Source organism: Marinobacter sp. R17 (assembly GCF_003789045.1).
Lineage (GTDB): Bacteria > Pseudomonadota > Gammaproteobacteria > Pseudomonadales > Oleiphilaceae > Marinobacter_A > Marinobacter_A mangrovi.
Genome location: NZ_RHGZ01000020.1, coordinates 1 through 57,671, shown reverse-complemented (window position 1 = coordinate 57,671; position 57,671 = coordinate 1). Strand labels below are relative to the sequence as shown.

Below are 57,671 nucleotides of genomic sequence, written 5' to 3'. Positions count from 1 at the left end.
CCAACCAGGCCCAGGATGCCCTGGACAGCCTCGCCGGCCTGGGCGAAAACGCCTGGCGACTGGGGCACATCGAACACCCTGCCAAAGACGCGGGCGACACCGACCGTGTGATTTATCGTCCGGGTGCCGCCCGCTCATGAATGCGGCTATGGACCCATCCGGCAACGAGAACCCGCTGGAGCCCCGCATCGTCGTACTGATCTCCGGCACCGGCAGCAATCTGAAAGCCCTGATTGAGTCCACGCGCGCGCCGGGTCATCCCGGCCGCATTGTGGCCGTGGGCGCCAACCGCCCGGAAGCCGGTGGCCTCGGAGTCGCCGAACAGGCGGGCATCGAGACGTTTGTCATCGATCACACGACCTATAAAGACCGTGCCAGCTTCGATGCGGAACTGCTGCGCAAACTGGAGGCGCTTAACCCGGATGCCATCGTTCTGGCCGGCTTCATGCGCATCCTGACGCCGGATTTCGTGCGCCATTTCCGCGGTAAACTGATCAACGTTCATCCGTCGTTGCTGCCGAAGTATCAGGGACTCAAGACACACCAGCGTGCCCTGGATGCCGGCGATGCCGTGCATGGCACCTCGATTCACTTCGTGACCGAAGAGCTTGATGGCGGCCCCGTTATAGCCCAGGCCGAGGTGCCCGTCCTCGGTAACGACACCCCGGAAACCCTGGCAGCACGGGTCAAGGCGCGCGAGCACGTGCTCTACCCGATCATCCTGCGCTGGTTCTGTGAGGGTCGGATCGCCCTCGGCAACGACGAAGTCCTGTTCGACGGCGCCCCCATCCCCCAGGTGCTTTCCCTCCCGGCCGATGCCTATCAGTAAGCATTAAGCCGCCGTCACGGAAATGCAGTTGCGGGCTCTGCCCGCATACTCTAGTTTTGGAATGAACCCGGACCGGACAGGGATCTGTCGAGACGGTCCAAGCAGTATCGATTCTTCCGGACACCGAAACCATGAGCGCATTATTTCGACTCTGCACTGGATGCCGCCCTCTGGCGCTACTTCTGCTGGGCCTGCTTCCGGCCTGGGCTGCCAGTGAGCCGCAACCCGGCCTGCTGCCCTACTCCGCGACGTACCGGGCGACGCTGGAAAAAGGCATTCCCTTCAAGGGGTCGGCCACGCGAACGCTCGCCAGGCAGGAGGACGGCAGCTGGCTTTACGCCTTCAAAGTCGAGTCCTTCATCGCGGATATTAATGAAAGCTCCCGCCTGAACTGGATCAGCGGTCATGCGCAACCGTCCGTCTATCGCTACGAGCTCGGCGGCCTGATGATTCCCGATCGTCAGCGCGACATCAATTTCAATTGGGCCAGCCGGCATGCCAACGGGGATTATGAGGGCCGTGACGTCGACGTCGATTTTCCGCGGGGCGCGCTTGATCCACTGAGCTATCAGCTCCAGCTGCAACAGGATGTCCGTAACGGCGAGCAGGAAATGCACTACAAGGTGGTGGGCAAGAACCGGGTCGAAGTGAGCACTTTTGCGGTCCTCGGGGACGAAACCCTGGAGGGCAGCTTTGGCAGTGTGGATACCGTCAAGGTGGAGAAAGTCCGGGATCCGGACAACAAACGCAAGACGCTGATGTGGTTTGCGCCGGACTGGAATTACCTGCTGGTGCGCCTGATCCAGATCGAGCCGGATGGAACCCGCTACGAAATCCACATCGAGAAGGCGACGGTCAACGGGGAGTCGATTCAGATTCCGCCCAAATCCTGAGCACTTCGTCGGCAATGATCGCCAGCCCTTCGGCGACCCGATCATCGTCCTGGGAATAAGTCACGCGCAAGCACTCGTGCCGATGACGCCAGTCGTCATCAGGCAATCCTGGGAAGAAATAATGCCCGGACACCACCAGCACGCCCCGCTGCTTAAGACGCTCGTAGAGTGCCAGACTGCTGACCGGCAGATCCGGAAACCACAGCCACAGGAACATGGCGCCTTCGGGCTTGTGCACAGACCAGGGGCAGCGCTCGCCCAGCTTGTCATGCAACACGGCGACTGCCTTCTGCATCTTGGCCCGGTAGAACGGACAGACCACATCCCGGCTCAGGGACAGGATCTCGCCACTGCGCACCAACGGCTCCGCCAGCATCGCACCGAAGCTGCCCGTGGCCAGGTTCATGATCGCATTGATACCCGACAACGCCCGAATGACCGATTCGGCCGCAATGACGATGCCCGTGCGGGCCGCCGGCAAGCCCAGCTTGGAGAGGCTCAGGCAGAGAATAATCTGATCGTTCCAGCGCGGTGTGGCGTCGACAAACAACAGGCTGGGAAACGGTGTGCCATAGGCACCATCCACAATCAACGGAACGTCGTACTTGACCGCCAATGCCTCCAGGCGAGCCATTTCGTCGTCGGTCACCACGTTGCCGGTCGGGTTGGTCGGACGGGAGACGCAGATCGCGCCCGTCTCATCGGTCACATTCAACGCGTCGAAATCGACCCGGTATTTGAATTCGTGCGGCCCGGTTTCGGTGATTTCCGGTTTGACCGCGCGGAACAGGTCGTGCCCTAACCCGGCATCCGCATAGCCAATGTATTCCGGCGCTAACGGCAGAAGAATGTGGCGCTGATGGCCTTCACCGTCGTCCCCGCCAAACATGTTGAACAACATGAAGAAGGCGGCCTGGCTGCCATTGGTGAGCGCAATGTTTTCGGGTTTCAGCCCCCAGCCATACTCCTTGTTCAGCAGGTCAGCCAGCGCGCTGATAAACTGCTTCTCACCCTGGGGTGGATCGTAGACACCCACCAGACGACGGAAGGCGTCCTCGTCGTCGGTGAGGGATTTCAGGATGTCCCGCAAACGGTCCTGGATGGCCGGTACATGGCCCGGGTTACCACCGCCCATCATGATCATGTCATCGCCGGACGCCAGAGCGTTCCCCAGATCATCCATCAGCGACGTGATCCCGGCTTCCGCCGTAAACTTGCGACCGAATGCGGACAGTTTCATGGGCGGCTCCGGTTATTCATCATCATCCAGCGCGATGCCGAGGTTGCTCACACCGCCATTGGCAGCTTCCTCTTTCATCTGGGCCACGTACGCTTCCGTCGGCACCCGCTGTTTCTTCAGGGAGAGCAGTAAATCGCGCTGGAACAGTTTGTCTGCCTTCATCAGCTCGTGCTTGTCGAGGAGCCGGACCAGGGCATCTTCATCCAGATCCTCTCCCTCGGCCATCTCGATGAACTGGGCGACGGTCGCAGTGGCCCATTGGGATGCCTCCAGCGCGCGTTGTTTGGTGCTGTTCAGACGATTCAGCAGCGCCTGCTCGAGCAGTTTGCAGAAATCGTCGGCGGGATAGACGCCGTACATGTCGTAGGCGTCCGGGTCCGGCGCCAGATTCTCCAGACGTGCCAGCGCCTGGGTGACCCGAGCATCGGCGTTTTTCTCCTGGAGCATGTCCCAGGCCTGATCCAGCAGCAGCCGCATCTTGGCCGCCTGCTTGGCACCGATGGCGTCGTCGAACAGCACGTAATTGGGAAACGCACGCTCCGCCAGCGCCAGGATGAACACGAATTCGCGCCATCCACGCAGCTGTTCAAGCGCCTTGATAAACTGATTCGCGTTCAAGAGCGTTTCTCCGTCGACAATGGAACCGCAACACGCCGGGCCTGATCAGGTCCGTGGCAGAGTCACGCCACGCTGCCCTTGATACTTGCCGCCCCGATCCCGATAGCTGGTGTCACACACCTCGTCGGACTCGAAGAACAGCATCTGGGCGACGCCTTCGTTGGCGTAGATCTTCGCCGGCAGGTTGGTGGTGTTGGAAAACTCCAGGGTCACCTGTCCTTCCCATTCCGGCTCCAGCGGCGTGACATTGACGATGATACCGCAGCGGGCGTAAGTGGACTTACCCAGGCAGACCGTCAGGACATTGCGCGGAATCCGGAAATATTCGACCGTCCGCGCCAGGGCAAACGAGTTGGGCGGGATGATGCAGACATCGCTGGTGACATTGACGAAGCTGTCATCGTCAAAATTCTTCGGATCCACCGTCGCCGAATGGACGTTGGTAAAAATCTTGAACTCGTTGCTGCAGCGGACATCGTAGCCGTAGCTCGAGGTGCCGTAGGAAATGACACGGCCTTTGGAGGATTCGCGCACCTGGTCGTGCTCGAAAGGCTCGATCATGCCATGTTCCTGCGCCATGCGCCGGATCCACTTGTCGGATTTAATCGTCATCGTCTGATTCTCATGCGGGAAACTGGGCGTGCGCAGGACCCGGCCGGGCTGCGCGATCACAAAGGCCGCTATGGTAACGCCTGGCGCCGCTTAAGACAAAGCAGCGCCGGCAATTCGGCGGGCCTTTTAACCGGACCGATCCGGTCAGTCGTCACTGATGGAAATGCTCGGAATCGGCGACGTCAGATTGCGCTCCCGGCGGGACAACAACGCCCCCATGCGGCGGGCCGCGTCGCGATAGGTCCGGGCCACCTCGGAATCCGGTTCAGCGACGACCGACGGCTGACCGCTGTCGGTCTGCTCGCGGATGGTCATGTGCAGCGGCAACTGCCCCAGCAACTCGGTGTCGTATTCTTCGGCCACCCGCTGACCGCCACCCTCGCCGAACAACGGCTCATGATGACCGCAGTTGCTGCAGATGTGCGTGCTCATGTTTTCGATCACGCCCAGCACCGGAATATCCACCTTGCGGAACATCTCGATGCCTTTCTTGCAGTCCAGCAGCGCAATGTCCTGCGGCGTGGTGACGATCACCGCGCCCGTGACGGGCACCTTCTGCGCCATGGTGAGCTGAATGTCGCCGGTACCCGGCGGCATGTCCACGATCAGGTAGTCCAGATCATTCCACTGGGTCTGCGTGAGCAACTGCTGCACGGCCCCACTGACCATCGGCCCGCGCCAGACCATCGGTGTCTTGTCGGTGACCAGGAACGCCATGGACATGGCCTCGATACCATGAGCAGGGACCGGGATAAACCACTTATTATCGCGGGTTTGCGGGCGGGTGCCTTCCGGCAGTCCCAGCATCATTCCCACGCTCGGGCCGTAGATGTCGGCATCCAGAATACCCACCCGGCAGCCTTCCTGGCTCAGTGCCAGTGCCAGATTGACGGCGGTGGTGGACTTACCCACGCCGCCCTTGCCGGAAGCCACGGCAATGATGTTTTTAACGCCGGCAATCGACTGGAGATCCTTTTGGGCCTGATAGGCGCGGATCGCCTGACGGGTATTGACCGTCACATCACCGACGCCGGGCACATTTTCAATGGCGTTGCCGACCAGTTGACGCAGTGCGCCGGCGATACCCTCCGATGGATAAGCCAGCTCCACATCAACCGTGACCTTATCCCCGTCGATCGCGACCGATTTAACCGCGTCGAGTGCAAACAGATCCTGATCCAGGTAGGGATCGCGATACTCGCGGATCGCGGCATCGACAGCTTCACGGGAAATTTCGCTCATATCCGTCTCCAAGCGGGCATTACCTGAGTAAAATACTATGTTATTACGGTAGCGCTATTTAACCACAGCCACCACAAACACTGAACCATCACGCATGGCCCTGTCGCGTAAAGGCAACCTGCAAGAAACGGATGAAAAAATTCGGCCGGAACGGTATTATTCGGGGCCCGAAATTCCGGCATCCGCCGGAGCGACATCACACCCGATCAACGTTTGGGACATCAAATGACGCAAGCCAACGCACAGTCCAAGCGCGACATCCTGGTCACGAGCGCCCTGCCCTATGCCAACGGGCCGATCCACCTGGGTCACCTGCTGGAATATATCCAGACCGATATCTGGGTGCGCTACCAGAACATGCGGGGCAACAACTGCGTCTATGTGTGTGCCGACGATGCCCACGGCACGGCCATCATGCTACGGGCCGAGCGCGAAGGCATTACGCCGGAAGCGCTGATCGACCGGATCAACCAGGAGCACCAGCAGGATTTCAGCGGGTTCCTGATCCATTTCGACAACTACTACAGCACCCATTCGCCGGAAAACCGCGAGTTCTCTTCCTACATCTATGAACAGCTGAAGAAGAACAACCACATCGCGACCCGGAACATTACCCAGTCCTACGACCCGGAAAAGGAAATGTTCCTGGCGGACCGCTTCATCAAGGGCACCTGTCCGAAGTGCAAGTCCGAGGATCAGTACGGTGACAACTGCGAAGTCTGCGGTGCGACTTACACCCCGGCCGAACTGATCAACCCGCGTTCGGCCGTTTCCGGCGCCACACCGATCGAGAAGGAGTCGGAGCACTACTTCTTCCGCCTGCCGGAGTTCGCCGACTTCCTGCGCGAGTGGACCCGCAGCGGCACCCTCCAGCCCCAGGTGGCCAACAAACTGGCCGAATGGCTGGACGCCGGCCTGCAGGAATGGGACATCAGCCGTGATGCACCCTATTTCGGCTTCGAGATTCCCGACGCGCCGGGCAAATACTTTTACGTCTGGCTGGACGCGCCGATCGGCTATCTGGCGAGCTTCAAGAACCTGTGCGAGCGTCACGACGACCTGGACTTCGATCATTTCTGGAAGGCCGACTCCACCGCCGAGGTGTACCACTTCATCGGCAAGGACATCATCAACTTCCACGCCCTGTTCTGGCCCTCCATGCTGCACAGCGCCGGCTATCGCACGCCGTCTGCGGTCTACGCTCACGGCTTCATCACCGTGAACGGCAAGAAGATGTCCAAGTCCCGCGGCACCTTCATCATGGCCAAAACCTACCTGGACCACCTGAATCCGGAGTACCTGCGCTACTACTTCGCCACCAAGCTGACCAGCAACGTGGACGACATGGACCTCAATCTCGAGGACTTTGCACAGCGTGTGAATTCCGACCTGGTGGGCAAGGTGGTGAACATTGCCAGCCGCACTGCCGGCTTCATCACCAAGAAGTTCGACGGCCAACTGGGCCAGGTCACCGAAAGCGAGAAGCTGGCCGAGTTCATCCAGGCCGGTGACGAGATTGCCGAGCATTACGAAAATCGTGAATTCGGTCGCGCCATGCGCCGGATCATGGAACTGGCGGATATTGCCAACCAGTACGTCAACGACGAAGAGCCCTGGGTCCTGATCAAGGACGCCGAGCGAGCGGCGGATGTACAAGCCATCTCCACCAACGCCATCAACATGTTCCGACTGCTGATGACGTACCTGGCGCCGATCCTGCCGGCCACCGCGGAAGCGGCCGAAGCGTTCCTGAACGCCAGACTGGACTGGAACGGCCGAGAGCAGCTGCTGGAAAATCACGGCATCAACAAATTCAAGCCGCTGATGAGTCGCGTGGAGATGAAGCAGATCGACGCCATGCTGGAAGCGTCCAAAGAGGAACTCCCGGCAGCAACCGGCGACAGGACCGCCAAACCGGCGGACAACAAGGCGGAGAAGGTCGAGCCACTGGCGGACGAGATCGATTTCGACGCCTTTGCCAAAGTCGACCTGCGGGTGGCGAAGATCGTCAAGGCCGAGCACGTGGACGGCGCCGACAAACTCCTGCGCCTGACCCTCGACATCGGCGATAGCCAGCGCAACGTCTTCGCCGGCATCAAATCCGCTTATCAACCGGAAGAGCTGGAAGGCCGCCTGACGGTGATGGTGGCCAACCTGAAGCCGCGCAAGATGAAGTTTGGACTGTCGGAAGGCATGGTCCTGGCCGCTGGCCCGGGCGGCAAAGACATCTTTATCCTGTCACCGGATTCCGGTGCTCAGCCGGGCCAGCGGGTCATGTAACCCGCCCTGGGACCACAATAAGGGGGTATCGCAAGGCGATCCCCCATGAGAAAACGCCGCCAAGGCGTCCGGGAAAGCGCTGCAGGCGCGGAGAGAGATCGCATGACAGATTACCTGCTGATTCTGGTCAGCACGATTCTGGTCAACAACTTTGTGCTGGTCCAGTTCCTGGGCCTGTGCCCGTTCATGGGCGTCTCCAACAAGCTGGAGACGGCCATGGGCATGTCCCTGGCCACCACCTTCGTACTGACGCTCTCGTCGGTCTGCAGCTACCTGGTCTACACCTACCTGTTGGCGCCGCTGGATCTGGCGTTCCTCAAGACCATCACGTTTATCCTCGTGATCGCCGTTGTCGTGCAGTTCACCGAGATGGTGGTGCGTAAAACCAGCCCGCTGCTCTATCGGGTGCTGGGCATTTTCCTGCCGCTGATCACCACCAACTGCGCCGTGCTGGGAGTGGCGTTGCTGAACCTCAACCGCAACAACAACTTCATCGAGTCGGTGCTTTACGGGCTCGGCGCGGCGCTGGGTTTTTCACTGGTTCTGGTGCTGTTTGCCGCCATGCGCGAACGAATCGCGGTGGCCGACGTGCCGGTGGCTTTCCGGGGGGCTGCCATTGGCATGGTCACCGCCGGTCTGATGTCATTGGCCTTCCTCGGTTTTACCGGGCTGGTAAGCATCTGACGGAGTCTTCACCATGTGGACCAGCATTCTCATCGCCATCGGTGCGCTCGTCGTCCTGTCCCTGATCTTTGGCGGCCTGCTGGGCTTTGCCGCCGAGCGTTTCAAGGTCGAGGGTAATCCCATCGTCGACCAGATCGACGCCTTGCTGCCCCAGACCCAGTGCGGCCAGTGTGGCTTCCCGGGCTGCCGACCCTACGCCGAATCCATTGCCAACGGCGACGCCATCAACAAGTGCCCGCCGGGCGGCGAAGCCACCATCCACGCGCTGGCCGACTTACTGGATGTGGAGCCGGAACCGCTGGATGCCGAGCACGGCGTGGACCAGGGCAAGCGCGTTGCCATCATTCGGGAAGACGAGTGCATCGGCTGCACCAAGTGCATCCAGGCGTGTCCGGTGGACGCGATCCTCGGCGCCGCCAAGCACATGCATACGGTCATCGAGAGCGAGTGCACCGGTTGCGACCTGTGCGTCGAGCCCTGTCCGGTGGATTGCATTGACATGGTCCCCGTAGCCACGACGATCCGAACCTGGAGTTGGGATCGCCCCGATCTGAGCCGGGCGAAGGATCGTGTCATTGCCAGCGACCGGGCCGAGGTGACGTCCTGATGCGCAAGATCTGGGATTTCCCCGGCGGCATCCACCCGCCCGAGAACAAGCATCAGTCCACGACGGCTCCGATTCGGACACTGCCACTGCCGGAAGCGCTTTATATTCCGTTGCAGCAGCACATTGGTGCGCCGTCCCAGACGCTGGTCAATACCGGTGACCGGGTCCTGAAAGGTCAGATGCTGGCCGAACCCCAGGGTCGGGTCAGCGTGGCCGTGCATGCGCCGACTTCCGGCACGATTGAGGGTATCGTCCCACACCCGGTGCCCCACCCATCCGGCATGACCGACTGGTGCGTCGTCCTGCAACCGGACGGCGAAGAGCAATGGGCCGACCTCGAACCGCTGGAGGACTATCACAGCGAAGCCGCCCCCGCCCTGTTGGAGAGGATTCGTCGCGCGGGCATCGCCGGGATGGGCGGCGCAGGCTTCCCCACCGAGATCAAGCTGCATCCACCCCGGGACGACAAGGTCCGCACACTGATCCTCAACGGCGCGGAATGTGAGCCCTACATCACCGCCGACGACATGCTGATGCGCACCCGTGCGACCGACATCGTGCGCGGGCTGGAAATCATGGCGTTTATTTTGGAGCCCGAAGAGTGTGTCATCGGCATTGAGGACAACAAGCCGGAAGCCATCGAAGCGCTGAAGCAGGCCGTAACCGGCACGCGCATCGATATCGCCGTCGTTCCAACCAAGTACCCATCAGGCGGCGAGAAACAGCTGATTCAACTGCTCACCGGGCTGGAAGTCCCCCACGGCGGCATTCCCGCAGATGTCGGCGTGATGTGCCAGAACGTAGGCACGGCCGCGGCCGTCTATCGGGCCGTGCGCTTTGGCGAACCGCTCATCTCCCGCATCACGACACTCACCGGCGAAGGGCTGGCGAGCAAAGGCAACGTGGAAGCCCTGATCGGCACGCCCATCCGGTTCCTGCTGGAACAGAGCGGCTTCAGCGAGGCGAACACCCAGCGCCTGATCATGGGCGGCCCGATGATGGGTTTCACACTCGATGATCCGGACGTTCCAGTCATCAAGACCACCAACTGCATCATCGCCGGTTCTCCCGAGGAGTTCCCGGCACCACCGCCGGCGCAACCCTGTATCCGTTGCGGCATGTGCGCTGAAGCCTGCCCCATGGAGCTACTCCCACAGCAGCTGTTCTGGTTTGCCCAGTCGCAGGAATTCGAAAAAGCCGAACAGCACAACCTGTTCGACTGCATCGAATGCGGCGCCTGTTCCTACGTCTGCCCCAGCACCATCCCGCTGGTGCAGTTCTACCGCTACGCCAAGGGCGAACTCCGCCAGCAGCGGGATTATCAGATCAAGTCCGACCGGGCCCGAGAGCGCTTCGAAGCCCGTCAGGCGCGACTGGAGCGGGAGCAGGCCGAGAAGGAAGCCAAGCGCAAGGCGCGGGCCGAGGCCGCCGCCAAAGCCCAGGCGGAAAAACGTGAACAAGCCGCCGAAAAGCCGAAGAAGACCGCCAGCGCCGCCGTGGAAGCCGCCCTGGCCCGCAAGGGAATGGCCGCCAGGACCGAGGCCGCTGCGACGCCAGAGGCACCCGATATCGCGACCCTGGAAGCCAACCTGACCAAGGCTCAGGCCAAACTCCGAAATATGCAGGGGCTTCTCAAGGACGCGCGCGACCAGGGTGGCGACACCGAAAAACTGGAACGGGCAGTCGCCAAGAACGAAGAGCGCGTGGCAGCCGCACAAGCCGCTCTGGATGACGCCAAGGCGCCGGCACCCGCGACAGAGGCGCCGGAATCGCCAACGCCAGACCTGGAAACGCTGCAAGCCAACCTGGACAAAGCCACGGCCAAGCTGGACACCATGCGCAACCTGCTGGCTGAGGCCCGCGCCGAAGGCGGCGACAACGTCGAGAAGCTGGAACGCGCCGTAGCCAAAAACGAGCAACGCGTGCAGGCCGCTCAGGATGCCCTGAATGCCGCTCGTCCTGCTCCTTCCGCTCCGAAGACCGACATCCCGGAACTGGAAGCGGCCCTGGACAAGGCACGCGCCAAACTGGACACCATGCAGGGCATGCTGCAGGAAGCCCGCGACGCCAACGGCGACAATGTGGACAAGCTGGAACGCGCCGTGGCCAAGAATCAGGACCGGGTCGCCCGAGCCGAGCAGGCGCTGGCCGAAGCCCGCAATACAGCGGACACCGAGTCCTGACGGAGACCGAGACACCACCATGGCTTTTCTGAGACTTTCTTCCCCCCACGCCCACGGTCCGCAGCGAACGTCCCGGGTCATGCTCTGGGTGATCCTGGCGACACTGCCGGGCCTGCTGGCCCAGACCCTGTGTTTTGGCTGGGGCAACCTGGTGAATACGGTGTTCTGTGTCGCCGTCGCCCTGCTGACCGAAGGCGTGATCCTGATGCTGCGAAAGCGGCCGGTGGCCTTCTTCCTGAAAGACAACACGGCCGCCGTCACCGGGCTTCTGCTCGGCCTGTCGCTGCCGCCTTTTGCGCCCTGGTGGGTGTGCCTCGTCGCTGTGGTCGTGGCCATCCTGCTGGCCAAGCAACTGTATGGCGGTCTGGGTTCCAACCCGTTCAATCCGGCCATGGTGGGCTACGCCCTGGTGCTGGTGTCGTTTCCGGTTGCCATGACCACGAACTGGGCCAGCCCCACCGGCCTGAGTGCCGACACACCGGGACTGCTCCACACCATCGCCCTGAATTTCACCGGCGCTGAGCCCGTAGACGGCTACACCATGGCCACGCCGCTGGACGTCTACAAGCACGACATCAAGACGCAGCTGTCCGACCAGGTCCTGCAGAATCCGGCGTTCGGGAACTTCGTCTCCAAGGGCTGGGAGTGGGTCAACTTCGGCTTCCTGGCCGGTGGTCTGCTCCTGATCGCGCTGCGACTGATCACCTGGCACATTCCGGTCAGCATGCTGGCCGCGCTATCGGTCATGAGCCTGGCGTTTGGCTGGGATCCGGACCAGTACGCGCCGCTCACGATTCACCTGCTGTCAGGCGCGACCATGCTGGGCGCTTTCTTCATCGCGACGGATCCGGTGACCGCCGCCACCAGCCGTAAGGGTAAGCTGGTCTATGGCGCCGGCATCGGCATCCTGCTCTACATCATCCGAAGCTGGGGCAGCTATCCGGACGCGGTCGCGTTTGCAGTGTTGCTGATGAATTTTGCCGTACCGTTCATCGACTACTATACGCAACCACGCACCTACGGCCACCAGAAAGCCCGTCGCGTCAAAGCCGACTAATCGCAACAGGACCTGTCATGGCAGCACTAGGACAATCCATCACTCGCAACGCCATCGGACTGGCCCTGTTCGCGGTGATTACAGCGGGCACCATCGCGGTGACGCACGCCTTCACGTCTGACCGTATACAAGACCAGATCCGCGAGGCCGAAGCCGGCGCACTGCTGCAGATTATTCCGGAAGACCAGCACACCAACGACCTGCTGGCGGCCACACAGCCGGTCGGTCCCGACGAGCAACTGGGCCTGAGCGAGACGCTGTCGGTGCATATCGCCCGCAAGAACGGCAAAGTGACAGGTGTTATCCTGCCTGCGGTGACTCACAATGGTTATTCCGGTGACATCCACCTGCTGGTGGGGATTGGTGCCGATGGCCGCATTCTTGGCGTTCGTGTGACGCAGCATCATGAAACGCCCGGTCTGGGCGACAAGGTCGAGACCAAGAAGACCAGCTGGGTCTACAGTTTCAACGGCAAGTCACTGGAAAACACGTCCAGAAGTGAATGGGCCGTGGCCAAGGACGGCGGCCAGTTCGATCAGTTTACCGGCGCGACGATTACCCCACGCGCTGTCGTCGACGCCGTTCACAACGCCCTGCTTTATTTCCAGGCCCATCGTGACACCCTGCTCGCCCCGACTGCGGGCATGAGCGCAACCCACGGAGACCAAGGCTGATATGGCCACCAAGACGCCCCGAGAAATCATCAAGGATGGCCTGTGGACCAATAACCCGGCGCTGGTGCAGGTGCTTGGGCTTTGTCCGCTGCTGGCCGTCACCGGCACCGTCGTGAATGGGATTGGCCTGGGCCTGGCCACGCTGCTGGTGCTGGTCGGCTCGAACCTGTCGGTCTCGCTGATTCGTAACTTCGTCTCGGATTCGGTCCGCCTGCCAGCCTTCGTCATGATCATCGCGTCATTCGTGACCTGCGCCGAGCTGTTGATGCAGGCCTATACCTACCAACTCTATGAGATTCTGGGCATCTTCATTCCGCTGATCGTCACCAACTGCGCCATACTGGGCCGAGCGGATGCCTTTGCCTCCCGCAATCCCGTGCTGCTGTCGGTATTGGACGGTGTCATGATGGGGACCGGCTTCCTCGCCGTGCTGATTGTCCTGGGAGGGATCCGCGAGCTGATCGGTCAGGGCACGCTGTTTTCCAACATGGACCTGATCTTTGGCGCGAGTGCCAGCAGCTGGAAAATCCAGGTTTTTGACGACTACGCGAATGTGCTGTTCATGATCCTGCCACCCGGCGCGTTTGTCGGACTCGGCTTCCTGATCGCGCTGAAGAACAGCATTGATGGCCAGATTCGCAAACGTCAGGCCGCCCGTGAAACCCAGCCAGTCACCGCCGGCAGCAAACGGGTTCGCGTCACCGGTCACGTCTCCTGAGGTTTTGATGAACAAGGAAAAACGGACACAGATCTTTGAGCGGCTCAAGGCCGCCAATCCCAATCCCACCACGGAACTGGTCTACAGCAACCCATTTGAGCTCCTGATTGCGGTGATCCTGTCGGCCCAGGCCACGGATGTCGGCGTCAACAAGGCGACCGCCAAACTGTTCCCGGTCGCCAATACCCCCGAAGCCATCCTGGCGCTGGGCGTGGACGGTCTCAAGGAATACATCAAGACGATTGGGCTGTTTAACAGCAAGGCAGAAAACGTCATCAAGACCTGTCGGGCACTGGTGGAGCAACATAACAGCGTGGTCCCGGAAACCCGGGAAGCGCTCGAGGCCTTGCCCGGCGTCGGTCGCAAGACGGCGAACGTGGTTCTCAACACAGCTTTCGGACAGCCCACCATGGCTGTCGACACCCATATTTTCCGGGTATCCAACCGGACCGGCATTGCCCCCGGGAAAAACGTGCTGGAAGTGGAGAAACGGCTGGTGCGACTGGTTCCCAAGCCTTATCGGCAGGATGCACACCACTGGCTGATCCTGCACGGGCGGTATACCTGCACGGCGCGCAAGCCGAAGTGCGGGAGTTGCATCATTGAGGATCTTTGCGAGTTTAAAGAGAAGCGGGATTATCTGGACTGAGTCGTATTCGGGGCGCCGGACGGCGCCTCAGAAGCTGACGCATCTGCTACGCACTCCAGTTGGCCTCAAATGTCGTACCGTAGATTGGACTGGCGCAGGAAGCCCAACAAGCCAGGTTTGCGGCCCATCTCATCCAATACAATGGTCGCCAGGCCGGTTTTTGAGAACCCGGGCTCCAAGCCCATCCGCGATAACGGGAACGTCCGGTGCCCGCTTATTGTTGGGCTTCCTGCGTCAGCCCAACCTACGCCCTCGAGTGGGCCTCAAATGTAGCCGATGCATCAGCTTCGGAGCAGCCTGCAAGGCTGCCGACTGGCATGACCGATTCTTCTGAACCCATCCTCCGACGAGTCTATAAAGAAAAGGGAGCCACCCAGGGCTCCCTTTTTTACACAACCCGGATGATGCCGAGCTTACTCCGCTTTCCCCAGCATCGCTTCCTTCAGGTCTTCCTGGGCCGGCTCGTCGGACAGCCAGATGCCGAACAGTGCCTTCTTGAATTCGAGGCCCGGAATGGTGTCTTTCTTGGTGCCGTTCTTGAACACCTGGACGCCTTCATTGGGCACATACACCAGATCAAAGACATCGCCTTCCTTGATCTCTTCCTTGAAGACGCCCATGAACTGGTCGATTTCCTGCTTCACCGGCGCCATATCGCCATGGGTGGAGGCCTCAAAGCCTTCCATGGTGGCTTCGGTCATGCGATCACTGGTGATCATGCCGGAAATGATATCCAGCCGGATCGCCTGGGGCTGATCCGCATCGATGATCGCTTTGGGATTGGACTGCTTCTGGGGCACAAACAGGCTGCCAACATACAGATCCAGGAACCACTTGGATCGAACCCCGGCGCCATTGAGCACCAGGTCAGAACTGTCGGCCTTCATCTGTTCCGGCACATCGACACCTTCCAGGGTCAACGCAGACGCCGGTCCTACCAGGGCAAGAGTGAGCAGCAGTGCTGAGGTAACCTTTTTCATCATCATGTCCCTAAACGTTTGATTGTTATTTATTTTATAACTTTAGTCCTTCCAGACCAATTGCATTTTAGCAATGCCGAAAATTACTCACCGATGCCTGGTTCTCATTTGCCGAAGCCGCATGTTGCGGCCATCAGCACCGGGCGCATGACGCCGATCAGCCAATAAAAAACCGGTGGCCCCTCTCGGGATCACCGGTTTTTGTGTGCCATTCTGAAGAATCGTTTATTTAAACAGCATGGCGCAGGACAAGCCTTCCTTCTCCAGGATCTCCCGCAGACGACGCAGCGCTTCGACCTGGATCTGGCGAACCCGCTCGCGGGTCAGTCCGATCTCCTGCCCGACTTCCTCAAGCGTACTGGTCTGGTAACCGCGCAGCCCGAATCGACGGGAAAGCACTTCCTGCTGCTTGTCGCTGAGCTGGTCCAGCCAGCGCTCGATGCAGCCCTGCATGTTGGTGTCCTGCAGCAAGTCAGCCGGATCGGTCGCGCCTTCATCAGCCACGGTATCCAGCAGCGATTTTTCGCCGCTGCTGCCGATCGGAGTGTCCACGGAGGTGACCCGCTCGTTCAGGCCCAGCATGCGTTTCACATCGTTGACCGGCTTGTCGACCATCTGCGCGATTTCTTCCGCAGACGGTTCGTGATCCAGCTTTTGGGTCAGCTCACGCGCTGCGCGCAAGTACAGGTTCAGTTCCTTGACCACGTGAATCGGCAGGCGAATCGTGCGCGTCTGATTCATGATGGCACGCTCGATGGTCTGGCGAATCCACCAGGTCGCGTAGGTGGAGAAACGGAAACCGCGTTCCGGGTCGAATTTCTCAACGGCGCGGATCAGGCCGAGATTCCCCTCCTCGATCAAATCGAGCAGAGTCAGGCCCCGGTTCACATAGCGCCGTGCAATTTTCACCACCAGACGCAGGTTGCTTTCGATCATCCGTTTGCGTCCGGCTTCCTGTCCCTTACGGGCCAACCGTGCGAAGTAGACTTCTTCTTCCGGTGTGAGGAGTGGTGAGAAACCGATTTCGTTGAGATAGAGCTGGGTAGCGTCCAGCTGTTTCTGGCTGGTGTAGTAGCGGCCTGAAGCCTTGGAGAGATCGGATGAGTCCGTTAAGGGCGCATCATCCTGTTCCTGGTTGCTGGAGTCGACTGTCAGAGTCTCTTCTTCCGGATCCTCGACATCTGCCACACGATCAACAATGAGTTCATCACGCTCTGCTGACATAGTTCTTGCCCCGCCTTTTAACCCCATTCTTATCACCTGCCGGAATTCTTGTTGTTCGACAAGTGCCTGCTGTTCTTTTCAACTGCTTATGACACGTTTACTTTTCAGCGATGTGACATGTGTTTTTCAGCAGTCGGGGCGGTTCCGTCTACCTCGGTGGCAAATAATGCATCGGATCCACCGGGTTGCCGTTTTTTCTTATCTCAAAATGCAGCTTCGTCGCATTGGCGCCGCTGCTGCCCATTTCGGCAATGAGCTGGCCCGCCCTGACGTTTTCTCCCTCCTGCACCAATATCTTCCGGTTGTGAGCGTATGCGCTCAGGTAGTGCTCATTATGATTGATGATGATCAGGTTACCGTAACCCAACAACCCGCTGCCCGCATAGACCACGCTACCTCTGGCGGCTGCCCTGACCGGATCACCCGGTTTGCCGGAAATATCAACACCCTTATTGACTTTTCCCGACGTTGAGTATCCTGCAATTACGGGGCCAACATTGGGCCAACGCCACTGGATGTCAGAGACCACCTGAGTCTGCTCCTGCAGGGATTTATCCGCTTGCGGTGCCCTCTGAATCCGGGGTTTGGGAGCGGACGTGGGCGTCTGGCGGGGTGCTGGCCGACTGGCCTTTCGGGATGTGGAAGTGGAAGCCGATGACGACGCCACGGACTGCCCTGAAGGCACGTGGCCTCTCAGATCCAGGCGGATGACCTGCCCCGGTTTGATGGTGTAAGGCGGTTTGATGCCATTGGCGTTGCCCAGCTCGCGATAGTCACGCCCATATCGCCAGGCAATGCTGTATAGGGTCTCGCCGGACCGGACGACGTGCTGGCCCCAGTAAACTGGCGGGTTGTATCGGTCGTCCTGATAGATGTCGGCGGTATTGCAGCCCGAGAGCAAAAACAGGACAAGCAAACCGGCGCCCAGGCCCCGGAAGGACAGACGGCGGTAGCACTTCGCCAGGAGAGAAACCGCCGGTTTCTGGTCCCGAAACCCTGTACGACCATCTAAGCTCACGGAAATAACAGCTTCTTTTTTATTTCAAATTTGTATGAAAAATAGTGCAGTCCCTGAAGAATGCAATATAAGTCACTAATTCATTGCATATTTTTTAAACAAATTAAAGTTACTTAATCTAAATAGGTGTTCCGATCGGTAACACGAAAAGTAACAAGTTCACATATTTGCTGTGACAGTGAGCACTGATATTCCGTGACCTGTCCCGGTTCACGACGCGGCCGCGCGTGCCTGACGCATGCGGCCAAACCATTCCAGACCGAGCACAACCACCACCCCGAGTATAGCCAGCCCGATCGCAGCCATCAGCGCGGACGATTCACCCGTCACGCTGGCATAGGTTCCGGGTAACAGGTTGATCTCTTCCAGCGGTACGCGTTCGCCATGGCTGTTGATACGCCAACTGATGGCTTCCTTCCAGGGCCAGACTTTGCTGAGTGCCCCCAGCATAAACCCGGTCAGCAAGGCGAGCATCCCGTCCCGATAGCGTCGGAATGCCCACGACAGAACCTGTGCGATCGACAACAGCCCGACAACACAACCTGTCACAAACAGTCCGAGACGGTCCAGTTGCCATTCGTTAACAGCCGTCAGGATCGGTCCGTACATGCCAATCATCAGGAGAATGAAGCTGCCGGAGATGCCGGGCAGGATCATTGCGCAGATGGCCAGGGCACCGGACCCGAACAGCGTCCAGTAGGTCACCGGCGTTTCGCCCGGTGACATCTGGGTGACGAACCAGGCGGCGATTGCGCCGATAAACAGCAGCAGAGCCTGCCCGATCCCCCAGCGGCCGATTTCACGACCCACGTGCCAGGCGGACGCCAGGATCAGGCCGAAAAAGAAGCTCCAGAGGAAGACCGGATAATGGGAGAGCGCAAAGCGGATCGCCCCTGAGAGGGTAATGATGCTGGCGATGATGCCACCAAACAGCAGCACCAGGAAGGTGCCGTCCATCCTTGACCAGAAGGCGCCGACACGGCCCCGGAGCAACTCTCCGGTCAGGGCGCGCGGAAAGGCGCCGATGGCGTTCAGCAGGCGCTCGTAGATACCCGTGATAAAGGCAATCGTGCCGCCGGAGACGCCGGGCACCACATCGGCCGCGCCCATGGCAATGCCCCGCAGCAGAATGGCAAGCAGGTGTTGGCGTTCCACAGGTGTTTGCGATTCATGAGTCATCGAACCACCCCGTTCAACAGCGGCACGAACCGGACCGGTTCCAACTCAGTGATCTCGTAATCGTCGCCGCGGCGAATAACCTTGGTCAGCACCTGGGTCGTTTCGCCGATGGGAGCCACCATCACCCCGCCTTCGGCTAACTGGGGCAGCAAGTCCTCCGGCATGGACGCCGGAGCCGCCGTGACGAGAATACCGTCGAAGGGCGCGTTCTCTGGCCACCCCATCACATCGCCGGCCAGACGCAGGCTGGTGTTACGCAGGTGGAGCGTTCGCATCCGTTCCCTCGCCTTATTGAGTAGCGGATTAATGCGCTCAACACTGAAGACCTCATCCACCAACTGTGCAAGCACGGCCGTCTGGTATCCCGAACCGGTTCCCAGTTCCAGTACCCGTGACGGATTGTGCTCCATCAGCACTTCCGTCATACGAGCCACGATATAAGGTTGGGACAGGGTCTGCTGATAGCCTATGGGTAACGCCGTGTCCTCATAGGCCCGGTGGGAAAGCGCTTCATCCAGGAAAATATGCCGCGGAATTTCCGCCAGTGCTGTCAGCACCCGCTCATCCTGAATGCCCGACTCGCGCAGGCGCTGGATCAGTCTCATTCGGGTCCGGCGAGATGTCATGCCGATCCCCTGCAGTTCAGCCACCATCAATCCTCCGCCTCCAGCCACTGGCTGAGGGAATCCAGGGCCTCGTGACGGGTCATGTCGACCTGGATCGGCGTAATCGAAACGTAATTGTGGCGAACGGCGTAAAAGTCAGTGCCCGGACCGGCGTCGTCACCGGCCCCGGCTGCACCGATCCAGTAACGCTTCTTGCCCCGCGGGCAGGTCATCGGAATCGCCGGCTCGCCCCGCCCCCGGTGCCCCAGACGCGTTACCTGGAATCCGGCCAGTTCCTCCCAGGGAACATCCGGCACGTTGACATTCAACAGACAGCGCGGCCCCAACGCCAGTGTGGCTTCTTTTTCCACCAGCGTTCGCACGGCGCGCGCGGCCGTCTCGTAATGGAAATGGCCGTCATTGACCAGGGAAACGGCAATGGCTGGCAACCCCAATGAACGCCCTTCCGTGGCGGCGGCGACCGTACCGGAATAAATCACGTCGTCGCCCAGGTTGGCGTGGGTATTGATGCCGGAAATGACACGGTCGAACGGATGATCGAACAGCCCGTTCACGGCCAGGTTGACGCAGTCGGTCGGGGTGCCGTCCACAGACAGGAAGCCCTGGGGATGGGTTTCGACCGTCAACGGACGATTCAGTGTCAGGGAATTACTCGCCCCGCTGTGGTCGCGATCGGGCGCCACCACACTGAGATCGCCGAGTCCCCGGAGCCCCTCGTAAAGGACTTTCAGCCCCGGAGAATGAACACCGTCATCATTCGCCAGCAAAATCCGCACATCCGTCTCCGTTTCAATTGGCGCCTGCCCTTACCCTTCGCAGGCAAATTGCAGGTCGTCACGAGCCTATGAACATCAACCCACTATGATGCCGGGTTTCCATTCCCCTCGCCAGCCACAACGTCGAGAATTTCAGCCACCAATGCCGTTGCGAAACCACCGGACGCCAACTGGAAATCCAGCTGAAGGCAGCCGGGTTCGGGCCAGCACCAAGCCAGTCCGGAGATCGGCAGCCTTAGCGAGCGGCGCTCGGGCTTCATCCGGGTGCTGGCGAAAACGCCGGCCATCTCCGGGTGGCGACCCACGACATCACGCTCGATCCGTTCCAGGTCACCGCCAGCGCGGGTACCGCCATCGCCCCAGAGAGGACCCGTGGGCTCTGCGGACCAGGGGTCGCCCTCTATTATCTCGCGCCAGTCGTCTCGCTCCACCCGTTCTGCCAGAACTTCGTTAAACAACCATGACCGGGCCGCCGAGAAGGCCATCCCGGCCTTGAAGTTGCGCCCGCGGCGCGGGCGGTCGCCCTGGGCCACCGCCTGGGCCAGATTATTACCGTCCCGCCCGAAGCGCTGCGGTCCGAAATAGTTGGGAATGCCGGAGTCCCGCAGCGTCGCCAGTCGCTCTTCAAGCGCTTCCGGGTCTGCCGTCACGTCACGCAGGGTCAGGCAGAACCGATTGCCCGAATGGTCGCCCCGCCGCAGTTTGCGCTTGTGACGGGCCTCCTCCAGCACCGTCCAGCGCTGACCGATCGCATCAATCAACGCCGCATCATCCGGCTTGCCCGGCCGATACAGGCTGAACCACTGACGGGTCACCGCATGCCGATCCTTGAGGCCACAAAACCCCACATCAAACGAACGAATACCGGCCATGCCGGCGAGCTGGCGCGCCACAAATTCGGTATTGTCACCGCGTTTCTCGAGGAAAAGGCACAAATGCTCGCCGTCCCCGGAAAAGGGCGTGTCCATCACTTCAACGACCTGAAAATCTTCCGGCTGCGATCGCATCACGGCGGTACCCAGCCTTGAGCCCGAGGTGGTCGGCCAGTCCAGACGCCAGCGGCTCATCGGACCTCATCCAGCAGCAGGCAGATGGCCTGGCAGGCAATCCCTTCTTCCCGACCGGTAAAGCCGAGCTTTTCCGTGGTCGTGGCTTTGACACTGACCGCATTGACGGGCAACGCCAGATCGGCCGCAATGCACTCGCGCATCTGCGCAATATGAGGCGCCATCTTCGGTTTCTGGGCAATGACGGTGCTGTCGATGTTGGCAACGCGGAATCCGGCATCCTTTACCGCCTGATAAACCGCACGCAGCAGCTCGCGGCTGTCGGCACCGCGCCACTGGGCGTCGGTGTCCGGAAAGAAATGCCCAATGTCGCCCAGTGCGGCCGCGCCCAGCAATGCGTCGGCCACTGCGTGCAGCAGGACGTCGCCGTCGGAATGCGCCCGGATGCCCTGACTGTGCGGGATTCGGACGCCGCCGATCATGACATGGTCGCCCTCGCAGAAGGCATGGACGTCGTAGCCCTGTCCAATTCGCATCATTCAGTGTTCCAGTTGATCCAGTATCCAGCCCGCCAGCGGAAGATCCTCGGGCAGGGTTATCTTGATGTTATCGGTCCGACCGCGGACCAGCTTCGGCGCGTACCCCATGGCCTCCAGGGCGGACGCCTCGTCCGTCACCGCAACCCCGCGGTCCCGGGCCTGTTCCAGCGCGGTGCGCAACAATCCATAGCGAGACTGCTGCGGCGTGAAGGCGCGCCATAGGGCACTTCGGTCAACCGTTTCGGTGACCGCGTCGACATCAGGCGCCTGTCGTTTGATGGTATCGGAGACCGGTGCAGCCAGCAGCCCGCCACTCTCCCCGTCACCCAGGGCGGACATCAGCCGCCGGATATCCTCGGTCGCCACACAGGGGCGCGCCACGTCGTGAACGAGTACCCAGTCGTCATCGGAGAGTCGATCAGCCAGCGCGTTCAGTCCGGCCAGAACCGAGTCGGATCGGTCGTTGCCACCGGTACAGGTAAAAACACGAGGGTCCGATGCACTGTCGCTGCCGGCGAACCACCGGTCTTCGGGGTGCAGGGGAACCATGGCACCGGCGAACAGGCCGGTGTCCAGCAGACGGGACAGGGTGATATCCAGAATATAGCGTTGTCTGAGTCGCAGATACTGCTTCGGGCGGTCGGCCTGCATGCGCTGCCCGATGCCCGCGGCAGGAACCACAAGCCAGTATTGCCGTTGCGTCATGGAACTATCCGAAGGGGCCCGGGTACCGATCAGGGATCGACCACCAGAAAGAAGGTTTCATCTTCGCGAATCAGGCCGAGATTCATGCGCGCGCGCTCTTCGATCGCGCCCTTGCCGCTGCGCAGGTTGCGCACTTCGGCATAGAGTCGTTCGTTGCGATCCGCCAGCGTGCCATTCTCGGCTTTCTGGGCTTCAATCTTCTGCTGCAGCTGCCAGACTTGCGCAAAACTGCCCTCGCCGATCCACAGGCGCGCCTGCAGAAGGACGATGAATACAGCCATGACAGCCCACAACACTTTCATGAACAAACCCTGATAGAGACAAAAACAGCGCACAATCAGCGCGCTGCATTATGAACTTCCACCGAAGTCTAGCCTAAAAATCAGCCAAGCGCGATTACGGAACCACGCAAAAATAAAGATGCATGGCCTAACCTGGCCTGATCTGACAAAAAGGCCCAGGTTTTACACCTGAGCCTTCCTGTGCAGCACGCCCGGTAACCGGTCTGGCCGGGCGCTGTGCCGCCAGCTTACGCCTGGCCTTTGATTTCCTTCAGCCCCCGGTAAGGTGCTTTTCCAGCCAGCTCTTCCTCGATACGCAGCAGCTGGTTGTACTTGGCCACACGGTCAGAACGACACAGAGAGCCGGTCTTGATCTGGCCTGCGCAGGTGGCCACGGCCAGGTCGGCAATCGTGGTGTCTTCGGTTTCACCGGACCGGTGCGAGATCACCGCTGTGTAGCCGGCGTCCTGCGCCATCTTGATGGCGTCCAGGGTTTCGCTGAGGCTGCCGATCTGATTGAACTTGATCAGGATGGAGTTGGCAATGGACTTGTCGATGCCCTGTTTCAGAATCTTGGTGTTGGTCACGAAAAGATCGTCACCGACCAGTTGTACCCGGTCACCCACTTTTTCGGTCAGGGTGGCCCAGCCGTCCCAGTCACTCTCGTCCATACCGTCTTCAATGGACACAATCGGATAGCTGTCGCACAGGCCAGCCAGGTAGTCGGCAAAGCCGGCAGCATCGTATTTTTTGCCTTCGCCCGCCAGGTCGTATTGACCATCGCGATAGAATTCAGAGGACGCACAGTCCAGCGCCAGGGTCACGTCCTTGCCCAGCTCGTAGCCGGCCTTTTCCACCGCTTCCTTGATGACCGCCAGAGCGCCTTCGTTGGACGGCAGGTTCGGGGCGAAGCCACCTTCGTCGCCGACGGCGGTGTTCAGGCCCTTGGCCTGCAGCACCTTCTTCAGGTTGTGGAAGATTTCGGCACCGATACGCAGGGCTTCGGCAAAGCTGGACGCCGCCACTGGCTGGATCATGAATTCCTGGATGTCGACGTTGTTGTCGGCATGCTCGCCGCCGTTGAGGATGTTCATCATCGGGACCGGCATGGAGTATTGACCCGCGGTGCCGTTGATGTCGGCGATGTGCGCGTACAGCGGAATCTTGCGCTCGGCCGCAATAGCCTTGGCTGCCGCCAGGGAGACCGCCAGGATGGCATTGGCGCCCAGGTTGGCTTTGTTTTCGGTGCCGTCCAGATCGATCATGACCTTGTCCAGACCACGCTGGTCCGCTGCGTCGAAACCTTTCAGGGCGTCACGGATGCGGGTGTTGACCGCGCCAACGGCCTTGGTGACACCCTTGCCCATGTAACGGGACGCGTCCTTGTCGCGCAGCTCCAGGGCCTCGCGGGAACCGGTGGAGGCGCCCGACGGCGCGCAGGCGCGGCCAATGGTGCCGGACTCGAGGATCACGTCCGCTTCTACCGTGGGGTTGCCCCTTGAATCAAGGATTTCGCGCGCTTTGATATCCGCGATCTTGGTCATGCTTTTTGTCTCCAGAATTTAGGTTTGTCGGAATTGGAAAATTCAGGATTGGGAATGATCAGGCCGTATCCAGGGGCTCGAAGCCCTTGACCAGGTCGTCAATGGCCTTGACCTGCTTGAGGAACGGCTCCAGCTGCTTCAGGCGCAGCGCACAGGGACCGTCACATTTGGCGTTATCCGGGTCCGGATGGGCCTCCAGGAACAGACCGGCTAGCCCCTGGGACATGCCGGCACGGGCCAGATCGGCCACCTGGGCCCGACGACCGCCAGCGGAGTCGGACCGTCCGCCCGGCATCTGCAAGGCGTGGGTCACGTCGAAGAACACCGGGTACTGGAAGTCTTTCATGATGCCGAAGCCCAACATGTCGACCACCAGATTGTTGTAGCCGAAGCTGGTGCCCCGCTCGCACAGGATGATGCGGTCGTTGCCCGCTTCCCGGCACTTATTGATGATGTGCTTCATCTCCTGGGGCGCCAGGAACTGGGCTTTCTTGATATTGATCACCGCGCCGGTGCGGGCCATGGACTCGACCAGGTCCGTCTGGCGGCTCAGGAACGCCGGCAGCTGGATAATATCGCAGACCTCGGCCGCAGGCTGGGCCTGCCAGGGCTCATGGACGTCGGAAATGATCGGCACGCCAAAGCGGTCCTTGATGTCCTTGAGGATTTCCATCCCGGCATCGAGGCCCGGGCCCCGGAACGAGTGGATGGACGATCGGTTGGCCTTGTCGAAAGACGCCTTGAACACGTAGGGGATGCCCAGCCGGCGGGTGACGTCGACATAGGCTTCGGCCACTTCCATGGCCAGGTCACGGGACTCGAGGACGTTCATCCCGCCAAACAGCACGAACGGCCGATCGTTAGCGATGGACAGATCCGCGACCGTGATGGTTTTCTGAGACATGTCGGACTCAATGCTCCTGCGATAGAAACAACGACGCCGGCCATAATGGGGGGCCGGCGCAGCGTTTAGCTCGTTTTCTTGCGATTCAGGGCCGCTTCAACGAAGCCCTTGAACAGAGGATGCCCATCACGCGGCGTTGACGTGAACTCCGGGTGGAACTGGCAGGCCACGAACCAGGGATGGTCCGCCACCTCGACAACCTCGACCAGACGGCCGTCGGTGGAATGACCGGAGATGCGCAGGCCGGCATTTTCCAGCTGCGGCAGGAAGTGGTTGTTCACCTCATAGCGGTGACGATGACGCTCGCGAATCACCTTGCGGCCATAACACTGGGCAATGGTGGAATCGTCGCCCAGCACACAGTCCTGCGCGCCCAGGCGCATGGTGCCGCCCAGGTCGGAAGCGGCATCGCGCTGCTCGGTCTCACCGGTGGAATCGAGCCACTCGGTGATCAGGCCTACCACCGGCGTGGTGGTCTGGGGACGGAATTCGGTACTGTGGGCGTCGGTCAGACCGGCCACGTTGCGCGCGTATTCGATGACCGCCACCTGCATGCCCAGACAGATGCCCAGGTATGGCACCTTGTTCTCACGAGCGTAGCGAACCGTCTCGATCTTGCCTTCCACACCGCGCTCACCGAACCCACCGGGCACCAGGATGGCATCGGCCGAGGCCAGCGCACCGGTACCGTCACGCTCGATGTCTTCGGAGTCGATGTAGTTGATGTTCACCTTGGTACGCGTCTTGATGCCCGCGTGCAGCAGGGACTCGATCAACGACTTGTAGGCGTCCAGCAGCTCCATGTACTTGCCGACCATGGCGATGGTCACTTCGTGCTCCGGGTTCAGCTGGGCATCGACGACCGCATCCCACTCGGACAGGTTCGCCGTACCGGCATCGCTTTCCAGGCCGAAGCGCTCGATGATCAGCTCGTCCAGGCCATGCTCATGCAGCATGCGGGGAATCTGATAGATGGATTTCGCGTCCTGCAGCGGAATGACCGCACGCTCTTCCACGTTGGTGAACAGGGCAATCTTGCGGCGGGAGCTGAGGTCCACCTCATGCTCGGAACGGCACAGCAGGATGTCCGGCTGCAGACCGATCGAACGCATTTCTTTCACGGAATGCTGGGTCGGTTTGGTTTTCACCTCGCCGGCCGTGGCGATGTAGGGCACCAGGGTCAGATGCATGAAGAGTGCACGACGCGGGCCGACTTCCACTTTCAATTGACGGGTGGCCTCGAGGAACGGCAGGGATTCGATGTCACCCACGGTACCGCCGATTTCGATCAGGGCCACGTCGGCTCCGGCCGCACCTTCCACAACGCGGCGCTTGATTTCGTCAGTGATGTGGGGGATGACCTGAACGGTGCCGCCCAGATAGTCGCCACGGCGCTCCTTGCGGATCACCTCTTCGTAGACGCGACCGGTGGTGAAGTTGTTGCGACGACTCATCGGCGTGCGGATGAACCGCTCGTAGTGACCGAGGTCGAGATCGGTCTCGGCACCGTCTTCGGTTACGAAGACTTCACCATGCTGGAAGGGGCTCATGGTGCCGGGATCGACGTTGATGTAAGGGTCCAGCTTGAGAATAGTGACCTTTAAGCCGCGTGCCTCAAGAATGGCCGCAAGGGAAGCGGAAGCGATCCCTTTGCCCAATGAGGACACGACACCGCCGGTGACGAAAATATAACGCGTCATGCAGTTTCCGTGTGATTTATCTGGTTCGGTGAAGGGGGGAGATTGTCATCTCAAGATGGGACGCCAGAATACCAGAAGGCCCCCTCTTACTCAACGACAATCCCGCTCCCAGACAATCCGCCATGACGCGACGCCAGTGGCTTCGATCAGTATAGGGGAAACCCACAAGTCACCCACAGCCACCAGTTCATCGTCCTGCCAGATCAGTGGGATACGGTCCCGTTCCCAGGGTGGTACGCCCTGCTCCTGCAGCCATTTTTTTAGCGGCCGACTGGGACCACCCGACAGGAGCCGCAAGCGCTCGCCTCCCTGGCGCGCCGTTACGGTCAGCGTCAGACCTTGCCCTCCGCCGATGGCTTTCACCGCACCGCCAGCCCAGGGCAACACCTCGTCGGTGACCCAGGTCACGTTCGACGACGGCGCCACGCCGCGATCGCGCAGGCAGTAGAGCTTCCCCTGGTAGCGGCGAACGCAGTACCCGGCGCCACGCAACTCCGGCTCCCGGTCCGGACCGGCAGACAGCAGATCCGCCATCGCCTGTTCGAGTCGGGCTGAGGAAGGCGGTTCGTACCCGCAATCAATCAACCACCAGCGTAGCAGATTTTTCCGCTCTGACAGATCCAGCGCCGTCAGCCCGGCAACCGACAACCGTTGCCGATCATCTTCAATGTCCCGCCGCTGCAACGCCGCCAGACGAGCCGTGAGCTGGCGGGCTTCGTCACATTGCCGGGCGGCGCGACCGATGCTGCCGATCACCCCGGGCCAACGATGGTTCAGCGGGCCCAGTACCTGGTGGCGGAGATAGTTACGGTCGTAGCCGGTATCTTCGTTGGTGGGATCATCAAACCACTGCAACGCCCATTGGCGGGCAAGCGCTTCAATCTCGCTTCGCGGCATCCCCAACAACGGTCGACAGAGACGCCCTGCCCCTAACGGGCGGGATTGCGGCATACCGGCCAGCCCGCGCACGCCGGCCCCTCGCACCAGCCGAAAAAGCACGGTTTCCGCCTGATCATCCGCGTGGTGCGCCATCAGCAAGCAGTCGCCCGGTCCCAGATGCTGCTCAAAGGCCCGGTAGCGCGCCTTGCGGGCTTCGTTCTCGAGGCTTTCGCCTGCATCGACGTCGACGCTCACCTGGGTCAGCGGGATGCCTAACAGATCGCAGGCCAGGCGACTCTGGTCGGCCATATCGCGGGCGGCCGCCTGCAGCTGATGGTTGATATGAAGCGCACTGACGAAGCCTTCGGCTCGATCGGCAAACCACGCGGCTGCCACGTTCAGGAGGAAAACGGAGTCCAGGCCGCCGCTGAGCGCGACAACCATGCGGGGAGCATCAGGGAGGGCGGACATGGCCTGCTGCAGTGCGACAGGCCATGTCGAAGGATCGAGCCGATTACCGGCCTGTGTCATAGGCAGTCAGGCGCTCGTAGCGCTGATTGACCAGATCGTCGGTTTCCAGCGCGCCCAATTCGGCCAGGCCGGACTTGAGCTGGGCCTTGAGCGCCTTCGCCATGTCTTCCGGCGAGCGATGGGCGCCGCCGAGCGGTTCGGGAATCACCACATCGGCCAGGTTAAGCTCTTTCAGGCGATTGGCCGTGACGCCCATGGCTTCCGCCGCCTGGGCGGCATACTCGGCGCTCTTCCAGAGGATCGACGCGCAACCTTCCGGAGAAATCACCGAGTAGGTGGAATACTGAAGCATGTACAGGCGGTCGCAGACACCGATGGCCAGTGCGCCGCCGGAACCGCCCTCACCGATCACCGTGGCGATCACCGGGGTTTTCAGGCGCGACATCACCGCCAGGTTGTAGGCGATGGCTTCACTCTGGCCGCGCTCCTCGGCACCGATACCCGGGTAGGCGCCCGGCGTATCGATAAAGGTGAGGATCGGCATGCGGAAGCGCTCGGCCATTTCCATCAGGCGCAGGGCCTTCCGGTAGCCTTCCGGCCGCGGCATCCCGAAATTGCGACGGACCTTGTCTTTGACCTCACGCCCCTTCTGATGACCGATCACCATCACCGGCTGCCCGTCGAGACGAGCGGTGCCGCCCACGATGGACAGGTCATCGGCGTACTTACGGTCGCCGTGGAGTTCGTCGAAATCGTCGAACACCATCTCGATGTAATCGAGCGTATAAGGCCGCCGGGGATGACGCGCCAGTCGCGCGATGTCCCAGGGGGCCAGGCTGGAGAATATATTCTCGGTCAGGCTGACGCTCTTGTTCTTGAGGCGACTGATCTCGTCGGTGATGTTCAGTTCGCTGTCGTTACCAACCAGGCGCAGCTCTTCAATCTTGGCTTCCAGGTCGGCGATAGGCTGTTCGAAATCCAGGTAATTGGGATTCATGATCTTCCGTCGTCGTTGGCTCTCGTGTCCCGCCTACACCGGTATCGGGACACCCATTCCAGTGTCATGTAGGGAACCTAACAGGCCCGGATGCCTAGAAAAAGCGGACATTGGTATAACCCGGCTCGGCCTGAACCCACTTGCGCTATACACCTTCGTCGTAGACCAGACACATCAGTCGTAAACCAGTTCCACGGCCTGATCGCCGACAAGATGTCGCAAGTTTAGCAGTAAATCGTCATTGGGCTGGACCCGCCAGGTCTCACCCAGTTGAATCCGGGTCCGCGCCTCGTCGCTCTGGTAGTTGATCCAGACCGGGCAGCCGGTGCCCTCACGGCCCCGATGCGGCTGCAGCGTGCGGTCCAGCTTGTCGAGCAACCCGTTACCCAGCTGCTCGGACGACAGCGACATTTGCAGGCCGCGACTGTAGCGCTGGCGCGCCGTGGCCACGTCCATGACATCGCTGACCCGCATTTTCAGGGAGCCGGAGTAGTCGTCATGGCTGACCGTCCCGTCCACGACCACAACCTCATCGGACTGCAACAGGTCCCGGTTGTCGTTGAAGGTCTCGGAAAACAGCGTCGCCTCAATGCGGGCGGAGCGATCGTCCAGGGTAACAAAGGCCATGGTCTGGCCGCGCTTGTTCTTCATGGTGCGCATGGCCACCACCAGGCCCGCCACCCGTTGCGGCGCCTTGGCCGGCTTGAGATCGGCGATGGACTGGCGGGCAAACCGGCGCACTTCACGCTCGTACTCATCGAACGGGTGGCCGGTCAGATAGAGGCCCAGCGTGTCTTTCTCGCCCTTGAGGCGCTCCTTCTCCGGCCACTCGCGCACCTTGCGCACTTCCTCGAACGGATCACTGTCGGTGCCGTCCAGGGTTTCGCCGAACATGTCCACCATGCCCACGGATTCGTTGCGGGACTGCTGGCCGGCCTGCTGCACCGCTTTCTCGATACTGGCCATCATCTGCGCCCGGCCCGGACCCAGCTTGTCCATGGCCCCGGCCCGGATCAGTGCTTCGATAGCCCGTTTGTTCACCCGTTTGAGATCAACGCGCTTGCAGAAATCGAACATGTCCTTGAACGCACCGCCTTCCCGGCGCGCCTCGACAATGCTCTGGATCGGTCCTTCACCCAGCCCCTTGATGGCGCCCAGACCGTAGACCACCTGGCCGTCGTCGTTCACCGTGAAGGTGTACTCCGAGGTGCTGACATCCGGCAGGACCAGGTCCAGCTTCAGATTGCGACACTCTTCGACCAGCGTCACCACCTTGTCGGTATTCTGCATATCGGCGGTCAGAACCGCCGCCATGAACTCGGCGGTGTAGTGCGCCTTCAGCCACAGGGTCTGGTAGGACACGAACGCGTAGGCGGCCGAGTGGGATTTGTTGAAGCCGTAGCCGGCGAATTTCTCTACCAGGTCGAAGATGTTCTCGGCCAGCGTCTTCTCGATGCCGTTTTTCTCGCAGCCTTCGAGGAAGAACTGCTTCTGCTTGGCCATTTCCTCAGGTTTTTTCTTACCCATGGCCCGGCGCAGCATGTCCGCGTTACCCAGCGTATAGCCAGCCATCACCTGGGCGATCTGCATGACCTGTTCCTGGTACAGGATAACCCCGTAAGTAGGCTCCAGGACCGGCTTCAGCCCCTCATATTGATAGTCCGGGTGCGGGAACGACATCGGCTGGCGACCGTGCTTCCGGTCGATGAAGTCGTCCACCATGCCGGACTGCAGCGGCCCCGGACGGAACAGGGCCACCAGGGCGATCATGTCTTCCAGGCAGTCCGGCTGCAGGCGGCGAATCAGGTCTTTCATACCGCGGGATTCAAGCTGGAAGACGGCGGTGGTCTCAGCCTTCTTGAGCATGTCGAACGACGGCACGTCATCCAGCGGAATCTTGCCGATGTCCAGCGGCGCCTCGCCCTGCTTCTCCCGTTTGGGATTGATCATCTCCAGGGCCCAGTTGATGATCGTCAGGGTCCGCAGCCCCAGGAAGTCGAACTTGACCAGTCCGGCGTCCTCAACATCGCCCTTGTCGAACTGGGTCACCGGGCTGCCGCCCTCATCGTCACAGTAGAGCGGCGAGAAGTCGGTAATCTTGGTGGGCGCGATGACCACACCCCCGGCGTGCTTACCGGCGTTCCGGCAGACCCCTTCCAGCTTGAGGGCCATTTCCCAGATTTCCTGGGCTTCCTCATCCTGGTTCAGGAAATCCCTGAGCTGTTCTTCCTGCTCAATGGCCTTGTTCAGGGTCATGCCGACCTCGAACGGGATCAGCTTGGACAGCTTGTCCGCCAGCCCGTAGGACTTGCCCTGGACCCGCGCCACGTCGCGCACCACCGCCTTGGCAGCCATGGTACCGAAGGTGATGATCTGGGAGACCGCAGCGCGGCCGTATTTCTCGGCCACGTAATCAATGACCCGGTCACGGCCTTCCATACAGAAGTCGACGTCGAAGTCGGGCATGGAGACCCGTTCCGGGTTCAGGAAGCGCTCGAACAGAAGGTCGTATTCCAGCGGATCCAGGTCGGTAATCTGCTGCGCGTAGGCCACCAGCGACCCGGCACCGGAGCCTCGTCCCGGGCCCACCGGCACGCCGTTGTTCTTGGCCCACTTGATGAAGTCCATAACGATGAGGAAGTAGCCGGGGAACCCCATCTGGATGATGATATCCAGCTCGAAATTGAGGCGCTTGTAGTAGGCGGCGCGCTTCTCGTCGTATTCGGGATCATCCGGCGACAGCGTGCGGGACAAGCGGTCTTCCAGACCTTCTTCCGACACTTTGCGGAAGAAGTCGTCCATCGTCATCCCTTCCGGGATCGGATAGTCCGGCAGGAAGTATTCCCCCATGCGCACCTTGACGCTGCAGCGCCGGGCAATTTCCACGGTGTTCTCGATGGCCTCGGGAATGTCCGAGAACAGCTCGATCATTTCCTCGGGGCTGCGCAGGTACTGCTCGTCGCTGAACCGGCGCTCACGGCGGGGATCATCAAGCGTGCGGCTCTCGCCAATGCAGACCCGGGCCTCGTGCGCCTCAAAGTCTTCCTGGTTGAGGAAGTGGACATCGTTGGTGGCAACCACCGGCAGCTCCAGCTCATCGGCCAGTTCAACGCTCAGGTGCAGGCAGTCTTCGTCGCCCTGACGGCCGGTCCGATGCAATTCCAGGTAGTAGGCGTCCGGGAACAGGCGCTTCCAGTATTCCGCCCGCTCGCGGGCCAGATCCGCCTTACCCGCCAGCAGCGCCCGGCCGACATCGCCCACCTTGGCGCCGGACAGCGCCAGCAGGCCGTCAGCCCGGGATTCAATCCATTCCCGCTTGATGATGGGGACACCGTGGAGTTGGCCGTCGGTGTAGCCCTGGGAGATGATTTCCGTCAGGTGCAGATAACCGGTCTGGTTGCGGGCAAACAGGGTCAGCCGGAAGGGCTTTTCCGGTTCGTCGGGATTCTCCAGCCAGATGTCGGCCCCGATGATCGGCTTGATGCCCGCCCCCATGGCCGCCTTGTAGAAGCGGACCAACGAACACATGTTGGACTGCTCGGTCAGCCCCACCGCCGGCATGTTGAGTTCGGCCACCCGATTGATGAACGGCTTGATGCGGACGATGCCGTCGACCAGCGAATACTCGGAGTGGACGCGCAGATGGACAAAGGTATTGGACATGGGGCGAAAATCTGGCTCTGATTGGGACAACGAATAAAGGGAAATTCTAACAGCGCTGCGACGACAATTCGCGGTTGATTTCCAGGGAAACTTGAAGATTGCCGGAATTTACCCGGACGCCCCCTTGCCCTCGATCAACGCCCTGAGGCCCGCCTCGGACTGAGCGCCAAAGCGCGCTTCCAGCAACTTTCCTTCGGGCGTCACGATAAACGATGCCGGCAGTCCGACGGGCTGTTTCCAGTCCAGTGCCGGTCCCGGGTCTTCCGCCAGCAAGCGGAATTGAATCTGCATCTTGTCCGCCAGCGAGCGCAACGGCTCCCCGGTAATGCCATCAAAATTGACGCCCAGCACCGTCACATTGGGGGATTGATCCAGGTGGTTCAGTTCCGGTATTTCCTCGCGGCACGGCTTGCACCATTCGGCCCAGTAATTCACCACCACCCATTGCCCCCGAAGGCTGGACCAGTCGAGGGTCTGGCCCTGGGCATCCTGAAAACTGGGCCGGTCACAGCCGGACAGTACCAGCAGACTTGCCATTGCCAGAGTGGCCGGGATAAACCGTTGAATGTACTGCAAACGCATCCCTCCTGTTAGACTACCCTGCAGATTCGATCGATCACCGAAATCCGAGGATGCACGATGACAGAAGCCACCCGCATTTTCCATAACCCTCGCTGCTCCAAGTCCCGCCAGACGCTGGCCCTGCTCGAGGAAAAAGGCATCCAGCCGGACGTCGTCCGTTACCTGGACACCCCGCCGAGCGCCAGCGAACTGACCGCTATCCTCAAGCAGCTCGGCAAATCGCCGCGCGAGCTCATGCGCAAGGGCGAGTCGGAATACAAGGAACTGGGCCTGGACGACAGCAGCCTCAGCGACGAGCAGCTGATCGAGGCGATGGTCACGCATCCCAAACTGATCGAGCGCCCGATCGTCCTGCACGGGGGTAAGGCGGCTCTGGGCCGTCCGCCGGAAGCCGTCCTGGATATCCTCTGAGGCCCACCGGATGAGCGAACAGCCGTATATTCTCGTTCTCTATTACAGCCGCGGCGGCCATACGGCCGAAATGGCCCTGCAGGTGGCCCGAGGCGTGGCCCGCGTCAACGGCATCGAGGCACGCGTGCGCACCGTGCCGCCGGTCTCACCGGACACCGAAGCCAGTCTGCCGCCGGTTCCGGACGAAGGCGCCGTCTACTGCACGACGGAAGAACTCAGACACTGCGCCGGTCTGGCGTTGGGCAGCGCGACCCGGTTCGGCAACATGGCCGCGCCACTCAAGCATTTCCTGGACACCACCGGCGACCTTTGGTTGAACGGCGCCCTGGTGGACAAACCGGCCGCGCTCTTCACCTCCACCGGCAGCCTCCACGGCGGCCAGGAAGCGACGCTGCTGTCCATGGCGATTCCACTGATGCACCACGGTATGTTGATCACCGGGGTGCCCTACACGGAACCAGCCTTGTCCCGGACGGATGCGGGCGGCACGCCCTACGGCGCCAGCCACTGGGCCGGCACGGACGATCCCCATGCGATCACGCCGGACGAATCGACCATCTGCCAGACCCTGGGTGAGCGACTGGGTCGCCTCGCCGTTCGGCTGTCACAATAACGAGCTGCCATGCTGCACACAGGACGCGCCCGAAAGACCCGACTGCTGTGCCAGGTGCTGTATGGCATCCTGGTGGCGTTGCTGGTCATCACCACCTTCTTTCCGGCTCCGGATCCGGCCCTTTCCCTGCCACTGGTCCTGACCATCAAGTTGGTCCCCCTGCTCCTGTTCATCCCTTTGGTGGCCCGCGGGGATAACCGGGGCCTGATCTGGCTGAGCTTCGTTCTGATTTTCTACTTCATGCAGTTCGTGGTCAGCGCCTGGCTGACGCAGGGTGCCCTGGCTCCCAGTCTCAACGCGCTGGTCACCCTGCTGCTCTTCGTTTCTGCTATGGTGCATCTGAAAATCAACCGGCCCGAGTAGTTTGCCCATGTCGACGACCAGTCTTGCCGCCCCGCCCCGTGCCACACTCACCCTGCGGGATATCTGTACCGCCCTGGTGGAGGACGGCCAGATTGATCAGGCGGATGCCGAGCGTGTGCTGACGGCCAATCTGGGCGCCGACGCCAACAAGCGCCACCCGCTCGAAGTAGTCGCCATCGCCGGACTGACCAGCCAGAAGACCGGACGCACCCTGGATCTCGACCGGCTCACCGAATGGCTCGCCCATTGGGCCGATCAGCCTTACTACCACATCGATCCGCTCAAGATAGACGCGCCCGGTGTCGCCCGCGTCATGTCCTTTGCGTTCGCCCAGCGCCACAACATCCTCGCGGTGGAAATTTTCCCGGAGGAGGTCTGGATCGCCAGCGCCGAGCCCTTCAAGCACGACTGGGAGGCCAACCTGCGCCACGTCCTGAAAAAGGACATCAAGCGGGTGGTCGCCAACCCGGAAGACATTCGCCGTTTTACCGTGGAGTTCTACCAGCTGGCCAGCTCGGTCAGTAAGGCCAGTGGCAGCGCCAGTCAGGGCGGCGCCAACATCCACAACTTCGAGCAGTTGCTGGACCTGGGCGACAACAAGAGCCCGGACGCCAACGATCAGCACGTGGTCAAGATCGTCGACTGGCTGCTGCAATACGCCTTTGAGCAGCGCGCCAGCGATATCCACATTGAGCCACGCCGGAACATTTCGCAGGTCCGTTTCCGCATCGACGGCGTTTTGCACAACGTCTATGAATTTCCGGATCAGGTGGGCGTCGCCGTCGTCAGCCGCCTTAAAATCCTCGGCCGCCTGAACGTCGCCGAAAAGCGCAAACCCCAGGACGGCCGCATCAAGACCCGCAAGCCGGACAACAGCGAGGTGGAACTGCGCCTGGCGACCATGCCGACGGCGTTTGGCGAGAAAATGGTCATGCGGATTTTCGACCCGGAAGTCCTGCTGAAAAGCTTTGACCAGCTCGGTTTCGGCAAGGAGGACATCCAGCGCTGGTCCGACATGACCAACCAGCCCCACGGCATCGTGCTGGTCACCGGTCCGACCGGTTCCGGCAAGACCACCACGCTCTACTCAACCCTGAAACAGCTCGCGACGCCGGAGGTCAACATCTGCACGATCGAGGATCCGATCGAGATGGTGGAACCGGCGTTCAACCAGATGCAGGTCCAGCACGGCATTGACCTGACCTTTGCTTCGGGCGTTCGCGCCCTGCTGCGCCAGGACCCGGACATCATCATGGTGGGCGAGATCCGCGACCTGGAAACCGCCGAGATGGCCGTTCAGGCCGCCCTGACCGGTCACCTGGTGCTGTCCACCCTGCACACCAACGACGCGCCCAGCGCCATCACCCGCCTCATCGAACTGGGCATTCCGCCCTACCTGATCCGGGCGACCGTGCTCGGCGTCATGGCCCAGCGTCTGGTGCGGACGTTGTGCCCCAGCTGCAAGCAGCCGGCGCAGATCGACGAAAAAGCCTGGGCCAACCTGACCCGGCCCTGGAAAGCGCCCAAGCCCACGGAAGTCTTTGCGCCGGGCGGTTGCCTGGAATGCCGCAACACCGGTTATCGCGGCCGCGCCGGTGTCTACGAGATCCTGCAGCTCTCTCCTGCCCTGCGCCATCGGGTGGACGAATCCTGCGATCTGGAGCAGCTGCGGATCGATGCCTACAAGGACGGCATGCGCTCCCTGCGCCTGAGCGGCGCCCAGAAAATTGCCGCCGGCTCCACCACCATCGAGGAAATCCTGCGGGTCACACCCGAGAGCCAGCGCTGATACCGCTCAGGACGCCGCCCCGGGCGACATGCCGCACTGCTTGAGCAGGATCTGCCACTGCTTCGTGTGGCGGGCGATGGCCTCATCGAACTGCTGCCAGAGACTGTCCGGCCCCTGCTGGCTGATGTAGCGGTTGAAGTAGACCTTGAAGCCGTCGGGCATCACTGCCGTCTGACTGCGCCCCAGCCGCTCGAAACCTGGCACCAGCGCCTGTCGTGCCTGCTCCACGGCGGCCAGGTAGGGCTGGACTTTCCCCGCATAGATCTTGAAGAACATGTTCCTGGCGATGTCCGCGTCGTTGTTGGTCTTGCCGTTCAAACACAGCGGATGATCCGCCAGACGCCGTTCGACCAGGTCCGCCGCGTCGTTCAGGCGCGTGGTGAGCAACAGGGCGCTCTTGATCAGCTGCCCCATCCGGTTTTCCGCCTGCCAACGTTGATGCACACCGCCCAGAAAGCCCAGATCAACACTCATATCGCCCGATTCAATGGCCGCTAACCGGTCGTTCAGCAGTCCGAGATCGGCGGACAGATCCGAGACCGTCTCGCCGCTCGCGTCCATGGGCAGCGGCCCCTCCGTTCGGGTAAAGAGCTGCTCAATCTCCTCGGTGGCCCAGGTGGCGTTCCAGATGGCAATCGGGAGACTTTCCAGCTTGGCCTCGCGGGCCTGCTTCACGGAGGCGTAGAGCTCTTTATCGTCTTCCAGCTCCGGCAGGCAATCCCTCGCGGCGTTGATGAAACGCAACTCGTAACGCAACACGTTGACCGGCTGCATCACCCGGCCCAGGCCGGAATTGCGTTCCCCGACAACCACCTGGAGATCACAGCCGTACAGGGACAGAAAATCCAGCATGTCCAGCTCGAGCTTGGGCATCTCCAGCCGCCGCTCCCGACGCCGGGGAAACAGGTCCGCCAGCGGCACGTCGGACAGCTGGGGGTCTTCATCCAGCACGCGGGCCACCCGGTCCACGTACTCGTCCATCATGGCGTCCGGCGCCGAGAACGGGTTGCAGCCCGCCAGCAAACTGGCCAGAACAGGAATCAGGAACAGCGTTTTCAAGCGCAAAGCATCAGCCCGGAAATACAGGTATCTGTGCCAAGTGTACGCACGGGAAGGCAAAAAAGTGCAGAAGGCGGGCTCGATCGGCCCGCCGTTGGGTCAGTCGATCTCGCTCATCAGCGCGTCGACGTCGTTAAAATCGCGGGCGACCCGGTAGTCGGTTTCCGGCGCGTCGCCGTCACGCACCAGCAGTATGGTTTCCATGCCCGCTTCCGAAGCGGCATCCAGTTCGGCGGTGACGTCCGACAGGAACAGGACGGTCTCGGGTTCGACACCCAGTTCGTGCAGGATCGCCCGATACGCGGCGGCTTCGCGCTTGGCCCCGATTCGGGTGTCAAAGTAACCGCTGAAGAACGGCGTCAGGTCGCCGCAGCGGCTGAAACCGTAGATCAGCTTCTGGGCCTGGACGGAGCCGGACGAGTACACAAACAGGCGTAATCCGCGATCGTGCCACTCACGCAGTTTCTCCGCCGCATCGTCGTAGACGTGGCCCTTGAAGTCACCGTCCCGGTAGCCCTTTTCCCAGATCATGCCCTGCAATGCCTTGAGCGGCGTTGCCTTGCGATCCTCGTCGATCCAGCCCTGGAGAACCCGGGCCAACGCCTCCAGATCGCCGGCATCCGTGCCGGTCTCCCGGGCCACGGCATCCAGCTGCTCACGCACCGCCGGCTCGTCGGCCTGCTCCCGCACGAACGCCGCCATGTGTTCGGCGGCGTATGGGAACAGCACGTCGTGAACGAAAGTGATCGAGCTGGTCGTCCCCTCGATATCGGTCAGGATGACGCGAATCATCCAGCGGCTCCCAGCATGCCCTCGTAACGAGGGAGCCGACTGGCAATGTCCTCACCGGTAAAGCTGGCCACCCAGCCGTCCGGGTTGGAGAACAGACGAATACAGGTGAATTCCGGCGCCGGCCCCATATCGAACCAGTGGCGGGTGCCGTCCGGCACGCTGATCAGGTCGTTCTGCTGACACAACACGGCATACACCTTCTCGCCAAAGTGCAGGTAGAACAGCCCCTGCCCGCGCACGAAAAAGCGGACTTCGTCCTCGCTGTGGGTGTGCTCGTCGAGGAACTTCTTGCGCGCCGCGTCCTTGTTGGGGTTGTCGGCGTTCAGGCTGACCACATCGGCGGTCTGGAAGCCACACTCGTCTTTCAGGCGCGCGACTTCATCGGCGTACGCCTCCAGAATCGCGTCCTGGGAGGCATCGGCCGGCAGTTCGCGGGTCGGCCACTGTTCGAAGCGAACGCCCTGCTCGTTCAGCAGACGCTGGATGTCGGTCGGGTCGTCAGTCACAACCTCCGGTTGATCCGGCTGTTGTTCTCGGTAGATACGCAGCGTGGTCATCGTGTCACCTTCATCATTTCCAGTTCACAGGCGAACAGGAACTCAAATGCTTCCACATGGCGTAAACAGTCTGCCATGGTCTTTCCCCAGGTATAAAGGCCGTGGCCGCGGATCAGGTAGCCCGGCTGGTCCGGGTGTTCAGCAAACCAGTGGCGGGTTTCGCGGGAAAGCGCATCAATGTCCTGGGTATTTTCAAAAATCGGCACGGTCAGCGTGGACTCGTGGGTGCCCACGCCCGGGAATGCTTTCTGCAACTCGTAATCCTGCAGTTCCAGCTTTCCCTGATCGGCCAGCGCGCGACTGAGCACCGTCGCATTCACCGAATGGGTGTGGAGGACGACGCCCACATCCGGGAACTGCTCATAGAGCACGGTATGCAGCAGGGTTTCCGCAGAAGAGCGGGCGTCACTCTGCACCGCCTTTCCGGCCAGATCCACAACCATGATGTCGCCAGCACCCAGCTGGCCCTTGTGGCGGCCGGACACGGTGATGGCAATGTGTTGCTCATCGATTCGCGCCGAGTAGTTGGAGCTGGTGGCCGGCGACCAGCCGTTGGCGTAAAGGAAGCGGCCTGCTTCGATCAGCGACTGGGCAGCCTCGGCATAGCGCGTTACATCAAACATGGGGTCTCCAGGCCGTCGCCATTCGGGAATCCGTCGATCATTGCCGGGTATTATAGAGCGCCACCACCGGCCAGCAAGCCATGCCGGACGTCCACCAGATCCGCAATAATCGAAACAGCGATCTCCGCCGGTGTCTTGCTGCGGATGGCCACGCCGATGGGGGCGTGCAGACGCTCCAGCTGGGTATCGCTGACGCCCAGTGACCGCAGGCGCTCCCGACGGGCACTTGAGGTCTGTTTCGACCCCATGGCCCCCACATAGAAGCAGTCAGACTGTAACGCGGCCAGCAAGGCCATATCGTCGACCCGCGGATCGTGCGCCAGCGCCAGCACCGCGCTGAATCGGTCACTGAACGAGGCCATGACCAGATCATCCGGCAGGGCCGTGACCGCGGGTGTCTCATCTTCCTGCCAGCCCCGCAGGAAGGTCTCCCGCGGTTCGCACAGTGTTACCGCAAAGCCACAGCGGCGGCCGATGGCGGCCACGTGGGCGGCCACTTCGCCGGCCCCGACCAGCAGCAATCGGCATTCCGGCCCGAGAACCTGACGGATACGACCCTCATCCTGCTCGATGCCGGTAGCCGCGGACACATCGACCTCGACCGTCACTTGCCCCGAATCCAGAGCGACCGTCCGGCTGACCGGCCGGTTCTCTGCCAGGGCCTGCAGCAGTTGCCGGAGCCCTTCACGGTGATCGCCGGAGAGCGATTCCACCAACAGCTGGATACGGCCACCACACGGCAGCCGGAATCGCTCCTGGTCATCAGCGCTGATGCCGTAGTCGACCACTACCGGTGTCGCGGGCTGATCGCCCCGGGCAGTGCGCTGCAGCAGATCATCTTCCAGGCATCCGCCGGACACCGATCCCGCCCAGCGACCGTCGTCACTGACCGCCAGCATGGAACCGGCCGGCCGCGGGGACGAGCCCCAGGTTTCCAGGATCGTACAGAGCCAGACACGCCGGCCTTCCGCCAGCCAGTCAGCCGCCTTCTCAAGCACCGCGTATTGGGGATGTGCCACTAAACCTCCACTTTGAACGGCATGCTGCGTTGCCGTTTACCCGTCAGGGCAAACAGCGCGTTACCCAGCGCGGGCATCACCGGCGGCACGCCGGGTTCTCCCACGCCGGTGGGCAACGCTTCGCTGTCGATGATATCTATGGTCATTTCCGGCAGGTCGTACATGCTCAGCAATCGGTAGTCGTCGAAATTACCCTGCTTCACGGCGCCCTGTTCGAACTCAATCTCGCCGTAGAGCGCGGCCGTTAGTCCGAACATGATACCGCTTTCCATCTGCATACGGACCACGTCGGGATTCACCACCTGGCCGCAGTCGACCACACAGGCGACGCGATAGACCCGGATGGCACCACCTTCAATGCCAGCCTCAACCACTTGGGCGACCAGGGTGCCGAAACTGCGATGGATCGCGATGCCCCGCGCCCGGCCTTCAGGCACCGGCCTGCTCCAGTCACCAAGCTTTGCGGCCCGGTCCAGCACCGCCAGGTCTCCCGGTTTCTGCTTCAGCAGATCCCGGCGGAATGCATACGAGTCGCGCCCCAGTGAATGGGCGATCTCGTCCATAAAGGTTTCCACGACAAAGCCATTGTGAGAGTGGCCGACGGAGCGCCAGTAACTGATCGGTATTCCCGCGTCCACGTGAGTGTGGCGCACGCGCACGTTTGGCGCGGCGTAGGGATACTCGACCGCACCCTCGATGGCCGAGGTGTCTTTGGGGGTGGCGATCCCTTCGGCCATGACGCCCACACGGGCCAGGCTGTCGTAGAGGAACTTAGGCGCCCACGGAAACTGGGCGGCTGCCGCGTTCCGGGCATACCAGTTCAGGACCTGGGGACCCACGATTTGATGATCCCAGCCGGTGAGCTGCTCGTCGGACAATGTCGCGGACAGGCGGTGCAGCATGGCGGGCCGGTAGACGTCGTGACGCATGTCGTCTTCCCGCGACCAGAGCAGTTTCACCGGGCGGCGCACCTGGAAGGCGATGGCGGCCACTTCTTCAATGTAATCCTGGGTCAGCCGGCGACCAAAGCCGCCGCCGATCCAGGTGGTGTGAATGGTGACCTCGTCCGGCGAGAAATCCGTCACCCGGGCGGCGGCAATGCGGCCCAGGTCCGGTGCCTGGGTCGGCGCCCAGACTTCGATACCGTTCTCATTAACCCGTGCGGTCGCATTCATCGGTTCCATGGTGGCGTGGGCCAGGAACGGAACCCGGTATTCGGCTTCCAGGACCTGCCCTGCCTGGCTGCGGGCCTGTTCAACATCTCCGTCTTCCCGTTCGGTCTCGCCGGAGTCGTCATCGGCAGCCCTGGCATAGATCTCGAAAACGCGGTCGACGTCCAGATCCAGCGCGTCGGTCTCGTCCCAAACGATCTCCAGCGCGTCCTGCGCCTTGCGCGCCCGCCAGTACTTGTCGGCCACGACGGCCACACCCCGTTCCGTCTCGACCACGTCGATCACGCCCGGCATGGCCCGAACCGTGTTTGCATTGAACCCATCCACCCGTAAGCCCAGGCGCGGTGGTCGCGTCATGACGGCGTACACCATATCCGGCAGATCCACGTCGATGCCGTATTCGGCCTGGCCGGTGGATTTGATCTCTGCATCGTGCCGGGTGTTCGTTTTGCCGATGTAACGCCAATCGGATTGCGGGCGGAGCGGAACCGGGTCCGGAACGGTCTCGTGGGCGGCCAGGGCCGCCAGCTGGCCATAAGTCAATGTCGTTTGCCCGTCTGGATGCCAAACCCGGCCATCCCGTCCGGTGCAACGACGGGCCTCCACATTCCAGGTGCGGGCCGCTGCACGTTCCAGCATGATTCGAGCGGCTGCGCCCGCCTCGCGCAGGGGCTGCCAGCTTGTCGCCAGGCTCGTGCTGCCGCCGGTTAGCTGCAGTTTGTAGAGGGGATTGCGATAGGCGTCCCCCACCGGGGCAAAGCGTGTTTGAAGGGTGTCTGGCGGAACGTCGAGCTCTTCGGCGACCAACGTGGTCATGCCGGTGACGGTGCCCTGTCCCATTTCCACACGGGCAATCGTCAGGGTGATTCCATTCTGATCTGTGATTTCCAGCCAGGCATTCGGCGTCCAGCGCCCTTCGCCGTCAGATTGGCGGTACCCGTTGTCCGAGGCGGCACAACCACCCAGGCTGAAAGACAGCATCAGGCCGCCGCCACTGACGGCCGTTGCTTTCAGGAATTCGCGTCGGCTGAGGCTCATGCGTCCGCCTCCCCGTGCTCCGAAACACTCTTGATGGCGGCGTGAATGCGGGCATAGGTACCGCAGCGGCACAGGTTGCCACTCATAGCAGCGACGATTTCGTTGTCAGACGGCGCGGCGTTATAGCTCAGCAGGTGCGCCGCAGACATGATCTGACCGGACTGGCAGTAACCGCACTGGGGTACATTGTGCTCGACCCAGGCCTGTTGCAGCGGATGCAGCTCGCCGTCGGGCGCCAGACCTTCGATGGTGGTGACCTCTCGCCCCTCCGCCAGGGAGACCGGTGTCGAGCAGGAACGAGCCGGACTGCCATCCAGATGCACCGTACAAGCGCCACACAACCCCTTTCCGCAACCGAACTTGGTTCCTTTCAGCCCCAGCTCATCGCGTAACACCCACAGCAATGGGGTATCCGCTTCAATGTCCAGCTGCCGTAACTGGCCATTGACCGTCAGTTTGATCGTCATGCGATTTCTCTCATCGTGATGCCGTTATTGTTGTGTTGTCGTGTGGTCAGACCCGACAGTTTCAGGCCAGTCTAGCCGGAATTAGAGTAATCACTCAATTCCAGCCGGTTTGCGGCCATCGGAAGAACAGGAATAGACGCGGGAATGAAGGGACGCGGATCGCCGCGTGATGGTGAGGGGAAAGTCGTCATGCAAAAAGCGCCGGACAGAGCCGGCGCTTTTCAGGTCTCCGTCGATCACTGCGTCTTATTCGATCACAGGATCGCCGTTACTGTCGTTCCAGATCTTGCGTTCTCCGGAATCCATTTTGCCGTTGGAATCCCAGAATTTGCGATCCTTGGAGTCCATCTTGCCATTATCGTCCCAGACTTCACGGTTCTGGGTGGCTTCATCCACCTTACCGTTGTCGTTCCAGATGGCCCGGTCCTTACTGCAACCGGCGAGTACCAGACCGACGAGGGCTACCAGAATCAGCTTACGCATGAATAACTCCCTGATTGCTTTCGAGTGACCCTATTTCAACACAGATTCGGATCGCACAGCATTAAGTGTCGCTCATGTTGGCGTGTCGAAAGATGACCATTTATTTGGAACCGTAACGTTCCCGATTGTGCTGTTTGTCTCGATCACCTTTACGCAGCATGACGTAAACGGCGCCGGTGCCGCCGTGATGCTTTTGCGCCGAATGGAACGCCATGACCGGTTCGAGTTCCGGTAGCCATTTGGCCAGGTAGCTCTTGAGCTGGGCGATGCCGTCCGGGTTTCGTTCGCCCTTGCCGTGCAGGATCAATGCGGAACGAATGCCGTGGGTCAGGCACTCGTTGATAAAACTGAAGACTTCCCGACGCGCCTCATCCACGGTCATACGATGCAGGTCCAGGCGGGCTTCAATCGGGTATTGCCCCAGGCGCAGTTTGCGATAGACGCCATGCTGGATACCCGGCCGCTGATAGGCCAGCACATCGTGACTCTTGAGAGGCTCGACGTTATCACCGGTGAGCGGATTGGCGTCCTTGGGCGTGTCGCTCACGGCCGAATGCTGCCGCTCAAGATGCCCCGGCGTCACCACGCGGGACGCCTGGACGTCGGCGCGATTGGGCCGTTTGATCCGGCGCACATCGCTCATCTCTTCCAGGAAGCTGAGCCGCTCCTCTTTTGTGGTCATGGTTCTACCCGGTTTGTTGCTGTGGTGCTTGTCCGCGACGCCCGAATACAGGGGCGGACAGAAAAACTCTACCACCAGCCGTGCCGACACGGAAGCAGGCCAAAAAGGATACGAAGCGGGAAACGCCGGTGCCAGAACGAAAAAACCCCCGGAGGGGACCGGGGGAGCATAAATTCGGGAAGAAGTCTTCCCTTAAGCTTTCAGACACCACAGACAGTTATCCCGACGGAGATCAGTTACGAGATAACTGCAAGCACCTTAACCAAATCCTTTGACGTCTACAGTTGTACATTAGTCTTACACATCCGCTCACCGGCCGCTCAAAGCTTCAACTAAACTCGTCAGATAACAAAGCGCAAGAACCCTGAGGACCGTCCATGCCTGCCGAAAACCGGGACCCCCATCCACAGAACACCCGGGCCATTATGGCCTTCCTGCGTGAGCATAATCCCTTTGCGAGCATGGATGAGGACCATCTGGCCCATTTTGCCGAACACAGCACGTTGCGATTCTATGCCGACAACGATGTGGTGATTTCGCCGGACGATGGCCCGGTGACCACCTTCAATGTGGTCAAACAGGGACTGATACGCGGCGAACGCGAAGGCAAAGACGGCAGCGTCCAGACGACCTTCGAAATCAGCCAGGGCGAATGCTTCCCGCTCGCGGCCCTGATCGGCGAACGCCCAACCCGAACCCTGCATCGGGCGGCCGGCGATACCTTTTGCCTGAGCCTGGATCACGCCAGCTTCGTGACCCTGTTCGCCGAGAGCGATCCGTTCCGCGATTTCTGTCTGCGCGGCGTCAGCAGCCTGCTCGATCAGGTCAACCAGCGCATCCAGTCCAACGCGATGGCCACCATCAGCCCCGCCCAGTCGCTGGACACGCCTCTGGACCGCTATGCCCTGCGCAATCCCATCGTCTGTTCTCCGGATTCGCCCGTTCGCAAAGCGGTCGCCCGCATGCACGAGAACAACGTGGGCAGCGTCATCGTCACCAATGAAGCCCGCCAGCCAGTGGGCATTTTCACCTTGCACGACCTGCGTACGATGATCGCCGAAGAGACGGCCTCGCTCGACGCCTCGATCAGTCAGGTCATGACGCCGGATCCGTTCTCCCTGCCCGCCGACAAGGACGCCTTCTCGGCCGCGATGCTGATGGCCGAACATCACATTGCCCATGTGTGCCTGACCGATCGTGAAGGCCGGCTTGTCGGTATCGTGTCCCAGCGGGATCTCTTCTCTCTTCAGCGTGTGGACCTGGTTAGACTGGCGCGCACCATCGCCACCGCCGGTCATCTGAGGACGCTCGTCAGCCTGCGCTCGGAAGTGACCCGACTGGTGGACACCATGCTGGCCCACGGCGCCGATTCCGGGCAGATCGTCAAGATCATCACCACGTTGAACGACGTCACCGTGCGCCGCGTGCTCGAGCTCAACATGGCGAAAAACGATCCCGGCATCCCCTTTACCTGGCTGACGTTCGGCAGCGAGGGACGCCAGGAGCAAACGCTGCTGACCGACCAGGACAACGGCATGCAGTTCGAGCCGCCAGCGGGCATGAGCGAAGACGACGTGCGGACGACGTTGCTGCCCTTTGCCGAAACGGTCAATAACGAGTTGGCCGAATGCGGGTTTACCCTGTGCAAGGGCAACATCATGGCCAGCAATCCCAAGCTGTGTCTGAGCAGCCGCGAGTGGGATGACTGGTTCATCCGCTTTATTGAAGCCTCGACGCCGCAGAACCTGGTGTACTCGTCGATTTTCCTGGACATGCGCGCAGTCTATGGACCCGCCGCCCCCCTGGAGCAGCTCCAGCAACGGATCGTGGGCCGTATCCAGAAAAACGCCCTGTTCCAGAAAATGCTGGCAGCCAATGCGGTGGAACGTAGGCCGCCACTGACCCTGTTCCGAGGCTTTCGCTATGCGCCGGACGGGGAGAAACACACCCTCGATCTCAAACGCCAGGGCCTGGCGCCGTTCGTCGAGTCGGCGCGGGTGTTTGCGCTGGCCAACGGCATTACCGAATCCAACACCGTCGAGCGCATGGAACAGCTTGCCCGGAAAGGCGTCTTCGACCGCAAGGACGCCAATGCCTGGAAAGAGGCCTATGGCCTGATCCAGGCCATCCGGATGCGTGCCCACCAGGAGCAGGCCAGGCAGGACCAACCACTGCACAACTACGTGAACCCGGACGACCTCAATCCATTGGATCGGCGGATCCTGAGAGAATCGTTTCGACAGGCCCAAAGGCTTCAGCACAAACTGGAACTCACCTATCAACTATGACGACTACGATCGACCAGATTCGCCTCTGGCTGTCACAGCGATTCGGCACCATGCCCCGGCGCGCGACACCCGATGATCTGCCCCTGCCCAGGCGGCCCGACAACACCGATCTGGCTGGCCAGCGGTTGATCGTCCTGGATCTGGAAACCACCGGCCTCAACCCGGCCCGGGACCAGGTGATTGCCATCGGCGCCGTCGCGATCGATGGCATGGCCATCCCGCTCCGCGACCAGTTTGACCTGATCCTGCAGCGCCCGGAGCTGGATATTCGTGAAACCGTGCTGATCCATGGAATCGGCCCCGAATCCTTACGGCGCGGCCACGAGACGGAAGACGCCCTTCTGCGCCTGCTGCATTGGATGAACGGCGATCCCGTGCTGGCCTTTCACGCCGCCTTCGACCGGCGGTTTCTGGAGAAGGCCCTGCGATCCCGACTCGGCTACAACACCGGGCACACCTGGCTGGACGTTGCCGAGATCCTGCCGGCCCTTTTTCCCGACGCCCAGGTCGGAAAAGGACGGCTGGACGACTGGGTGGACTGGTTCGGCCTCAATGTCAGCGAGCGCCATCATGCCGCCGCCGATGCCATGGCGACCGCCGAGTTGGCGCTGATCGCCCTGCGCTATGCCCGCAAGAAAAACATTGTCTCCCTGGCCGACCTCAACGATGCCCTGCGCGTCGGGCGCCGTATTCAACAGCTTAAAAACCACTGATATCAATGAGTTTTTCCTCGCGAGGCATACCCATCACCAGGCGATATGTCGCCTTTCAAAGATATTTAAGGACTAACAGTTGCATTCTTAGACTATTTGCCAATATCCAATGTCCCGGCTGCGGGTAGAGTCTGACTTTGGGTAAAGATGGAAAAAGAATGCAAATAAGTATTTCCGAGTGACCCGAGCGCTGTGCAGCACGCCGCGAGCCACGATTTGACCCAAGACTGATCCGCTTCCAGAACCGGGTTCCGGCCATGGATGGGACAGCAACGGATGATCGTCGCAGCCGTCTCGCCGGTCTCGGACCAAACGCCTACCAATAAAGAGCCCATGTTCAATAAAAACAACATTGGAGAGCTGTTATGTCGCACGACCCTCAAAACGCTGTGGATTACTGGAAGGCGAACCTACGCCTGATTGTCGGATGCCTGGTGGTCTGGGCGTTCGTCTCTTATGGCTGCGGAATACTCTTCCGACCGCTACTGGCCGGCATTCACGTCGGCGGAACCGACCTGGGATTCTGGTTTGCCCAACAGGGTTCCATCCTATCTTTCATCGTTCTGATCTTCTTCTATGCCTGGAGAATGAACGCGCTCGACCGTAAATTCGGCCTGCATGAGGAGTAAGCACGATGAGTCAATTTGCCATTAACATCCTGTTCGTGGGCGGCTCATTCGCCCTCTACATAGCCATTGCGATCTGGGCCAAGGCCGGAAGCACCAAGGACTTCTACGTGGCCGGTGGCGGCGTTCATCCGGTCACCAACGGCATGGCGATCGGTGCGGACTGGATGTCAGCCGCATCGTTCATCTCCATGGCCGGCCTGATTGCCGCCGGTGGTTACGCCAACTCCACCTTCCTGATGGGTTGGACCGGCGGATACGTCCTCCTGGCCATGCTGCTGGCGCCCTACCTGCGTAAGTTCGGCAAGTTCACGGTGCCCGAATTCATCGGCGACCGGTTCTACAGCAAGAACGCGCGCCTGGTGGCGGTTATCTGCCTGATCGTTGCTTCGGTGACCTACGTTATCGGCCAGATGGCCGGTGCCGGTGTGGCCTTCTCCCGCTTCCTGGAAGTGGACGCCACCATGGGCCTGATCATCGCTGCGGTCGTGGTCTTCGTGTACGCTGTACTCGGCGGCATGAAAGGCATCACCTATACCCAGGTAGCCCAGTACTGCGTGCTGATCGTCGCCTATACCATCCCGGCGGTATTCATCTCGCTGCAACTGACCGGTAACCCGATCCCCGCGCTGGGCCTGTTCTCGGATCACACGGCCTCCGGCATGCCGATCCTGGACAAGCTGAACCAGGTCATTACCGATCTGGGCTTCAATGAGTACACGGCGGATGTGGACAACAAGCTGAACATGGTGCTGTTCACACTGACGCTGATGATCGGTACCGCCGGTCTGCCGCACGTCATCATCCGGTTCTTCACCGTGCCGAAAGTGGCGGACGCGCGCTGGTCAGCCGGCTGGGCCCTGGTCTTCATCGCCCTGCTCTACCTGACCGCACCGGCCGTGGCGTCCATGGCCCGCCTGAACCTGATGAACACCATCTATCCGGAAGGCACCCAGTCCGCCCCGATCCAGTACGACGACCGTCCCAACTGGGTGAAGGAGTGGGAAACCACCGGCCTGATCCAGTACACCGACAAGAATGGCGACGGCCGCATCCAGCTGTACAACGATACGCCGGCCTTCCAGAGCGAGGCTGAGGCCCGCGGCTGGAAGGGGAACGAGCTGGAGGTCAACCGGGACATCCTGGTTCTGGCCAACCCGGAAATCGCCAATCTGCCGGGCTGGGTCATCGGTCTGATCGCTGCCGGGGGGCTGGCAGCTGCCCTCTCGACTGCGGCAGGCTTGCTGTTGGCGATTTCGTCGGCGGTGAGTCACGACCTGATCAAAGGCTCCATCAATCCGAACATCAGCGAGAAAGGCGAACTGATGGCGGCCCGGATCTCCATGTCGGTGGCCATCGTTGTGGCGACTTACCTGGGGGCCAACCCGCCCGGCTTCGCGGCCCAGGTGGTGGCGCTGGCGTTCGGTATTGCAGCGGCGTCCCTGTTCCCGGCGCTGATGATGGGGATTTTCTCCAAGCGGGTGAACAACACCGGCGCCATTTCCGGCATGCTGGTGGGCCTGGCCTTCACGTTGGTCTACATCTTCGTGTACAAGGGTTGGCTGTTCATCCCGGGCACCAACAACCTGCCTGATACGCCGGACAACTGGGTCCTGGGGATTTCCCCGCTGTCTATCGGTGCGATCGGTGCGATCATCAACTTCGTCGTGGCCTTCGCAGTGTCCTCGGCCACCGAAGAACCGCCGCAGGAAATCCAGGATCTGGTTGAAAACGTGCGCTATCCGCGCGGCGCCACCGGCGCAGTCGACCATTAATCCGAAATGTAGTTCAATGCAGCACGCTGCATAACGACAACAGGCGGGCTTCCCTTCGGGGAAGCCCGTTTTATTTAAGGAAGACCGATGTTCTGGAATTTTGTTGCTACCGTGTTCGCGGGGCTGGGTGCTGCCGGGCTGGCACTGGGCATCCGCGCCGCAACACGCCAGAAAGCCCCGCGTTGGCTGATTCCGGTGTTTGCCGGCATCGGCATGCTGAGTTACCTGGCTTACAATGAATACACGTGGCACACCGTCACCCAATCCCGGTTGCCGGAAGGTGCAGTGGTGGTCAATGAGGAAACCCAGAGCGTGATCTGGCGCCCCTGGAGCCTGATCGTGCCGCAGGTCGTGCGCTTTACGGTGCTCGATACGCACAGTGTGAAGCCCGACCCGACCAACCCCGAGGTCGTGAGTTTCTATCTTTACCGGTTTGAGAGGACCTATACTGACTCGGTTAAAGAGCAGGTCTATCTCCTGAACTGCAACTCACAGGAGCTGGTGCCGGTCGATGATGATGGCAAGGCCAATACCAAAGGGCTGCGGCAGTTATCCGACGGCGACCGTTTGCTGGGTCAGGTGTGCTCCTGACCAGCAGGCGTCGGCTCCTATCGAATGAACAGGCCCTAAAAAAGATGTACCGCGGCAAAGGCTGTCTATGCTGAGTGTCTGGCTACTCGCCCTGATTTCCGTTACCTATATTTCGCTGTTGTTCCTGGTGGCCTGGGCGGGCGACCGCCACCCCGGTCTCTATCACCGGAAATTTGCCCGCACCCACATCTATGCCTTGTCCCTGGCCGTGTATTTCACGTCCTGGACCTTTTATGGCGCGGTGGGGCGTGCGAGCCAGGAAGGGTTCGGGTTTCTGCCCATCTACCTGGGGCCTCTGCTGGTTTTCCTGCTCTGCTCGCCGTTGCTGCGGCGCATCATCTACATCAGTAAACGCAACAACAGTACGTCCATCGCCGATTTCGTCGCCTCCCGTTACGGTAAATCCCAGTCCCTGGCAGCGCTGATCTCGATCATCGCGCTGGTGGGCAGCATCCCTTACATTGCCTTGCAGTTGAAAGCCATTGCCATGGGCTTCAATGTGCTGACCGAACCCGGCGGCCTGTTCCGCCCCTCGATCAGTGAAGCCGCCTGGACCGACTCGGCCTGGTACATCACCCTGGCGCTGGCCATCTTCACCGTGCTGTTCGGCACGCGCCATCTGGAATCCACCGAACACCACCGGGGTATGATCCAGGCCATCGCGTTCGAATCGGTGATCAAGCTGATCGCGTTCGTGGCTGTGGGACTGTTCGTCGGCTATGGCCTTTACGATGGTTTCGGCGACCTGTTTGGGCGTATCCGCGATGCCAACCTGATGGGCACGCTCACCACGGATAACATCGAGCCGGTGGCGTTCATCACCCAGACGCTGGTCGCCATGCTGGCCATCATCTGCCTGCCCCGCCAGTTCCATGTCACCGTGGTCGAAAACACCGACCATCGTGACCTGAATACCGCGCGCTGGGCGATGCCGGCCTACCTGATTATCGCCAGCGCCTTTGTGGTGCCGATTGCGGCCGGCGGCCTGCTGATGCCTACCAGCGAGCAGACCAATCCGGACGTCATGATTCTCAGCCTGCCGATCCTGGCGGGCGAGCAGTGGCTCGCGGTCCTGGCTTTCCTGGGCGGTGGGTCCGCCGCCGCAGCGATGGTGATCGTCTGCTCGGTGGCGATCTCCACCATGGTGAGTAACGAGATCATCATGCCGGCGCTGCTGAAGTTCTTCCATCCGCGGATGAACCGGCGCGGCGACCTGAGTTACCTGCTGCTCAGTATTCGCCGGGTGGCCATCTTCGTGATTCTGTTGACCGCCTATGGCTTTTACCGTCTGGCCGGAGAGGACTACAGCCTGACCGCTTTCGGCCTGCTGTCGTTTGCCGCCGCAGCGCAATTCGGGCCGGCCCTGGTGGGCGGCATCATCTGGCGGCGCGGCAACCACACGGGCGCGGTCTGGGGGCTGGCCGCCGGCTTCCTCATGTGGTGCTACACCCTGCTCATCCCCACGCTGACGTCGACCGGCTGGCTCGGCCATACCCTGATCGAGAACGGCATCCTGGGCATCGCCTGGACGCGTCCGACGGCCCTGTTCGGGCTGCATATGGACGAGGTCAGTCACGGCATCATCTGGAGTCTCGGCTGCAACACGCTGATCTACGTCGTCCTGTCGCTGGTAACGCGCCAGCGGGTGCGGGAGAAGATCCAGATTGCCTCCTTCTTCCATGATCCCGAACCCCGGGCCGACACACCGCAGCAACAAGTCTGGGAAGGTGAGATCCTGATTTCCGACCTGCAGGCGGTCGCCGACCGGTTCATGGGCGAGGAGCGGGCTTATACCCTCTTCCGCAACTATGAGCGGCGTAACGCCCTGCGGTTATCCCCCCACCGACCAGCCAGCACGCACCTGATGAAATACGTGGAGCGCCAGCTGGCTTCCGTCATCGGGGCCTCTACGGCCCGCGTGGTTCTGGAGTCCACCCTCACCGGGCGAGACATGCAGATCGAGGATGTGGTCAGCATCGTCGACGAAGCCTCCCAGGCGATGACCTTCAGCCGGGAGCTGCTGCAATCCGCCATCGAGAACATCAGTCTGGGCGTGGCCGTCGTTAACCATCAGCAGCAATTGGTGGTCTGGAACCAGCGCTACCTGGAAATGTTCACCTACCCACGGGGCTTCGTACGCGCCGGCCGACCGTTCGCGGACCTGATCCGCTACAACATGGTGACCAACCTGCCGGCCCGCAAAGTGGACGAACTGGTGGAATATCGGCTGCACTGCATGCGCGAAGGCCTGGCGTTCGGTGACGAACAGCACCGCCCGGATGGCACCGTGCTGCAGATCGAGGGCAGCCCGATTCCCGGTGGCGGTTACGTCACCACCTTCCAGGACATCACCCCGATGCGCCGCACCGAGCAGGCGCTGAAGGAAACCAACATTTACCTGGAGCAAAGGGTCAAGGAACGGACCCAGGAACTGCAGGTATTGAATGAACAGCTCCTGACCGCCAAGTCCGTGGCCGAGCAGGCCAACGTCAGTAAGACCCGTTTCCTGGCTTCGGCCAGCCACGACTTGCTGCAACCACTGAATGCCGCACGGCTTTTCACCTCGGCGCTCGCCGGCAAGGCCTCGGGCACCGAACTGAAAGAGCTGGTGGATCACATCGACAGCTCGCTGGAGGCCGCCGAGGAAATCATCAGCACGCTGCTGGATATCTCCAAGCTGGATGCCGGCGCACTGGAACCGAAGCGGTCCAGCTTCTCGGTCAATGAGCTGCTACGCCACCTGTCGACGGAGTTCTCTGCCATTGCCCAGGAGCAGAATCTGGAGCTTCATCTGGTGCCCTGCTCCGCCTGGATCCACTCCGATCCCCAGTTGCTGCGCCGGGTGATCCAGAACTTCCTGTCCAACGCCATTCGCTATACGCCAAGTGGTCGCATCCTTCTGGGCTGTCGGCGTCTTAAGGGCTACGTGAAGATCGAGGTGTGGGACACGGGCCCCGGGATTCCGAGTGACAAGCTGAAGCAGATCTTCGAAGAATTTCGCCGATTGCAACAGGCCATTGACCAGAAAGGCCTGGGTCTGGGCCTGGCCATCGTCGATCGGATCAGCACCATGCTGGATCATCCGGTCAACGTTCGGTCCACACAGGGCCGGGGCAGTATGTTCAGCATTACCGTGCCACGCGTGGAGCCGGTCGAGGCCAACATGGCACCACAGAGCGCCAAGCCATCGTCTCGTGGGCTTTCCAACCTCAAGGATCTGTCCGTCCTGTGTATCGACAACGACGAGAATATCCTCGACGGCATGATCGCCCTACTGAACAACTGGGGCTGCCGGGTGACGCCCGCCCGCAGCCTGGACGAGGCCCGCGACAAGCTTGCCGGTGAGCCGCCGGACATTATCCTGGCCGACTACCAGTTGGATGACGACAAGAACGGCCTGGACGCCATGGATGCCCTGCGTGCAGAGCTGGGCGAAGCGATTCCCGGTATCCTGATCACCGGCTACATGGCTGAAGATGTTCGCAGCCGGACCCTGGAGCTGGGTTACCAGATCCTGTACAAGCCTGTGAAGCCAGCGGCCCTGCGCGCCATGGTGAACAAGCAGCTCAAGAAAGCCACCCAGGGAGCCTGATCATGAGCAGCCCAAGGCCCCAATCCCAGTCCGGCAACCAACCGATCGACTTCTCGAAGCTCCGCGTTCTGGTGGTGGACGACTTCGACAATTTCCGCCTGTCCATGCGCCAGATGCTGCGCGGCATGGGCATCGGACATATCGAAGCCTGCGCCACCGGCAGCGCCGCCATCCAGAGCTGCACTTACGATCAGTTCGATATTGTCCTGTGCGATTACAACCTGGGTTCCGGCAAGAACGGTCAACACGTGCTTGAGGAGTTGCGGCACCGCAAGCTGCTGCGGCGCACCTCGCTGTTCATCATGGTAACGGCTGAAACCTCGAAGGAGATGGTCATGGGCGCCCGGGAATATCAGCCGGACGGCTATCTTACCAAGCCCATCAACCAGGCGTCCCTGAGCCAGCGGCTCAACGCTCTGCTGCAACAGCGGGCTGTGCTGTTGCCCATCAACCGTGAGATCGATCTCGACAATCTGCCCAAGGCGATTTCCCTGTGCACCCAGATGCTGCCCCAGCAACCCCGTTACCGCACCTGGATACTCAAGACGTTGTCGGATCTCTATTACCAGGTCGGTGACTACAGCCACGCCCGCAAGATCTGTGAGGACGTCCTGCAATCCCGGGATCTGTCCTGGGCCCGCCTGGGGCTCGGCCGCATCCTCATCGCCGAACAACGGTATGGCGAGGCCATACAGGCCCTTCAAACGCTGATCGAGCGGCAACCGGACCTGGTTGAAGCCTACGACCAACTGGCACGGGCTCAGTCTCTGGCCGGCAAGTCGGGTACGGCGCAGCGAACCCTGGAACAGGCCACGGCCCTGTCCCCCAACGCCATCCTGCGCCAGAAGCAACTGGCAACGCTGGCCAGCCGCAACCAGGACATGGATACCGCCTGCCAGGCCTGGCGGCAAACAGTGCAACTGGGTCGCTACAGCATTCACGACCAGCCCGAGCATTATCTGGGGCTGGGCCGCTCCCTCTGCGATCTCAGCGAAGACGATACCAGCGATGAGGGACGTGCCCGCGCCGATGAAGCTCTGCGAGCACTGGCATTGGTCCGCAAGCGGTTTCCAGAAGCCGACGATGTGCCGGACCTTTCACGCCTGATCGAAGCGCGCGTGCTGCAGGGTCAGAAGCGCGTTGAAGAGGCGGACGCTATCATCAACCCGTTGATCGAGAGCGGAGACCACCTGAGCCCCGGTGCCGAACTGGAGCTGGCTCGCACCCTGTTTGCCAGGGATCGACGGGATGAGGCGAAGAAGCGACTGATGGCTCTGTCGCAACGCTGCGAAGGCGATGCCGAGATTCAGTCGGCTATCGAAGCGCTGCTCGACGAACCCGTCGGTTTCCGCAAACGACTGCAAGCGAGACGCCTCACTCGCGAGGGCATTCAGGCCTTCGAGAAACAGGATCTGGAGGCGGCCGCCGAGACCTTCGCTGAGGCTCTGGCCCTGGTTCCTGCTCATCCGGCTCTCAATCTCAACCTGGTACAGGTCCGGCTCCGGCAGATCGATCAGGGGGCAGACCGCCACGCCTTGATCCAGCAATGTCGTCAGTGTCTGGCGCAATTGGACAGCCTGCCGGAAGGCCATCAACAATATCGCCGCTTCCAGTCGCTCAAACGCAAAGTCGAGGCTCTGTCATGACCGATGACACTACCCGTCCCGACCGGGACCCGTCGTCAACGCCGGATTTTTCCATGGTCATGGCGTCTGCCGTCCACGATATGAAAAATTCCCTGGGCATGCTGCTGCATTCCCTGGACGAGCTGCGGGAGGAGCTGTCACCGAGCGTAACCCAGTCGCCCCGTTTCAACACCCTGCGCTACGAGGCTGAACGGGTCCACTCGGACCTGGTCCAGTTGCTCGGCCTCTACCGCCTGGATCAGTCCAATCTCTCGGCCCACATTGAAGAGCATTATGTGCCGGACTACCTTGAGGCCCAACTGGCCCGCCATGTCCCGTTGCTGGACGGCCGCGGCATCGATTATGAAATTGCTGCGGAGGCGGTCAGCGGCTTTTTCGACGCCGACCTGCTGACGGGCGTGCTGAACGACACGCTCAATAACGCCATTCGCTACACTCACAAGCAGATCCGCATCAGCAATCGGGAAGAGGACGGTTACCTGGTGTTGCAGGTGGCAGATGATGGCAACGGCTACCCATCCAGCATGTTGTCTGCAACGCCGGATACCGCGGCACCGATCGACTTTACCAGTGGCAGCACACGCCTGGGGCTCTACTTTGCCAACGCCGTTGCCCACCTCCACCGTGAAGGTGGGCGATCGGGCTTCGTTCACCTGTATAATGGCGGCCCTTTGGGCGGTGGCGTCTTTGAGATCCACCTGCCCTGATGTCCTGACAATGATCCCATCCCCTCTTGCCATAACCTGCGCGAATTCCTTGCGTCAGGCGGGTTGAGGGGATAACTTTTTCGAAACTCCAGGGAATTAGGCGCAGTCCTAGCCATGGCCCAGACGGCCGGGCGGGGAATAGGCGCCTGTGGGTACCCTATAAAAGGCGTCCCACACGTGGTCGGAGTCATAAGTACACAAGGAGAACACTATGCCTCGCGGCCACGCGCTGATTGTTGATGATTCGTCGACAGCACGGATCATCCTTGCCCGCATGCTTGAAAAGGCAGACTTTACCGCCCGGGGCGCCGCCTCTGCGGAAGAAGGCTTCAAGATGCTTCGGGCTGAACCCTATGACCTGATTTTCCTAGACCACCTTCTACCGGGTATGAATGGCTTTGATGCCCTGAAGATTCTGAAAGACGATCCGGATACCCGGGATATTCCGGTCTTCATGTACACCTCACAGAACGCCGACAAATACCTTGAGGATGCAAAAGCCCTGGGTGCGGCCGGCGTGATCAGCAAACAGGTGGATCGCGACCAGCTTCTCGAGATGGTGGATTCCATCCTGGCCGGCCGCGATGACGACATCCCTCTCCTACCCCTGCCGAAAGAGCCTCTTAACGGGACCGACGAGGCCTCGGTCAGCCGCCGCCTGACAGGCCGGCTGTCGACGCTCGAAATCGCCTATGAAGACACCCATGATGAACTGCACCAGTTAAGAACAACCGTCGCTACGCTCCAGGCACAGATCGAAGAAAGCGTTGATCGACGCTATCGCCGGCTAAGGCTGCTTTGGTCGGTGACGCTGGTGGGACTGGTGGCGGTAGCCGTGTATTTCAGCCTGGAATTGGCGCAGGTCAAACAGGTGCTGAATAGCGTGAATGAGCAGTTTACGGTGATTCAGGACATTATTGCCCAGATTGTGGGGATTGATGGGCAGGGGCAATGATTGGCGTTGTTTGAGTGTTCCTGATTCCTGAAAGGCCTCGGTGATTGAGATTGTCGGGCCTTTTTATTTGGGGTATGGCCTGATTCGCTTGGCTGCAGAGCGGGTGATTTTGGGGTTGGTTGGGGCGGTTGCTCCGGCTGTCCGGAGGGGATGGTCCTCTCGTGCGCACCCCGCAGGTCGCTCTCGATTTTCCGGCGGCCAATAAAAAACCCCAACACGTTACCGTGCTGGGGTTTCGGATTTAGGAGCCTGACGATGACCTACTCTCGCATGGGCAGATGCCACACTACCATCGGCGCTGGTTCGTTTCACTACTGAGTTCGGGATGGGATCAGGTGGTTCCGAACCG

General features: G+C 61.0%; 54 protein-coding genes and 1 rRNA gene (1 of these 55 running past the window's edge). 24 read left to right on the top strand and 31 right to left on the bottom strand.

The genetic code is table 11. The features are described 5' to 3' along the window. The 3 genes from purM to EB809_RS14435 all read left to right on the top strand — a co-directional run. A protein-coding gene (gene purM, locus EB809_RS14445; RefSeq protein ID WP_123635535.1) for a phosphoribosylformylglycinamidine cyclo-ligase crosses the window boundary here: on the top strand, positions 1-140 show its end. Its footprint begins 928 nt before the window's first position; the window shows 140 of its 1,068 coding nt (coding positions 929-1,068); the start codon falls outside the window, past its left edge; it ends in the stop codon at positions 138-140. Positions 141-148: 8 nt separating this feature from the next. Next, positions 149-829, top strand: a complete 681-nt coding sequence (gene purN / locus EB809_RS14440) for a phosphoribosylglycinamide formyltransferase (protein ID WP_123635534.1) — start codon at positions 149-151, stop codon at positions 827-829. A 131-nt stretch (positions 830-960) separates the two neighbouring features. Then, on the top strand, positions 961-1,722 hold the full coding sequence (locus EB809_RS14435) for a DUF3108 domain-containing protein (protein WP_123635533.1): 762 nt from the start codon (positions 961-963) through the stop codon (positions 1,720-1,722). Here the strand turns inward: EB809_RS14435 and EB809_RS14430 are convergent. From EB809_RS14430 to apbC, 4 genes are all read right to left on the bottom strand, one after another. Next, positions 1,685-2,962, bottom strand: a complete 1,278-nt coding sequence (locus EB809_RS14430) for a valine--pyruvate transaminase (protein WP_123635532.1) — start codon at positions 2,960-2,962, stop codon at positions 1,685-1,687. The genes EB809_RS14435 and EB809_RS14430 overlap by 38 nt on opposite strands. A gap of 12 nt (positions 2,963-2,974) precedes the next feature. After that, the gene (locus EB809_RS14425) at positions 2,975-3,580 is read right to left on the bottom strand and encodes a YjaG family protein (RefSeq protein ID WP_123635531.1); all 606 of its coding nucleotides are present in this window, start codon (positions 3,578-3,580) and stop codon (positions 2,975-2,977) included. Positions 3,581-3,625: 45 nt separating this feature from the next. Beyond that, positions 3,626-4,192, bottom strand: coding sequence for a dCTP deaminase (gene dcd, locus EB809_RS14420; RefSeq protein ID WP_123635530.1), 567 nt, complete (start codon positions 4,190-4,192; stop codon positions 3,626-3,628). A 144-nt stretch (positions 4,193-4,336) separates the two neighbouring features. Further along, positions 4,337-5,434, bottom strand: a complete 1,098-nt coding sequence (gene apbC / locus EB809_RS14415; RefSeq protein WP_123635529.1) for an iron-sulfur cluster carrier protein ApbC — start codon at positions 5,432-5,434, stop codon at positions 4,337-4,339. Between the two features lie 225 nt (positions 5,435-5,659). Here apbC and metG point away from each other — a divergent pair, with 225 nt between their 5' ends. The 8 genes from metG (at position 5,660) to nth (ending at position 14,286) form a co-directional block, all read left to right on the top strand. After that, positions 5,660-7,714, top strand: a complete 2,055-nt coding sequence (gene metG, locus EB809_RS14410; RefSeq protein WP_123635528.1) for a methionine--tRNA ligase — start codon at positions 5,660-5,662, stop codon at positions 7,712-7,714. Between the two features lie 102 nt (positions 7,715-7,816). Next, a complete protein-coding gene (rsxA, locus tag EB809_RS14405; protein ID WP_123635527.1) occupies positions 7,817-8,398 on the top strand; it encodes an electron transport complex subunit RsxA in 582 nt (193 codons plus the stop codon). A gap of 13 nt (positions 8,399-8,411) precedes the next feature. Beyond that, on the top strand, positions 8,412-9,005 hold the full coding sequence (rsxB, locus tag EB809_RS14400; protein ID WP_123635526.1) for an electron transport complex subunit RsxB: 594 nt from the start codon (positions 8,412-8,414) through the stop codon (positions 9,003-9,005). After that, entirely contained in the window at positions 9,005-11,188 is a 2,184-nt protein-coding gene (rsxC, locus tag EB809_RS14395) for an electron transport complex subunit RsxC (protein ID WP_123635525.1), read from the top strand. Before rsxB ends, rsxC begins: the two co-directional genes overlap by 1 nt. A 19-nt stretch (positions 11,189-11,207) precedes the next feature. Next, positions 11,208-12,245 carry an electron transport complex subunit RsxD gene (rsxD, locus tag EB809_RS14390; protein WP_123635524.1) on the top strand — a complete coding sequence of 346 codons (1,038 nt, stop codon included), beginning with the start codon at positions 11,208-11,210 and terminating at the stop codon, positions 12,243-12,245. A gap of 17 nt (positions 12,246-12,262) precedes the next feature. Next, complete coding sequence (rsxG, locus tag EB809_RS14385) at positions 12,263-12,919, top strand: electron transport complex subunit RsxG (RefSeq protein ID WP_123635523.1); 657 nt, start codon at positions 12,263-12,265, stop codon at positions 12,917-12,919. Position 12,920: 1 nt separating this feature from the next. Continuing rightward, positions 12,921-13,637 (top strand): electron transport complex subunit E, encoded by a 717-nt coding sequence (locus EB809_RS14380; RefSeq protein WP_123635522.1) that lies wholly within the window; start codon positions 12,921-12,923, stop codon positions 13,635-13,637. Between the two features lie 7 nt (positions 13,638-13,644). Further along, on the top strand, positions 13,645-14,286 hold the full coding sequence (gene nth, locus EB809_RS14375) for an endonuclease III (RefSeq protein WP_123635521.1): 642 nt from the start codon (positions 13,645-13,647) through the stop codon (positions 14,284-14,286). A 413-nt stretch (positions 14,287-14,699) separates the two neighbouring features. Here the strand turns inward: nth and EB809_RS14370 are convergent, their stop codons facing one another. From EB809_RS14370 to EB809_RS14290, 17 genes are all read right to left on the bottom strand, one after another. After that, positions 14,700-15,266 (bottom strand): chalcone isomerase family protein, encoded by a 567-nt coding sequence (locus tag EB809_RS14370; protein ID WP_263316995.1) that lies wholly within the window; start codon positions 15,264-15,266, stop codon positions 14,700-14,702. Positions 15,267-15,491: 225 nt separating this feature from the next. Further along, positions 15,492-16,490 carry an RNA polymerase sigma factor RpoS gene (gene rpoS / locus EB809_RS14365; RefSeq protein WP_123635520.1) on the bottom strand — a complete coding sequence of 333 codons (999 nt, stop codon included), beginning with the start codon at positions 16,488-16,490 and terminating at the stop codon, positions 15,492-15,494. A gap of 148 nt (positions 16,491-16,638) precedes the next feature. After that, a complete protein-coding gene (locus EB809_RS21185) occupies positions 16,639-17,433 on the bottom strand; it encodes a peptidoglycan DD-metalloendopeptidase family protein (RefSeq protein ID WP_263316996.1) in 795 nt (264 codons plus the stop codon). 285 nt (positions 17,434-17,718) lie between these two features. Further along, entirely contained in the window at positions 17,719-18,687 is a 969-nt protein-coding gene (locus tag EB809_RS14355) for a DUF368 domain-containing protein (RefSeq protein ID WP_223807977.1), read from the bottom strand. Further along, the gene (locus EB809_RS14350) at positions 18,684-19,340 is read right to left on the bottom strand and encodes a protein-L-isoaspartate(D-aspartate) O-methyltransferase (RefSeq protein ID WP_123635519.1); all 657 of its coding nucleotides are present in this window, start codon (positions 19,338-19,340) and stop codon (positions 18,684-18,686) included. The genes EB809_RS14355 and EB809_RS14350 overlap by 4 nt, the downstream gene beginning before the upstream one ends. Then, positions 19,340-20,089: a 5'/3'-nucleotidase SurE gene (surE, locus tag EB809_RS14345; RefSeq protein WP_123635518.1), complete on the bottom strand. Its 750-nt coding sequence runs from the start codon at positions 20,087-20,089 to the stop codon at positions 19,340-19,342. Before surE ends, EB809_RS14350 begins: the two co-directional genes overlap by 1 nt. A gap of 83 nt (positions 20,090-20,172) precedes the next feature. Beyond that, positions 20,173-21,156: a tRNA pseudouridine(13) synthase TruD gene (gene truD / locus EB809_RS14340; RefSeq protein ID WP_123635517.1), complete on the bottom strand. Its 984-nt coding sequence runs from the start codon at positions 21,154-21,156 to the stop codon at positions 20,173-20,175. After that, a complete protein-coding gene (gene ispF / locus EB809_RS14335) occupies positions 21,153-21,632 on the bottom strand; it encodes a 2-C-methyl-D-erythritol 2,4-cyclodiphosphate synthase (RefSeq protein ID WP_123635561.1) in 480 nt (159 codons plus the stop codon). Before ispF ends, truD begins: the two co-directional genes overlap by 4 nt. 3 nt (positions 21,633-21,635) lie before the next feature. Next, the gene (ispD, locus tag EB809_RS14330) at positions 21,636-22,340 is read right to left on the bottom strand and encodes a 2-C-methyl-D-erythritol 4-phosphate cytidylyltransferase (protein ID WP_123635516.1); all 705 of its coding nucleotides are present in this window, start codon (positions 22,338-22,340) and stop codon (positions 21,636-21,638) included. Between the two features lie 29 nt (positions 22,341-22,369). Further along, positions 22,370-22,642, bottom strand: coding sequence for a cell division protein FtsB (gene ftsB / locus EB809_RS14325; RefSeq protein ID WP_123635515.1), 273 nt, complete (start codon positions 22,640-22,642; stop codon positions 22,370-22,372). Between the two features lie 227 nt (positions 22,643-22,869). Next, positions 22,870-24,165 (bottom strand): phosphopyruvate hydratase, encoded by a 1,296-nt coding sequence (gene eno / locus EB809_RS14320; RefSeq protein WP_123635514.1) that lies wholly within the window; start codon positions 24,163-24,165, stop codon positions 22,870-22,872. A gap of 58 nt (positions 24,166-24,223) precedes the next feature. Beyond that, positions 24,224-25,069, bottom strand: a complete 846-nt coding sequence (gene kdsA, locus EB809_RS14315; RefSeq protein WP_123635513.1) for a 3-deoxy-8-phosphooctulonate synthase — start codon at positions 25,067-25,069, stop codon at positions 24,224-24,226. 65 nt (positions 25,070-25,134) lie between these two features. Beyond that, entirely contained in the window at positions 25,135-26,769 is a 1,635-nt protein-coding gene (locus EB809_RS14310; RefSeq protein ID WP_123635512.1) for a CTP synthase, read from the bottom strand. A gap of 90 nt (positions 26,770-26,859) precedes the next feature. Next, positions 26,860-28,119 (bottom strand): tRNA lysidine(34) synthetase TilS, encoded by a 1,260-nt coding sequence (gene tilS, locus EB809_RS14305; RefSeq protein ID WP_190294916.1) that lies wholly within the window; start codon positions 28,117-28,119, stop codon positions 26,860-26,862. 43 nt (positions 28,120-28,162) lie between these two features. After that, positions 28,163-29,116: an acetyl-CoA carboxylase carboxyl transferase subunit alpha gene (gene accA / locus EB809_RS14300; RefSeq protein WP_123635510.1), complete on the bottom strand. Its 954-nt coding sequence runs from the start codon at positions 29,114-29,116 to the stop codon at positions 28,163-28,165. A gap of 174 nt (positions 29,117-29,290) precedes the next feature. Continuing rightward, the gene (gene dnaE, locus EB809_RS14295; RefSeq protein ID WP_123635509.1) at positions 29,291-32,779 is read right to left on the bottom strand and encodes a DNA polymerase III subunit alpha; all 3,489 of its coding nucleotides are present in this window, start codon (positions 32,777-32,779) and stop codon (positions 29,291-29,293) included. 108 nt (positions 32,780-32,887) lie between these two features. Further along, the gene (locus EB809_RS14290; RefSeq protein WP_223807976.1) at positions 32,888-33,355 is read right to left on the bottom strand and encodes a TlpA family protein disulfide reductase; all 468 of its coding nucleotides are present in this window, start codon (positions 33,353-33,355) and stop codon (positions 32,888-32,890) included. A 63-nt stretch (positions 33,356-33,418) separates the two neighbouring features. On the opposite strand from EB809_RS14290, the gene arsC reads away from it, so the two are divergent. From arsC to EB809_RS14270, 4 genes are read left to right on the top strand one after another with little or no spacing between them, the layout of a single operon-like run. Beyond that, positions 33,419-33,772 (top strand): arsenate reductase (glutaredoxin), encoded by a 354-nt coding sequence (gene arsC / locus EB809_RS14285; RefSeq protein WP_123635507.1) that lies wholly within the window; start codon positions 33,419-33,421, stop codon positions 33,770-33,772. Positions 33,773-33,782: 10 nt separating this feature from the next. Next, the gene (gene wrbA, locus EB809_RS14280; RefSeq protein WP_123635506.1) at positions 33,783-34,385 is read left to right on the top strand and encodes an NAD(P)H:quinone oxidoreductase; all 603 of its coding nucleotides are present in this window, start codon (positions 33,783-33,785) and stop codon (positions 34,383-34,385) included. A gap of 9 nt (positions 34,386-34,394) precedes the next feature. Then, a complete protein-coding gene (locus tag EB809_RS14275) occupies positions 34,395-34,748 on the top strand; it encodes a DUF2069 domain-containing protein (RefSeq protein WP_123635505.1) in 354 nt (117 codons plus the stop codon). Between the two features lie 7 nt (positions 34,749-34,755). Continuing rightward, the gene (locus EB809_RS14270) at positions 34,756-36,537 is read left to right on the top strand and encodes a GspE/PulE family protein (protein ID WP_190294915.1); all 1,782 of its coding nucleotides are present in this window, start codon (positions 34,756-34,758) and stop codon (positions 36,535-36,537) included. 6 nt (positions 36,538-36,543) lie between these two features. Here the strand turns inward: EB809_RS14270 and EB809_RS14265 are convergent, their stop codons facing one another. The 9 genes from EB809_RS14265 to smrA form a co-directional block, all read right to left on the bottom strand. Further along, positions 36,544-37,602 carry a DUF3080 domain-containing protein gene (locus tag EB809_RS14265; protein ID WP_223807975.1) on the bottom strand — a complete coding sequence of 353 codons (1,059 nt, stop codon included), beginning with the start codon at positions 37,600-37,602 and terminating at the stop codon, positions 36,544-36,546. A gap of 93 nt (positions 37,603-37,695) precedes the next feature. Next, entirely contained in the window at positions 37,696-38,388 is a 693-nt protein-coding gene (gene mtnC, locus EB809_RS14260) for an acireductone synthase (RefSeq protein WP_123635503.1), read from the bottom strand. Then, entirely contained in the window at positions 38,385-38,945 is a 561-nt protein-coding gene (locus tag EB809_RS14255) for a 1,2-dihydroxy-3-keto-5-methylthiopentene dioxygenase (RefSeq protein ID WP_123635502.1), read from the bottom strand. The genes mtnC and EB809_RS14255 overlap by 4 nt, the downstream gene beginning before the upstream one ends. Further along, positions 38,942-39,568 (bottom strand): methylthioribulose 1-phosphate dehydratase, encoded by a 627-nt coding sequence (locus EB809_RS14250; RefSeq protein ID WP_123635501.1) that lies wholly within the window; start codon positions 39,566-39,568, stop codon positions 38,942-38,944. Before EB809_RS14250 ends, EB809_RS14255 begins: the two co-directional genes overlap by 4 nt. Positions 39,569-39,618: 50 nt before the next feature. Next, entirely contained in the window at positions 39,619-40,587 is a 969-nt protein-coding gene (locus EB809_RS14245) for an XdhC family protein (RefSeq protein ID WP_123635500.1), read from the bottom strand. Next, complete coding sequence (locus tag EB809_RS14240; protein ID WP_123635499.1) at positions 40,587-42,797, bottom strand: xanthine dehydrogenase family protein molybdopterin-binding subunit; 2,211 nt, start codon at positions 42,795-42,797, stop codon at positions 40,587-40,589. Before EB809_RS14240 ends, EB809_RS14245 begins: the two co-directional genes overlap by 1 nt. Next, positions 42,794-43,264 carry a (2Fe-2S)-binding protein gene (locus tag EB809_RS14235; RefSeq protein WP_123635498.1) on the bottom strand — a complete coding sequence of 157 codons (471 nt, stop codon included), beginning with the start codon at positions 43,262-43,264 and terminating at the stop codon, positions 42,794-42,796. Before EB809_RS14235 ends, EB809_RS14240 begins: the two co-directional genes overlap by 4 nt. Before the next feature lie 246 nt (positions 43,265-43,510). Then, a complete protein-coding gene (locus tag EB809_RS14230) occupies positions 43,511-43,747 on the bottom strand; it encodes a hypothetical protein (RefSeq protein WP_123635497.1) in 237 nt (78 codons plus the stop codon). A 100-nt stretch (positions 43,748-43,847) separates the two neighbouring features. Next, positions 43,848-44,429 carry a DNA endonuclease SmrA gene (gene smrA, locus EB809_RS14225; protein WP_123635496.1) on the bottom strand — a complete coding sequence of 194 codons (582 nt, stop codon included), beginning with the start codon at positions 44,427-44,429 and terminating at the stop codon, positions 43,848-43,850. A gap of 377 nt (positions 44,430-44,806) precedes the next feature. On the opposite strand from smrA, the gene EB809_RS14220 reads away from it, so the two are divergent. The 9 genes from EB809_RS14220 to EB809_RS14180 all read left to right on the top strand — a co-directional run bounded on the left by EB809_RS14220 (position 44,807) and on the right by EB809_RS14180 (position 57,322). After that, positions 44,807-46,717, top strand: a complete 1,911-nt coding sequence (locus EB809_RS14220; RefSeq protein ID WP_123635495.1) for a putative nucleotidyltransferase substrate binding domain-containing protein — start codon at positions 44,807-44,809, stop codon at positions 46,715-46,717. Further along, entirely contained in the window at positions 46,714-47,430 is a 717-nt protein-coding gene (locus EB809_RS14215; RefSeq protein WP_223807974.1) for a PolC-type DNA polymerase III, read from the top strand. Before EB809_RS14220 ends, EB809_RS14215 begins: the two co-directional genes overlap by 4 nt. A gap of 365 nt (positions 47,431-47,795) precedes the next feature. Beyond that, positions 47,796-48,059 (top strand): DUF4212 domain-containing protein, encoded by a 264-nt coding sequence (locus EB809_RS14210; protein ID WP_123635494.1) that lies wholly within the window; start codon positions 47,796-47,798, stop codon positions 48,057-48,059. 5 nt (positions 48,060-48,064) lie between these two features. Then, positions 48,065-49,831: a sodium:solute symporter family protein gene (locus tag EB809_RS14205; protein WP_123635493.1), complete on the top strand. Its 1,767-nt coding sequence runs from the start codon at positions 48,065-48,067 to the stop codon at positions 49,829-49,831. Positions 49,832-49,918: 87 nt separating this feature from the next. After that, positions 49,919-50,422, top strand: coding sequence for a hypothetical protein (locus tag EB809_RS14200; protein ID WP_123635492.1), 504 nt, complete (start codon positions 49,919-49,921; stop codon positions 50,420-50,422). Between the two features lie 67 nt (positions 50,423-50,489). Further along, positions 50,490-54,014 (top strand): PAS domain-containing hybrid sensor histidine kinase/response regulator, encoded by a 3,525-nt coding sequence (locus EB809_RS14195; RefSeq protein ID WP_123635491.1) that lies wholly within the window; start codon positions 50,490-50,492, stop codon positions 54,012-54,014. Between the two features lie 2 nt (positions 54,015-54,016). Then, positions 54,017-55,660: a response regulator gene (locus tag EB809_RS14190; protein WP_123635490.1), complete on the top strand. Its 1,644-nt coding sequence runs from the start codon at positions 54,017-54,019 to the stop codon at positions 55,658-55,660. Next, on the top strand, positions 55,657-56,367 hold the full coding sequence (locus EB809_RS14185; protein ID WP_123635489.1) for a sensor histidine kinase: 711 nt from the start codon (positions 55,657-55,659) through the stop codon (positions 56,365-56,367). Before EB809_RS14190 ends, EB809_RS14185 begins: the two co-directional genes overlap by 4 nt. Before the next feature lie 211 nt (positions 56,368-56,578). Beyond that, positions 56,579-57,322 carry a response regulator gene (locus EB809_RS14180; protein WP_123635488.1) on the top strand — a complete coding sequence of 248 codons (744 nt, stop codon included), beginning with the start codon at positions 56,579-56,581 and terminating at the stop codon, positions 57,320-57,322. A 247-nt stretch (positions 57,323-57,569) separates the two neighbouring features. Here the strand turns inward: EB809_RS14180 and rrf are convergent. After that, a 5S ribosomal RNA gene (rrf, locus tag EB809_RS14175) occupies positions 57,570-57,671 on the bottom strand; the annotation flags it as partial.

Bases quoted from the DNA above. Each gene is read 5' to 3' on its own strand.
- purN (WP_123635534.1), top strand. From the start codon at position 149: ATGGACCCATCCGGCAACGAGAACCCGCTGGAGCCCCGCATCGTCGTA.
- EB809_RS14435 (WP_123635533.1), top strand. From the start codon at position 961: ATGAGCGCATTATTTCGACTCTGCACTGGATGCCGCCCTCTGGCGCTA.
- EB809_RS14430 (WP_123635532.1), bottom strand. From the start codon at position 2,962: ATGAAACTGTCCGCATTCGGTCGCAAGTTTACGGCGGAAGCCGGGATC.
- dcd (WP_123635530.1), bottom strand. From the start codon at position 4,192: ATGACGATTAAATCCGACAAGTGGATCCGGCGCATGGCGCAGGAACAT.
- apbC (WP_123635529.1), bottom strand. From the start codon at position 5,434: ATGAGCGAAATTTCCCGTGAAGCTGTCGATGCCGCGATCCGCGAGTAT.
- metG (WP_123635528.1), top strand. From the start codon at position 5,660: ATGACGCAAGCCAACGCACAGTCCAAGCGCGACATCCTGGTCACGAGC.
- rsxA (WP_123635527.1), top strand. From the start codon at position 7,817: ATGACAGATTACCTGCTGATTCTGGTCAGCACGATTCTGGTCAACAAC.
- rsxB (WP_123635526.1), top strand. From the start codon at position 8,412: ATGTGGACCAGCATTCTCATCGCCATCGGTGCGCTCGTCGTCCTGTCC.
- rsxC (WP_123635525.1), top strand. From the start codon at position 9,005: ATGCGCAAGATCTGGGATTTCCCCGGCGGCATCCACCCGCCCGAGAAC.
- rsxD (WP_123635524.1), top strand. From the start codon at position 11,208: ATGGCTTTTCTGAGACTTTCTTCCCCCCACGCCCACGGTCCGCAGCGA.
- rsxG (WP_123635523.1), top strand. From the start codon at position 12,263: ATGGCAGCACTAGGACAATCCATCACTCGCAACGCCATCGGACTGGCC.
- EB809_RS14380 (WP_123635522.1), top strand. From the start codon at position 12,921: ATGGCCACCAAGACGCCCCGAGAAATCATCAAGGATGGCCTGTGGACC.
- nth (WP_123635521.1), top strand. From the start codon at position 13,645: ATGAACAAGGAAAAACGGACACAGATCTTTGAGCGGCTCAAGGCCGCC.
- EB809_RS14370 (WP_263316995.1), bottom strand. From the start codon at position 15,266: ATGAAAAAGGTTACCTCAGCACTGCTGCTCACTCTTGCCCTGGTAGGA.
- rpoS (WP_123635520.1), bottom strand. From the start codon at position 16,490: ATGTCAGCAGAGCGTGATGAACTCATTGTTGATCGTGTGGCAGATGTC.
- EB809_RS14355 (WP_223807977.1), bottom strand. From the start codon at position 18,687: ATGACTCATGAATCGCAAACACCTGTGGAACGCCAACACCTGCTTGCC.
- EB809_RS14350 (WP_123635519.1), bottom strand. From the start codon at position 19,340: ATGGTGGCTGAACTGCAGGGGATCGGCATGACATCTCGCCGGACCCGA.
- truD (WP_123635517.1), bottom strand. From the start codon at position 21,156: ATGAGCCGCTGGCGTCTGGACTGGCCGACCACCTCGGGCTCAAGGCTG.
- ispF (WP_123635561.1), bottom strand. From the start codon at position 21,632: ATGCGAATTGGACAGGGCTACGACGTCCATGCCTTCTGCGAGGGCGAC.
- ispD (WP_123635516.1), bottom strand. From the start codon at position 22,340: ATGACGCAACGGCAATACTGGCTTGTGGTTCCTGCCGCGGGCATCGGG.
- ftsB (WP_123635515.1), bottom strand. From the start codon at position 22,642: ATGAAAGTGTTGTGGGCTGTCATGGCTGTATTCATCGTCCTTCTGCAG.
- eno (WP_123635514.1), bottom strand. From the start codon at position 24,165: ATGACCAAGATCGCGGATATCAAAGCGCGCGAAATCCTTGATTCAAGG.
- kdsA (WP_123635513.1), bottom strand. From the start codon at position 25,069: ATGTCTCAGAAAACCATCACGGTCGCGGATCTGTCCATCGCTAACGAT.
- EB809_RS14310 (WP_123635512.1), bottom strand. From the start codon at position 26,769: ATGACGCGTTATATTTTCGTCACCGGCGGTGTCGTGTCCTCATTGGGC.
- tilS (WP_190294916.1), bottom strand. From the start codon at position 28,119: ATGTCCGCCCTCCCTGATGCTCCCCGCATGGTTGTCGCGCTCAGCGGC.
- accA (WP_123635510.1), bottom strand. From the start codon at position 29,116: ATGAATCCCAATTACCTGGATTTCGAACAGCCTATCGCCGACCTGGAA.
- dnaE (WP_123635509.1), bottom strand. From the start codon at position 32,779: ATGTCCAATACCTTTGTCCATCTGCGCGTCCACTCCGAGTATTCGCTG.
- arsC (WP_123635507.1), top strand. From the start codon at position 33,419: ATGACAGAAGCCACCCGCATTTTCCATAACCCTCGCTGCTCCAAGTCC.
- wrbA (WP_123635506.1), top strand. From the start codon at position 33,783: ATGAGCGAACAGCCGTATATTCTCGTTCTCTATTACAGCCGCGGCGGC.
- EB809_RS14275 (WP_123635505.1), top strand. From the start codon at position 34,395: ATGCTGCACACAGGACGCGCCCGAAAGACCCGACTGCTGTGCCAGGTG.
- EB809_RS14270 (WP_190294915.1), top strand. From the start codon at position 34,756: ATGTCGACGACCAGTCTTGCCGCCCCGCCCCGTGCCACACTCACCCTG.
- mtnC (WP_123635503.1), bottom strand. From the start codon at position 38,388: ATGATTCGCGTCATCCTGACCGATATCGAGGGGACGACCAGCTCGATC.
- EB809_RS14255 (WP_123635502.1), bottom strand. From the start codon at position 38,945: ATGACCACGCTGCGTATCTACCGAGAACAACAGCCGGATCAACCGGAG.
- EB809_RS14250 (WP_123635501.1), bottom strand. From the start codon at position 39,568: ATGTTTGATGTAACGCGCTATGCCGAGGCTGCCCAGTCGCTGATCGAA.
- EB809_RS14240 (WP_123635499.1), bottom strand. From the start codon at position 42,797: ATGAGCCTCAGCCGACGCGAATTCCTGAAAGCAACGGCCGTCAGTGGC.
- EB809_RS14235 (WP_123635498.1), bottom strand. From the start codon at position 43,264: ATGACGATCAAACTGACGGTCAATGGCCAGTTACGGCAGCTGGACATT.
- EB809_RS14230 (WP_123635497.1), bottom strand. From the start codon at position 43,747: ATGCGTAAGCTGATTCTGGTAGCCCTCGTCGGTCTGGTACTCGCCGGT.
- smrA (WP_123635496.1), bottom strand. From the start codon at position 44,429: ATGACCACAAAAGAGGAGCGGCTCAGCTTCCTGGAAGAGATGAGCGAT.
- EB809_RS14220 (WP_123635495.1), top strand. From the start codon at position 44,807: ATGCCTGCCGAAAACCGGGACCCCCATCCACAGAACACCCGGGCCATT.
- EB809_RS14215 (WP_223807974.1), top strand. From the start codon at position 46,714: ATGACGACTACGATCGACCAGATTCGCCTCTGGCTGTCACAGCGATTC.
- EB809_RS14210 (WP_123635494.1), top strand. From the start codon at position 47,796: ATGTCGCACGACCCTCAAAACGCTGTGGATTACTGGAAGGCGAACCTA.
- EB809_RS14205 (WP_123635493.1), top strand. From the start codon at position 48,065: ATGAGTCAATTTGCCATTAACATCCTGTTCGTGGGCGGCTCATTCGCC.
- EB809_RS14200 (WP_123635492.1), top strand. From the start codon at position 49,919: ATGTTCTGGAATTTTGTTGCTACCGTGTTCGCGGGGCTGGGTGCTGCC.
- EB809_RS14195 (WP_123635491.1), top strand. From the start codon at position 50,490: ATGCTGAGTGTCTGGCTACTCGCCCTGATTTCCGTTACCTATATTTCG.
- EB809_RS14190 (WP_123635490.1), top strand. From the start codon at position 54,017: ATGAGCAGCCCAAGGCCCCAATCCCAGTCCGGCAACCAACCGATCGAC.
- EB809_RS14185 (WP_123635489.1), top strand. From the start codon at position 55,657: ATGACCGATGACACTACCCGTCCCGACCGGGACCCGTCGTCAACGCCG.
- EB809_RS14180 (WP_123635488.1), top strand. From the start codon at position 56,579: ATGCCTCGCGGCCACGCGCTGATTGTTGATGATTCGTCGACAGCACGG.